Genomic DNA, 55,852 nt, shown 5'->3' with positions numbered 1-55,852 from the left:
ACAACAGTTAACAGGTATTCAGAATCAGATTTATGGAAAAGTTTCCGAAGCAATCGAACAATCAAGCCAGTCAAAAACTTGGATGAAGTGGAAAGACTTGGTTGATTATCTGCCAATCTCAAATAATGCGATTCGAGATCACTTACAGGATTTGCCGTTTCATATTGTAGGTGGAACGAAGTTCTATAACAAAGAAGAAGTAGACAAGTATTTATTGACTAAATAAAAAACAAGCGTGGGAGCAAAGTTTTATGAGAAGCATATCAATACCAGCAATCGTGTGGGTGCCAGTTGTAGTTTGGTTCGTTACATACGAGCTAACTAAATTTCACGGTATCCGCGGTTGGCTGAAAGAAAATACAGACTTTTATATGTAAGGAGGGATGTGGATATGGATAAGAAGATTAAGTATCGAATAACCAACATTGATGAGTTAGCAAAGAAATTAAAAAAGGCACAGGCCTTATCCGAAGAGCTGGCGAGTGTCTTAAAAGAAATTGATGAATTTAAAGCTAAAATCCGATTTGACGAGTGACGTATTCTTCCAATGCCTTGTTCTGCATTTCTTCCCAAGTGGAGAACTTAGTATTTTCAGAAACATGTTTATCTAAAGTTGCGTCAGGCATTTTATCGAAACTTTCATTATCGACAATGCCAACAGCTTTAAAGAATTCATTCATATCATTGTATTTTGTATATTTTTGAACAAATGAATCAATAAACATGTCATCAAAGGATACTTGATGATCACCAGCATAGTCATGAACCTTTTTAATTGACTCATCCAATTGTTTAGAAAGATCATCAAAACCGTTTAATTCTAATCCCATTATTATCACTTCCTTTCTCAAGAAAAATTATATCAGAGGAGAAACACATGACAGACATAAGAATCAGAAACGATGACGAATACAGCCCAGTCGGTGACTGTGAACCATATGATCAATACATTGACGATAAATTAACAGGAGATGAACAAGAATGACACTGACAATCGAAGATAAAAATTATATTTCACAGGCAATTAGCGATGCTATGAATGAAGAAGAAATATCTAGGGTTAGCCCAGGCTGGAAATTCGTAAGTAAAGAAATTAGAGACTTTTGCTATGAAGAAATGGACTACAGAGAAAAAACACTAGGTTACAAGCAAAGAGGATTTGATTCAATTAAAAATGCTTTCTATATCCCGATTAAGGTTATCTGTAATGTAAGTAATGTTCTAGATATAAGTAACGATGAATCAATGAAAGCCAGAAGAATATTTTTGAATATAAAAGAAGAAATGGTATATGAACGATCCAGACATCATAAAGTAGGAGAAAAACAATATGGCTATTAATCAAGATATTTTAGACATTAACGAAGCAATTAGACAATATGGCAACGCATGTAATTCAATTGGATACGCTCAAGCTACACGTGAAAGTGCAATCAACATGCAAAACAATGCAACTAGTTTAGATGATGCCGAAGCATATTCAAATAGTGCTGAACGCTTAGCAGTTGCAATTTCAGTTTTACGAGATGACAAAAATGACTACGAAGAAAAAATCAAACGTGCTTTTGAACACTATTACTCATAGAAGGGAGGTGAGAGCATGGTAACAATCAGTGAACACGTCAACAGGGTGATTATGGCTTCAATCCATTATCGAAATAGGCAACTTCTATTTCGATGGGTGATGTCAGATCGTAATCGTGAGAAATATCATGAAGCTGCTAGAAAATTAGAGCAACAAAAAAGTCACTCCTAACGGAAATTAGGAATGACAACGTCTACTACGACTAAATATTAATTAACAAGGAAATTATATCACAGAGGGAGAATAAATAAATGGCTACATTATATGAATTAACGGGTAGTTATCATAAACTGCTTGAGTTAGCAGAAGATGTAGACCCAACAGCATTCAACGACACTATGGACTCTATTAAGGACGCAATAGAGGATAAGGCTGTGGGTTACGCAAAAGTAGATAAAGAGCTTGCTAAAGATGAGGTTGCGTTGCGTGAAGAAGTTCAACGACTATCAGCACGTGCGCAATCTATCAACAATAATCGCCGTATCTTAAAGCAGAATTTGCAAGATGCAATGGAGATAACTGGTAAAACTAAGATCAAGACTAAAGAATTTACTATTTACATACAGAACAATCCTGCTTCTGTAAAGATTCCTGATGAGGGTAAAATTCCAGCTTACTTAAGTAAAACTACCACAGTGCCTGACAAAACACGTATCAAAGAATTGTTAAAGGAAGGAAAGGATGTTCCTGGTGCTGAATTAAGTGTCAGTTCATCTTTACGGATTAGATAGATATGGAAGTAGTAAATGCGTCACAAATCAGTAAAGGCAAAGATTTTTCTGTATTGATCTATGCACAACCTGGAACAGGTAAGACAACAACAGCCAAGTATTTACCGGGCAAAACGCTTGTAATTGATGTGGACAGAACAACTAACGTTCTATCAGGGTTAGATAATATTGACATTGTTTACCTTGATACTATTCACCCAGCCCTCAAAACTAAAGAGCTGCTAAAGGATATTCATGATAACTATATCGATAAATACGACAATATTTTCTTTGATAATTTATCAGAGTTTGAACAGTCTTGGTTTGGTGAGAAAGCCAATGAAAGCAAGACTAAAAGTGGTAAAGATATGGGAACTCCACAGCAAGGTGACTATAACCAATACACATATTATTTACACGACATGATCCAATACATCAATAGCTGGAAAAATATTAATAAGATTTACACGGCATGGGAAGGTAACAGAGAAATTATTTCTCCAGAAGGTCAATCATTTACACAACTTATCCCTGATATTAGAGAGAAATCAGTCAATAAAATCATGGGATTAATGAATGTTGTTGCAAGACTAGTTATTAGTGATGAAACAAAGAAACGTGGTTACTTACTTGCTCCAACACCTGCTTACTATGTTAAGAACCAAATTGATGATAGAACTTTTGCAATGCAAGAAGATTTATTTAACTGGGGTAGCTCTGAACAGGCAAGCGACAGCGATGTTCGTTCTTAGAGATTATCAAAAGAAACTTATCACTGATCTAAAACATTCACTATTGGCCGGTAATCATAACGTTGTAGTTCAATCCCCAGCTGGTTCAGGGAAAACAGTTACGATGGCTGCCATTGCTAAAAGTGCTACTGATAAGGGCAATATTGTCCTATTCATAGTCCACAGACGAGAGATTGTTGAGCAAGTCAAGAAAACATTCAAAGCCTACGGAGTGAATATGACTCTCTGCTATGTGGGCATGGTTCAAACTGTTACAAGGCGTTTGAAAGGGCTAGAAGTACCACAACTGATACTTGTTGATGAATGTCATCACGCATTAGCAAAGACGTACACACGAATATTTGAATACTTTAACAACGCTAATGTGGTTGGATTTACAGCGACACCAATTAGGCTGTCAGGACAAGGATTGTCAAAGGTATTTGATGACCTGATTCTAGGACCGCAAATTGATTGGCTGATAGACAATCATTTCTTGGCACCGTATAACTACTATTCCGTGAAATTGATTGATGACCAAAAGTTAAAGAAAAATTCTACTGGTGATTTCAGTAGCAAGTCTATGAATGAAGCCTCTAAGAACATTATTTATGGGGATGTCATTAAAGAATACAAACGTATTGCTAGTGGGACGAAAACAATTGTCTATGCTCACAGTGTGCAATCAAGTATCAAAGTAGCCAATGAGTTTAATCAAGCAGGTTACAAGGCATTGCAAGTTGATGGTACTACCCCTAAGGACAAACGGGAGCAAGCCATGAATGACTTTCGAAGTGGCAAGGTACAAATACTAGTTAACGCGGAATTGTATGGCGAGGGTGTGGACGTTCCAGATTGCCAAACGGTAATTATGTTACGTCCAACCGAATCACTCTCTCTATTCATTCAACAATCAATGCGGTGTATGAGATATAAGTCTGGTAAGACAGCAACCATTATAGATCACGTTGCGAACTACACACGTTTTGGATTACCTGACACCCCTAGAAAGTGGAGTTTAAACAGTAGTAAAAAGAAAAAGGGTGCCAGTAGTAGTGGGATAGCTATTAGAACATGTCCATATTGCTTCGCAGTCATATCAGCTGCTTACAGTATTTGCCCAATATGCGGGTTTGAAATACCGACTGAGTCAACGGGTATGCAAGTTGATAAGTCAGCCAAGGTCGAGAAGATTACCAAAGATTTTAAGTTTAAAACAGATTACGAACAAGTTAGATATAGCGAAATGAAACCAGAAGACGCTAAGTCTTTTAGAGATTTTCAGCTAATGGCTAAAGCTAAAAATTACAAACCAGGTTGGGCTTACTTTCAGGCTAAGCTGCATGGATTTGTAAAAAGTTAAAAGGAGACAAATTAAATGTCATTTATTAAATCGGATTATTCAAAGAACGAAGAAAGCAATTTTGAACCGTTACCAACAGGAATATATGAAATGATTATTCAATCAGCTCAAGAGCGAGCTACTAAGAGTGGTGCTGAATCACTTCAATTGAAACTAGTAGTCAGAAACGACTTAGACGGATCAGATGAAAATCAAAAGAAGTATCACAATCGTGTTGTATTTATGGACAACTGGAAACGTCACGCAACTAATCAATATGACATGCAAGGATTCCAATACATTTTGGACGCTTGCAAAGTTCCAGAAGGTACTGATATTCCTGATGTTCAATCATTTATGGATATTATTACTGGTAAAGCAGTCAATGTATATGTTAAGAAAACTGAAAATGAATACAACGGTGAAACAACCGAAATCAATCAAATTGCACCTTGGAGTATTAAGGAAACAAAATTCCCTAATGTCCAACACAAATTTAAAGATCCTAATCCAGTAGACCACCAAACACCAGAAGTCTCTGACTCAGATTTGCCATTTTAATTAAAGGAGAAGCTAATGTCATATGAACAAATACCGCAAGAACTTCGTGACCTGAACCAGTGGGGTCTATTCAAATTAAAGTGGGTTCCTGAACGTAAAAAAAATACTAAGATTCCATATAGTGCCATCACTGGCGATAACGCTAAGAGTAATGATCCTACAACGTGGACAACGTTTGACCATGCACTAGAAGAGTTGAAATTAAACTCTAATGATTTTGATGGACTATCTTTTTTCTTCGCTAACGGTTATGCCGGGATTGACATTGACCATGTGGAAGATGACCTAATGCGCTATCAGCAAGGTGACTATGAGGACAATATTGTTACAGAATTTATGAATGCTACTCGCTCATACACAGAAGTCAGTCAATCTGGCACAGGTATTCACATCATATTTAAAGGTGAGATTCCCGGTAATCGTAGACGTAAGAACAACATAGAAATGTACGACGAGGGTCGATTCTTTGCCCTCACAGGCAAAAGTTTAGGCAGTAATAAAACTATCAATAAGGCTAATATAAACGTCTTATACGACAAGTATTTAGCTGAGAAGAAGGTTGTCCCTATAAGGACTTCCACAGACTTAGAGCCAAATAATTTATCAGAATTTGAAATTATCAAGCAAGCTATAAATAGTAAGAGTGGAGATAACTTTAAGGCTCTCATGTATGGCGGTTGGGAAAAACTTTACGGTTCTCAATCAGAAGCAGACCTAGCACTTGCTAACTATCTAGCCTTTTGGACGGGTAGGGATTTTGGTAAAATGGATGCTATTTTTAGACAGTCTGTTTTATATCGTGATAAATGGGATGAGAAACACGGTAAAACAACATACGGCGTGGCAACTCTGAACAAAGCTATTAACGATACAAACAACGTCTTTACAAATCCAGAACATAGAACAGTTAAGCACTACAACCTTGAATTTATGAAAGAGCCTGACAAGAAATTGCCAAGACGTTCGTGGGATGATACTGGCGAAACCGATAGAGTGATTGATCAGTTTGGTGATTTAATCAAATATTCCTACATTAATAAATGTTGGTACATATTTAATGGAAGCTACTGGGAAGTTGACCAGTCAGGCAAAATACATCAATTAATTGATGCTATGACAGAAAGCATTGGAAAAGAGAAAGTAGAAATTCCAGCTAATGCAGAGGAAAAAGAAGAAGTTGCTATTAAGAAAGCATTTGACAAGTTTGTTAAACATTCCCGTAGTAATTCAGCTAAAAAGGCTGTCATGGACGAATTAAAACACAGAGTGCCAGTCGCACCAGGAGAATTCGATGTTGATAAAACATTATTAAATGTTTCTAACGGCTATATTGATTTAGCAAGTGGGGAATTACATGACCACGACATTGAGAAATTATTTAGTAAAGAAGCAAACGTTGAATACTCTGATAAGTCTGGTTGTGATGAATGGATTAAGTTTTTAGATCAAATATTCGACCACAATCAAGAACTAATTGATTACGTTCAAACAGCTGTCGGATATTCAATGACTGGTTCAATCAAAGAACAAATTATGTTTATTCTTTATGGAAATGGTCGAAACGGTAAGTCAGTATTCCTAGAAACGATCAGCAATATTTTAGGAACATATGCAAAAACTATTCAAGCAAGTTCAATCATGGTTAAGCAAAATTCTGGCGGTCCTAACTCTGATATTGCGAGACTAGCGGGAGCAAGATTAGTAACCAGTTCCGAGCCTAATGAAGGTTTAAGAATGGACGAAGGACTAGTTAAACAATTGACTGGTGGAGATAAGGTTGTTGCACGTCAATTGTATGGTAAGGAATTCGAGTTTGAACCAGAATTTAAGCTCTGGTTAGCAACTAACCACAAGCCGATTATTCGTGGAACTGATGATGGTATTTGGAGACGTATCAGATTGATCCCGTTCACAGTTCAGATTCCCGATGACAAGGTCGATAAGGATTTGAAGTACAAACTAGCACGTGAATCAATTGGAATTTTAAATTGGGCAGTAGATGGAGCATTGAAGTGGCAACAACATGGCCTCCACACCCCAGCGATTATTGAGAATGCTAGTGAGGGATATCGTAAAGAAATGGATGTTATTAGCGCATTTGTTGATGAGATGTGTGATACAGGTGAGAAATATCAAGTTAAATCTAGTGAATTATATAAGCAATACAAGAATTGGGCTGATGAAAATGGTCAGTACAAGATGAGTAACACTAAGTTTGGCAAGGAACTCATGCAGAAGTTTGATCGCAAGCATACGATGAATGGAAACATCTATGTGGGGTTGTGCATGAAGACTGATACCAGATTGCAATGGATTAAATAATATGAAGGGTTGAGAGTGAAATATGAAGGGTTTGTTACACGCTGTAACCCTAGTGCCAGACAGTGTTTCACACCTATTCTTATATATATGAAGGGTTACTTTCTTAAAAGTAATAATAAAAAAAGAATAAATATATATAGGTACATGAATATATATCATAAAAGTTTTAATACAACCCTTCATATAGAAAAAAATATGGGTTGAAACCATACAGCTGTAAGGCTTATAGCAGTTTACCAACCCTTCATATAACCCTTCATATTTTGGAGTGATATGTATAAACAAGACAGAAGAACACGAAATTCAAACACAAATCATGATTGACGTAAGTAAACACAATTGTCACATCTTTAGAACAAATACAGGCACTGTGGAAATGAAACGGGGCGGATATTTCCGTGCTGGACCACCTAGCGGTTTCCCAGACTTAACTGGATTCAAAGATAGCAATGGAAAGATATTCTTTATTGAAGTAAAAAAACGAACAGGACGTGCACGTGATGATCAGATTCAATTTCATTACATGTTAGCTAATCATGGGATTATCCACGGTATAGCACGAAGTCCAGAAGATGCATTAAAAATAATAGATGAGGAACTGGTGGGATATGGATTTTAACCACTGACCAGCTTAATGAGCCAACACATCACAAATATACATCATGACATATAGAGGAGAAAATTATGAGTAAAAGACAATTAAGCAGTAAATATAAGGACTTAGTAGATTACGTAAATGAACAGAAGCCCGAAAAAACGCTGGTCAACATTTTAGATGATGCAACTAGACAAGCAAAAGACTGTTATAACCCAGGCAGTAAGTTATGGATAATTCTTGAAGAGCTTTATACAACTTGTTTATATGACAACGAAATCATTGATCTAGTTGAAACGATTATTGATATCTATAACAGTAATTACGAACTTGAAGAGCCCACATGTTATTGGAGATTTAACGGAGTGGATGGAAGATTTGGAACTTCACTCTATGCTTTTAAATATGATATTAACGATTCAATTGGATTAAAAGAAGTAAATTGTTTAAGCGAAAATTGTGATGCAAAAATGACCAAGTCAAAATTGAATTCACTGTTATCCAATACCAATTTAACATCAGATTATTTCACACCCGTGGAGGATTTAGACTAATGAAAAGACAACTAGATAGTAAATATACAAGATTAGTAGATTACATTAATAAAGCTAAAGAAGATAATTTTTTAGGACAAATTCTTAGAGACTATTTAGATGGATTCGGAAGTCTGGGAAATATGTTTACAGAGCTGGACCTCGGAGATACATGGTCGTCTGACGATACTGTAATTCCAATTATTACAGATATTTATTTCGATAATTACGAGTTACAGCAGCCTAAACATATGTACAGACTGGCTGATATCAATTCAGACAAAGGAGCTATCTATTTAACGCTTAAGGATGACTACTATACATTGCAAGTATGGTCTGATTCCACTAACAAATATCAAGAATTAACAGATAAACAATTTCAAGAATTCCTAAGCCAACATACTAAATTTACAGCCGATATGTTTACACGTGTGGAGGTGTAAATCATGACATCTATAGTTCCAATTGTATGTGATATTGAAGCAGATTACGGCAGCGTTAAAAATGCTGACTTATTTGACAAACGGTTAGTTGCTATCAGAAAACGATTCAATCACGGTGTTGATCCAATCGTTAAATCTGAACTAGGGATTGATATTGAAGTTGCACAACGTCTACTTGATGCGGATATGACCAAAGCTAACGCTGCTAAAATGCTAGGAATCAAGGAATATCAATTGAATAGATACATCATCAATGGATATCTTACTTACAAAAATCACAAAGGAACATCAACCGCTAAGAAGCGAAGATTTCAATTCTATAAGAATGGTGACTATGTTGTTTCGGGCACGTATTCAGAAATTGCAGAAGTAACGGATATTTCTATTGCGTCGCTTAGATACTATCGTACAAGCAAGTACAAGCAGAGACACCATACCGCCAGATACAGACTAGTGCCAATCGTTTAGGAGAAAACTATGGGGTCAGAAGAGTTTGCAAAAGCTTGGGTAATTTATTCAAAAAATGAGGAGAACACAAACATGACAGAAAAACGAGTATTAACGGGATATTCAAAGGAAGTACAAAGCGATTTTAAGAAATTAAGCGAGGACTATGATTTTCCATTGTATGAGATTATGCAAAATTCATTTGAACATTTGCCAGCCTTAAAAGAATTAATAGATGTTATTCAAGACGAATATGACGACGAGCAATTGTTTCAAGATATTGCTGATTACATTAATGATAAGGCCAAGTTTGAGGAAGAAAAGCACATCTATCGGTTAGCAAATGCAACTTTGAATGGTTTCGACCTTTATTTAACAACAAATTACGATGTTCAATTTTCAAATAACATATCAAAAGCGCTAGAGCTATCTAAAGGTGAACTTAAATTTATATTAACTGGTACAAAGTTTAATCAAGACCAATTTGAGATTGTAGACTAGGGAGATTGTTATGACAAGAATTATTGATTGGAACAAAGAAAAACGAGCTGAATATAAAGAATTAAAGGAAACACATGCTAGCGCGTTGTACTTATTAAGTGATTTTATGAACAATAGAAACCTTTACAGTTCTTTAAATACATATTATTGGGGACTGAACGACGAAGAAGAAACACAATTTGCTAAAGACTTGATTGATCTTTATATAGGTGACGCTAAGTTTCCTGAACAAAAATACTATGTGAAATTGTTAGACCGAGATGAAGGTTACTTGAATTATCAACATTCTTTTCATGGTTATTTCGTTAGCGATAATGATGACGAAGACGACGATTATCAAACACAATTTACCATGTCAGAAATCGAAGCTATTGATCCAAGATATAAAACATTTGCGTTTCCAGTGGAGGACGAATAAATGAATGTAGTCCAAGTAAAGAATTCCAAACAACTAAAAGGGTTATTTAGACCTGATAAGCCTACACGTGGGCGTTTATATAGGGTAGATGCAAATGGGCATAACTATTATTGTGATTCGGTAGAAATAGTATTTAACGTTAATGGAACTCAAATGAGAAGTAACAGATGGTTTATTAATTCTGAAAACGAATTGATATATGACATTGGCAAAAATTGGTTTATGAATTTAGATATGTTTGACAAAGGAATAAGTCGAATGAAGGGCCTAACAGCAATAGTTTTTCAATCGGAGTCTGGTTCTAATAAGGAAATGAGTTTGTTTTGATTTAAGAAAATGAAATGAGGTAATTAATTATGGAACTATATGTGATTTTAGAGAAAAATGATTCAGGCAGGTGGGAACCTGCTAGAGATAAGCATGCGTCAACTTTCGAACAGACAAAAGCATTCACTGATATAAATGTGGCTAAACGTTCAATGAGCGGTATTAAATCATATTGGCATGGTGAGTACAAGATTGTTAGCTATGCGGAGGAAAACTAATGACGTATGAAGAAGTTTCACAATTGTTGAAATCACCAGTTAAGTTCAAAGAGTATTTAATTAAATTGTTGAAGAATACTGAACCTTCTAAATATATAGATTGTCCGGAAGGAACAATTGGAGTACCACTTGTTGAATATGGTTCTGATGATGGTTACTACTGGGACAAGACAATAGTTAGTTTAAATGATGATGATTCATTAGAAGTGACTTTTGATATTGGTTCAGGAAGTGGTTGGATTCCAATGGACTTCACAGAGTATCGTGTGACAATCGAACAGTTTAGACAATACTTACTTAATCGCAAGTGGGCAGACCCCAATATTGATACTGTCGAACTCCTAACTGAAAGTATTAAAGAAATTGAAGGTGCGAAACTGATCAAGCGTGAGGAGGACGAATAATGAATTCAAAACCCGTTATGCCTAAAGTCTGGACTGATTGGTTTGAAACATACAATTTACCGCAAGATATGATGGTTTTAGAATTAGCCAAATTATATAACGGTCGAATTAGGAATCAACTAGATGTAGACCTTTACAATGCAATTGTTAGTAAAGATAACGTTTTAACCGTTTGGGACTGCTTAAATGCTATTCGTTCTGAATGTGAACCATCAAATATTTGATATTACGACATTTGCAAATTATGCAAAGTTCGAAAGGTAGGGGATAGTTATGAAAGATATTGATTGTTTTGGCTCTGATAGGATCACTTGTCCATATTGTGGATATATAGATCACAATTATTCAGATGCTATGGAAGTGCTTCGAGAAGAAGGAGATACAACCGATTGGGAATGTTCTAAATGCGGTAAAGAATTTACGGTCTCTTTAGAAGGCTGGAGCCTTTATTTCGATTCAGAAAAGGGTACTGATTATGAATAAAGTTGAAAAGAATGCAATCAGGGTTACATCTAATACTTTGAACGAAGCTATCAGTTATTTAGTTGATGATGAACAGCTAATTCTGAATCATACGTCAATGGAGTATAGCCAACTTAATTTAACTATTGAGATGATGGACGACCTAGCTGGCGTATTAGATTCTTATAGAACGGAGAATTGTATTGATGATTAAAGAATACACAGGAAAATTTAAGGCTGAAAAATTTGACGGTAGTTTAGCTATGATTCAAAAATACAACTTGGATTATGAATATGATAGCGATGGCTGTTGTGTATTCTATGATGGCATATATTTAACTGATCTAGTTGTTGGAGAATGGATTGTTCAAACCATAGACGGATATCATAAATGGAATATTTCACCAAACGTATTCTCTGAAACCTTTAAGGAGGTCAAATAATGTGTGAATACTGTAATGGTAAGGAAGTCAATATCACAGATTGGACGCCAACGCTGTGGAAAGACAAGCTAAAGGTCAAAATTATCATGTCGGGAAATCAATTTAAGTTAAGAGTATATCGAACAGTCGATAGAAATGATGGGAAATCAGATGGCGGAACTACTGGGACAGTAGGAACGTTTAACTATTGTCCACATTGTGGGAGGAAACTGTAATGTGTGAATATTGTGATGTAAATGGTGAGGAATTCATTGGATATAATCAATCAACTAAAGGTTTTGATGGAGATTATGAAGGAGCAATCATCATAAAAACAAATGATGACATTGATAAAAGCTTTTATTTGAAAGAACTTGCAGAACCTAATAAATATTATCTGATGGTAGAGGGCGATGGCGTAGGAATAACTCCAATTAGTTTTTGTCCGGTATGTGGAAGGAAATTAAGTAAATGAGAATAATGTCAGAAACTGCTGTTGTTCTGTCAGTGCTAACCATAGTCATACTTTCTGCCACAAACGGTTCAATTCGAACTATGATCTTAAGCCTAGCAATATTAATACTCTCTCTATCAAACTTGGAGGACAAATAAATGCAATATAGAATAGTGGCACCAGATGGAACCGAAGAAATTAAAGAGTTTGCTAATCGCAATCAAGTAACAGCTTACTTGGCTAATCTTAATGATCCAATTTATAGAGATAATCATGAAACTTTAGATTTTCCATTGGAGGAAATTGAATAATGTATGTAGCAAAATTAGGTGGCATGTATTTAGAGAAAATAGACTTAATCGGTTGGACTACTAACATAGGTTCTGTAAAGTTTACCAGTAATCGTGTAAAAGCCATGACTTTTAAAAGTATTAGCGATGACCATAGTCTTATTATTAAACAAACTAAAAAAATGGGAGCTAAGTTCTACGAAATCGAAGAACATGAGATTGATATAGACAAGCTCAACAAAGCTTAGTTCAGCTCTACAAACTCAACACAATATAAATATACGTCATGACATAGGAGAAAACATGTTTAAAGTAAATCATGAAAATAAACGTCCAGTACCACAGACTCCACCCTTTCTTAAAAAAGATAAATACTATTTTAAACGAGACTTTGAAATAAGATTTATTGATCATACTAAAGCGACAGTTTCAAATGTTATTAAAACTGAAATCAAGGATGGAGCGGTTATATTTATTTGCGAAGATGGAATCAAATTAAGTCCTATGCACAATAAATACAACGATGTATATCCACCAGCAAATATTGCTGTATTCAATTTAAACAGAATTGAATGTTATCAATCAGTTAGCTGCAACCTTGGTATTAATGAGGACGGTGAGTAAATGAATATAGCAATTGGTTTTATCATAGGTGTAATTTGCTATTGGCTTGTACGCATTCCTGCACAATCAATCTTAAATCACAATAAGAATCGTAAAATTAAAGTTCCGTCGCATCCCAAGCCACTGCCTAAATTAGAAGAGCAGGACGACAATCCCGTAGTAATTAAAGTGATTTTAGAAACCGGAGGGTTTGCTTTCCGCGAAGAATCAAAACCAGTGGCAACAATATATAGAAAAAGTAGATTAATAGAAGTTGCAACAATGAATGAGTCTATGGTATTTAGTTTTGATAATATTGAATGCCTTGATTATAGAGTAAACGCTCGTATTTATTGGGAAGACTAGAAAAAACTAGAGGTGAGCATTATTAGATCAGACGTACGTATTAGAGTAGAAGCAATTTTAAAGGATTACCCGGAACTTGAAAAGTATATCAAGGAGCGCAAGCAGGAACTAATGATTCCACATCGTGAAATTGATGAGAATGTTGGCGGTGGTAAGTCTAGTAAGATATCTAAACCACAAGAACAGATGATGGTTACTATTGATGCAGACAAGCGGCTTAAGGTTCTTGAACGAGAAAAATCAGCAGTCGAAAAGTGCTTTTTTGAATCAGACTTAGAAACTCAAAAGATTATTAGTGAATTGTATTTTAAGAAGTATCGAACGTATACAGTTGAAGGATTATCTTATGATCACATTGTTAATTGTTCTGTTAGAACGGTCAAACGACTTAAAGGAGATTTCTTTCAGAGACTAGCACGAGAGTTAGATATTTATGAACCCTAAAAAAGTTGGCACGATTGTGGCACGATTAAGGGGTTTGGAAGTAGTAAATTAGTAGCATAGACAGTTAGCCAAAGTGCAACTGTTTCACCTCAATATATTTACAAATGGCGTGGCATTCGCCGTTTAATCGACATTACAGAGAGTGTGGAAACTCTCTGTATACTGTGAGAAAGCATTGGGCAAGTTAATAAAGACCAAACAATTTTAACCCTGGATTTAACATAAACACTTTGATTAACTTTCGAGTTCGAGTCTCGATTCTCACATTGCTGATAATTTCAGCAACTAGGTTGCATCCTAGTAAAAGTTAAAAATGCCTTCCAATTTGGCAGTGATGAGCATATCACTGTTTTGCATCAATAGCTCAACTGGTAGAGCATTCGGCTGTTAACCGAAAGGTTGTAGGTTCAATCCCTACTTGATACGTTGGCCAGCGGAAAATGGTCATACAAAATTTAAAAGGAAACCTCATTTAATTCCTTCGATAAAACAACTGATGGCTAGTGGCGCAAAGGGTAACGCTAAAGACAAATGATGGTGCATGGTTCGATTCCATGCCTAGCTATATTGATTATGAAAACAGTCCACTTGGATAATGATCATAGTCATTGATGGTATTAACATAGGCGTTGCCTGATGAATGCTTAAATAATATTAGCCGTGAAGCTTATTCCTACTATTCGTACGTAGGTGAGACTGTGATGATGAGGGGAGCAGACGTGTAACCGTTAAGGCTAATAAACAGTAGTGTGATAGTTCACTAAGCTGAACAGTTCTCTAAGCAGGACAGGAAAAATCGTAGGTTCGAATCCTACTCACACTATATTTGGTGGGCATGACACATAGAGGATAGTATAGTAGCACTTAGCCAGTGCTGGGAGTGTCATGGAGAGTGTGGTAGTTCAAAAATGGTAGAACGAATACTAGTTAGATGTTGGTTCGATTCCAACCCACACTATTATTAATACAACGCGTATCTAATACGCCACTGACTGATACATTATTGTATCGGTCTTTTATTTTCCTCTTTTTAGCAAAAGATTTATATTATAAGTATATAGGACTGGAAGTACAAAAATATTAGGTCCGGAAGAGGGAAAATAAAAATGTCTAATACAGAAGATGTATTAAATGCAGGTATGTTACTTGTATCTGAACTAGATTTCAAAGCAGGTGACGGCACCAATGATACATTGCTAGGGGACTTTGATACAAAGACGTCGGATCCACATATATTAAGTATGATTGAACAGTTCAGTGCAGTATTGAACTATTCCAAAGTAGTTAAATCAGTTTGCTACATATGTGAAGATGATTCATCCGCAATCAAACAGTTTGAGATATCGGGTTCGGGTGAAAGTAAAAAAGATTTACTCACGACAGAAGATAAAAGAATGTTTGATAAAGTTTTAAAATCACTTACTGAACCAGACGTAAGGAAAAAATGGCTATCAAAATATAACAAAATAACAGCCACATTCTTTACTAGCGGAAGTGAATGCAAAGTAGAGTTGAAGTTTAGTAAAGTAAATCTATAACAAAAATAATTAATTAATGTTTTGTATCTTAGTTAATTATTAAACAAGAGGGATAGTCATGCGGCTATCCTTTTTATATTGGAGGGATAACAGCAATGAAGAATGATGAAGAGTACATAACAACGCCTAAAGTTAAGCTTCAAGGTCTACTTAATTATGTTCCTAGTAACTTTATTGCATTAGAAGACTTTGAAGCAATTGAAAGGTCCAGATGTAATCATGTTCGTAACAAGATGTAAGCATAGTGGTTGTCATAACTTAGTGGCTGGTAACATACCGTTCTGTAATGAACACATAGCAGACCTGCCAGCATATGAGGAACGTATAGCTAAGCAACGTTCACACATTAAGCAACATACACATGAGTACAATGCTACTGCTCGTGGTGCTACTGACGAACGAAAACAACGTGATAGTTTCTATCATTCAAGAGAATGGAAACACATTCGATTGTCAATTCTTGAACGAGACAATTACATTTGCAAATACTGCTATCGCTTTGGCATTGTGAGACCAGCTAATACAGTTGACCATATCGTACCAGCTCAAGTTGCACCTGAACTAATTCGTGACATATCAAACTTAGCTGTAATCTGTCGTGGATGTCATAGTCGCAAGACAGATTGGGAACGTAAGTTTTATCACACAGGTTATCAGAGTAGTCAAAAAATTAAAAAAGATATTTTATTAAAAGATATTTCAGAACTACCGAACTTTTCAAAATAGACCCCCGCCCATGTGTGTCAGGGAGACAGCTCGCATAGTGGGCATGAGGTAAAAAGAAAGTCCGAAAATTAAACTTTTAACGTAGGAGGTGAGAAGTTGAACCCAAGAAACGCAGGTAGAAAGCCTAATTTAGCGATTGTAGACCCTAAACATCCAGAACAAAAGGCACGTCAAACAGCTGTCAAACAAGCTAGAAAAGGGCTTAAAAAGCTACCTAAGAGAGCACCAAGCTATCTAATGCCAGAAGCTAAGAAGTTGTGGAAGTCATTAGTTCCGCAGCTTGAATCAGTCGGATTGGTTAGTGTACTAGATCAGACTAATCTCGAATTGTTCTGCACACAGTATGCAATGTACCTAGATGCGGTTAATAGTATTGCAGAACATGGTCAAGTTTATATGGATGAAAATGGAAATTTAAAAAAGAACCCTGCTGTTGGTATCGTTGATAATTGTTCTAAGACTTTAAGAAGTCTTGGTATGACACTTGGAATTGATTTTAACTCTCACTCTCAACGTATAGGAGTTAATGGTAAAAAAGACGATGATATTGATATTCAAAAAGAATTAAAGAAGTTTGGAGGTTAGTAAATGGATTTATCTAAGATAAAACGTAGTCAGCGCTCACTTAAACTTTTAAATGAGTATCGCTCAAGAGATTTTAGTGATATTAGAGAAAAGTATAGAGATGAAGGTACAAAATATGCCTTTAGAGTTTTAGATTTGGAGGTTATCTCTGGATACAATATGAAACTTGCAGCATACAGACAATTACGAGACCTCCAATGTGTTGAAGATTCTGATTATAAATATCCTTATTATTATGATGTTGAAAAGTGTCAACAAGTTTTAAATTTCGCAGATATTTGTCCAAATGTTGATACGGGTGAACCAGTACCATTGATGGATTGGCAAAACTTTATTCTTTGTCTTATGTTTGGTTGGCGAGAAATTAAGACTGGTAATAAACGTTATGGTTCAGTTATTATTTCTGTTGCTCGTGGTCAAGGCAAGACATATTTAATGTCTATCATTGCTTGCTATTCTTATTTAATAGAAACAATGGGATTAGATAATCAAGATTTAATGGTTACTTCAAATATTACAGACCAAGCACGAAAGATTTATGGTTATATTTCAACGATGATGAATAAAATCATTGATAAAAACGTTTTATTTGAAAGAATAAAAAAAGAAACTGATTTAGATGTTCAATATAATAAAGTAATCCAACGTAATACGAATAATAGGTTATTACAATTGTCAGCAGAGAGTGGTAAGTTCGATTCTTATCACTTTTTGTTTGCCGTTTTTGATGAAGCAGGCGAAACTAATCACTCTGTTGTTACCAGTAAAATCACTTCTGGACAAGTTAAAGTTCCTAACTCTCAATTTACTCAAATTTCTACTGCTTATCCTGATTCTACGGTTCCTTTTAAACAAGAAGAAGATTCCATTATTAAGATTATGGAACGTGATGAACATGAAGAGGGAGACCGTAAGTTAGTTTTAATTTGGGCTCAAGATAGCGAAGATGAAATGAACAAACCTGAGACATGGGCTAAGAGTAACCCTCTATTATTGTTGCAATCGGAACATGATAATTTAATGTCAGGTTTGAAACAAGAACTTGATGATAAACGTCTATCTGGTGAAGAATTTAGATTTGCTAACAAGAATTTAAATCTTTGGTTAGATTACAAAACTAATTCATATATTGATTTAGATGATTGGGAAGCTACTACATCTGCTACTGATTTTGATATAAGCGGCAGAGATGTTTACATTGGCTTTGATGCCAGTCTTACATCTGATAACACGTCATTAACATTTATCTTTCCGTATAAAGAGAACGGAATGGAACGCTATCATATCATGCAACACTCTTTTATTCCGTGGAAGCTAATGGGGTCAATTTCATCTAAGGAAAAATCAGACGGAATTGAATATCGAAAGTTTGCTGAACTAGGTTATTGCACGATTACCAATAACGAGCGTGGACTTATTAATTTAGACCAAGTTTATACGTGGCTTATGACATTTGTAGAAGAGAATAATTTGAATGTTCTATTTTTTGGCTATGATGCATTGAGAACTAATAATTTTACGCAAGCATTAAATGATAAAACTGATTGGAATATCATGCCTATCAAGCAAACTTCTTACATGTTAACTGAATCAATTAAATATATTCAGGATAGCTTCTTTCACAGAAATATTTCACATGAAGATGATGAAATTATGAAAAAGGCTCTTATGAATGCCGAAGTCGGCGAGAACAGGGCTGGTATGGAAATTGGAAAGTCTAAACAGTCATTAAAGATTGATGTGGTCGATGCCTTAATTGATGCAATGTATCAGGCAATGTATTACTTCAACGATATGCGAGACCGTGACGATCCATTGTCGAGATATTCCGATGATGATATTAAAAAATACTTGAACTCAGGTAAATTTAGCTTTTAGAAGGGAGACCAATGGTTAAAAATTTAGTAATAAAATTTAATAGTTTTAAGCACTGGCTTCTAATTAACTTAGATACAGTGCTTTTTTTATTGGCATTGATTGTAATTGATGTGACTACATATCATTTTGGAGTGACAGTAGGTAATTATGTAGTTGGTGTCACTTTAATTTTAGTAGCGTTGATTCTTAATAAACCCACCAAATAACCGCCTGAATAGAAAGGAGGTGAATATATGATTTTTAGATCATTAAGACCGTCTTCAAAGCCTTATACATCGCTAGGAAGTGGATATACAGGATTAGGTTATTCGATTAAAGACAATAAGATTGTTTTTAACTCTGATTTTATTTCAGCACACGAAGCACTTAAATATTCTGATATTTATGCAGTGGTCAATAAGTTAGCCGAGGACATGGCTAGTGTGCATTTTAAAACTACTAATCAATATACAAATAAGGTTTTAACTAATCCTAGTCAGCTTACTAATAGCTTTGCATTCTGGCGTTCAATGTACGCGCAGATGTTGCTGTCTGGTAATGCCTATGCATTAGTTTGGGGTGATAAGTCAGGAAGAAGTGACCACTTAGAATACTTAAAGCCATCTCAAGTAGATATCTATAAGTCAGCCGATGGAACTCAATTAACTTATGATATTAATTTTCCTGATACTGAAGAGATTGATATGAAAAATGTCCCAGCAAGTCAAATTATCCATTTAAAAACTATGTCTTTAGATGGTGGATTGATTGGTGTATCACCGCTTAGAGCATTGACTAAAGAGCTTCAATTACAAGATGCTAATAAGTCACTAGCTTTAGGAGCAATGAAAAATGGTCTTAACATTACCGGTTTGCTGAAAATCAATAAAGGCGGATTGCTAGAAGGCGAAACTAAAGATAGCGTCCGAAAGGCATTTGAACATCAAGCTGAGAATGGTCATATCGTTGTACTTGATGACTTGGAAGATTACCAGGCATTAGAAGTTAATCGCGATATTTCAAAACTATTAACATCCACGGATTGGACCGGTGACCAAATAGCAAAGGTTTACGGCGTCCCACAGGACTATTTAGGCAGTGAATCAGAGCATTCGAATATTGAAATGGTTGCTATCCAATATGCTCAAACAATCGGTCGATATATTAGAGGCGTCGTTTCAGAGTTTAAGAATAAATTAAACGGTGAAATTGATTATGATATCAATGCTATTTCTGATATTGATGGGCAACAAGTAGAAAAGCGAGTTAGGGGACTTGTTACTGATCGTGTTATCGGCTATAAGACAGCTCAAAAGATTTTACTTCGTAGTAACTCAGACTTATTGACTAAAGAAGACATTGTTTCTGGAGATATACCGTATCAAGGCAGTTCTATTAAATTGAAAGGAGGTGATAATACAAATGACGAAGAAGACAGTGGAACAAAGAGCAATCAATAATAGTGATTTCAAACTTGAAAAACGTTCAGAAGATGATGATTATAATACATTATCTGGGTATGCAATCGTTTTTGACCAACCTAGTGAAAATCTAGGCGGATTTATTGAGTACGTTGACCGTTCAGCATTAAGCAATGTGGACATGAGCAATGTACAACTACTTTATAACCATAATATGGATAACATTTTAGCAAGAGCAGATAGCAGCACTTTGTCATTACAAGTTGATGATAGAGGGCTGTTTTTTAATGCTCAAATTCCTAAAACAACGCTTGGAAATGATGTTTCTGAGAACGTTAGAAATGGCAACTTAAAGGGATGTAGTTTCGGTTTCACAATTGATGGCGATGATTGGTCTGATTTAGACAAAGATACAGCCACACGCCATATTACGCAGATAGGGGACCTATTTGAACTATCAATCACCCCTATGCCTGCATATAAAGAAACATCAGTATCAAAGCGGTCTCTATCAGAGTTTGAGAGCAAGAAAAATAATAAAGAAACGTCTAACAACATTAACGAGTTAGAACTATTAGAAATGGAGATAGATTTATATGAAAACTAAAGAAGAACTTCGTAAAGAAATTGACGAAGCTAAAGAATTTATTCGTTCAAACGATAATAAACAAGAAGATAAGGATAAAAAGGTCAATATTCTTAAGGATTTAGTTAGAAGCTTTAAACAAACACAAGACTTAGAGAACTTGTCTAACGAACTAAAGGATGACGATGAGGATAAGGAGGACCGCTCTAAGAAGTTTCCGGAACAAGGTGCTAAGCGTTCTAAGGTAACTGAAGATAAGGACCCATTGAAAGAAATGCGTTCAGCTGTAAATAATTATCTACATTCAGGCGGTACAGTTCGTTCAGACAAACTTCAATTCACAGAAGGTAAAGACAAGGATCTAATTATTCCAAGTGAACTTACACGTGACGCACTAGATGGTATTAAGTCAGCCGATGTTAAACCAACTATTCCAACTGCAATTTCATACATTCCTCAAGATGAAGTTAAAACAGTTGTTGATTTAGGAAAATTTGTAAATCACAAGTCTGTTGCTACTGCCACAGGTTCATATCCAATTCGTAAAAAGGCTACTGCTAAGTTAAACACAGTTGCTGAATTGGAAGAAAACCCTGAACTTGCTAAACCAAACTTTACAGATGTTAAGTTTGCTGTTGAAACAAGACGTGGAGCTGAACCAGTATCACAAGAATCAATTGATGATTCAGCCGTAGATTTGATTCCATTTTTAGTAAATGATGCCAATGAACAAAAAGTTAATACAACAAATGCAGATATTGCAGCAATTTTTGAATCATTTGCACCACTAACAATTAAGACACTCGATGACTTGAAACATATTAATAATATTGATTTGGACCAAGCCTACAATCGTTCAATTGTTGCCACTGGTTCATTCTATCAATGGTTAGACACATTAAAAGATGGGAATGGTCGTTACTTGCTACAAACTGATGTTAAATCTGCTTCTGGCACATCCATTTTAGGTATCCCTGTATTTAAGATTGACGATAGTTCATTCGGCGCTAAAGGTGATGCACATGCATTCATCGGTGATTTAAACCGTGCTATTTTCTATGCTGATCGTGCTCAAATCACAGCTCGCTGGGTTGATGATCGTATTTATGGTCAATATCTACAAGTTGGTACTCGTTACGACATCGTTAAAGCAGATGAAAATGCTGGCTATTTCCTAACTGTGGATACTAAGACTGCTACTGCTGCTGATACATCAACCGTAACTGCTGGTAAGTAGTCATGGCTAGTTTATTAGGTGATTTGAAGCTTAGTTTAAGGATTGATGCCGATGATACAGAAGACGACACGATTTTGAATCGTAACTTGACTGCTGCTGAAAATTATATTAAAGGTGCTGTTGGTAATGATGATGATTTGATGAAGGGATTTTATGATCTTGCAAATGTTAAAAGCTCGTATGAAATTGCTGTTATCGCCTTAGCCAGTTCATATTACACATTTAGGTCATCGGGAATGACTGGACGTGTAAACAATGTTGATATGAACAATGGTTCAATTATTGCTCAATTGCGAGGTAAGTATTTAAAAGAAAAAGAAAGACGTGAGGCTAATGGTTCAGAATATCAATCCTAGTAGATTGAAATATCGAGTTAGTTTAGGTAAGGCGGGATTTGTAGAAACTCCGCAAGGAACTAATAGACCTGACTTTGAAGAAATAAGAAGTCTTTGGTGTGGTATTTATACAATGTCGATGACACAACAAATAACATTATTGGGTTCGCCAAATTCATTTGATTTAGTTCTTATCATTAGACATCAATCCGATGGATTAAAGGACGTTAAATACGCACGTTTTAAAGACCAGCTGTATCAATTAGCTGGTAGTTCCCCAGACTTTGATGATTCACCACGCTCATTTGACTTAATAACTTTAAAAAAGGTAGATAAAATTGGAATTTCTTGAAGGTTTAGAAAAATTAGACAGAGAATTATCCAGTCTATCCCTTACTCCTAACCAGAAAAAAGCTATGACTAAAGCTGGTGCAGAAGTATATAAGGAAAGCCTTAGAAATAACTTGAACAATAGTTTACACAAGGGTCCACATTCACGCAGGTCGAATATTAAGTTGGCAGATGATATCAGTCTTAAATATAAGGGTATCGATGGTGCAACCTATGTTGGCTTTAAAAATACAACCGGTCATTATGGTTATTTAGCTAGATTTTTAAACGACGGTTATATGGCTCATGGTGGTAAAGGTTCCAGAGAACATACCACTAAATATGTTCCGGGATTGCACTTTCAAGAACGAACAATCAATGAAACTAAGACTTTAATATTAGCAGCAGAGGTTAAAAAATATAAAGAAATGTTAGGAGACTAACATGATTGCAAAACAAGTTAAGGATATTTTGTTAAAACGAGCGGATGAGTTAGAAATTAACCCGTCCTATTTTTTTACTCAAAATATTCCGCAAGACTATACCGAAGTTGATGAGACGACTGTACTTATTACTGAAATTAGTAGTGTTTATTCTGGTCGTGCAAGTGATATTAGCACTACTAAGGATAGTCAAATCGAAATACAAATATTCTATCGTAGAGAAACATTACCAGATAGAACTGAATTAATTATTAATCAAGAATTAGAAAAACATTGGTTTTATCAATATGACTCGTATCCGGACGTTGATCCAGATACGGGTTTTTTGACGAGAACTATGAAATACGAAAAAACGGAGGTCATTTAAATGGCATTATCAGGTTTTGAATTAGCACGTATCGGTATTTACACAGATGATACGGAAACAATTGATAAGGATAATATTTTTACAGTTGAACCTAAGAAGAAGGGTTCTGTAGTTAGTGCAACAATTTCAAATATTTCACCAACTATTACACCAATTTATGGTTCAGACCAAGAATGGAAAGCTGGTTCTAAAGGACATGGCGCTATTTCAGTAGCGTTTGTAGCCAATGCTATTCCACAAGACATTAGACGCAAGATTTTAGGAATGGCAACATTTGACGGTGGTATTGCCGGTATCGGTAAGAAGACAGAATCACCATATTGCGTATTTGAGATGATTTCTCACGATGCAACAGACGAAAGTGTGGGTGCTCATTTAGCTTTAGTTAAAGGAACATTCCATTTAACTACTGTTGCTCCAAAGACTAATACAAATACAACTGTGTACGATCAAGAACAACTTACATTTAGTGCTACTGATCGTGATTCAGATGGTTTCGCATACTTTGAAGCTTTAGAAAATGAACCAAATTATGATTCAAGTAAGTGGGAACAATTAATTTATGGAATGCCACTAACAACAGATGGTTCTGCATCACAACCAGCAAATAATACAGATACAACAAAATAGAAGGGAAGTTTTAATCAATGTCTAAAGATATCGTGTACATTAATGCGTTCGGCCGTCGCTTTACGGTCAAAAAAAGTAATAAAAATATGAGATTGTCATATGCCTATTACACAAATTTAAGTAACAAGAATAAACATATGATGGCTGTGGCTGATGAAACTGATAATGTCGAAACAAAAGATATGGGTGATAGAGAAATTGCCGAACAAATCATGAATAGTTTTGATTCAGCTTCAAAGGCTGCTTTGGATTTACAAAACGTTCCTATCAATTACATTAAGGAAATTTTGAAATTAAATCCTAAACAAGTATCAATGCTTGATGACATGACGGGTCCTGAAACTGGAGCGCTAGCCGGTCGAATTGCTCATGGTATTACATCGGATGATGAGGACATTGACCCAAAAAAGCCACGGAGACGGAACAAGTAGACCCGTTTACCGTCTACCAAGACTTTTTAAATTATGAAAAAGAAATAATGCAACAAACAGGTTGGGACTTGGAAACAGTTGAGTCTCAGCCATTTTTTGTACTTGCAGAAATCTTAGATGATAAGCGCGAGTCCAATAATCCTAATAACAATGTTGGTCCTATGAGTTTGACTGACTTTATTAAAACGGGTGGTGTTTCTTCAATTTTAGAGAAAGGAGGTTAATACATGGCAAAAGATATGGAGCTAAACACTGGTATTCATATTGATTCAGTTCAAGCTGAGGGTTCAATTCAATCTTTAAGAAACCAAGTCAAGGCTCTAACATCTGAATGGAAAATCAATGAGCAAGTCCAACGTGCCAATGGCAACTATCAGTCAGCATATCAAGCAAAGACCGAGGGTTTAGGTAGAGCTATCGAAGGACAGCGTAACTACATCAATAGATTACAGTCTGAAATGAGTAATCTCGATAGAACTACCACAGAGGGTAGTCAGAAATATACTCAATACACAAATACTGTTAATACAGCTACACGTCAATTGAACAACATGGTTCTGCAACAAGAGCGGGCTAAATCAACCTTAAATCTCTATACCACGGGGATCAAAGAGCAAAAGCAAGCTATAGAAAGCGCTAAGGCTGTTTCTGAATCATTAGTTCAAAGGTATCAAGCCGAAGGTAAATCTATTAAGGCATCAGCGACCGAAAGAACGGCACTGAAATCACGTATTCAAGAACTCAACTCACTATATTCTAAGGAAGCCAGTGAACTAGACAATGTTAAAACTAAGTCTGGAGCAACTTCTAAAGAATATGCTACTCAGGCTAAGCGTGTGAATGAACTTGGTACAGAAATTGCTAAAAGTAGAACTCGTTATCGTGAACTTGGCTCTGAACTAGGTGGAATGGGAACTCATTTCACGGGAATTAGACAAGCTGCTGCTAGTTCTAAAACGGCTATTGGCAACATGAATCAATCTGTAAAAAATAGTATTGGCAATTTGAAGAGTATGGCTATGACAGCAGGTATAGCAGGCGCAGCAGTAACGGCTATGTTTGTCAGTGGTGCTAAGAAGTCCGTTGACCTTGAAAACAGTTATAAGCAAATTACTAACTTGGCTGAAACTGGTGGCGAAAAAGTAGCTGAGGCTACTAAAAACGTATCCAAAATGCAAGAAGATGGTCAGAAATATGCTTTAAAGTATGGTAAGTCTCAACAAGAAATTGCTGATGGTTATGAAGACTTAATAAAGCGTGGGTATGACACCAAGCAAGCATTAGGAGCTATGAAGTCAGAATTACAAGGTTCTGTAGCTTCTGGTGATGATTTTGCTGATGTCGTTAAAGTATCATCTCAAACACTAGAAGCTTTCGGTATGCGTACAACCTCTACATCAGGAATGGTTAAGAATACCAAGATTGCCGTTAATGATTTAGCTTATGCTGCTGATATGACTGCCACAGGATTCAGTGACTTGGGTGTCGGAATGAGTTACGTTGGCTCAACTGCTCATCAAGCTGGATTTAGTTTGAGTGAAACTTCTAGTGCAATGGGTATTCTTTCGAATAACGGATTGGAAGCTGATAAAGCTGGTACTGGATTACGTAAAGCAATTAATAGTTTGATTTCACCAACTAAAGGTGGTTCCGAAGCACTCCAAGAATTGGGATTAAGCACAAAGGATTTTACTGACAATCAAGGTAATATGAAGTCTATGACTGATATCTTTGGATTGTTACGTGAAAAATCTCAAGGTATGGGCAAGAACAAAAAGACTGACATTTTTCATGATCTATTTGGTACAACTGGTCAACAAGCTGGTTTGATTCTTGCTGAAAACTCTAAGCAATTAGGTGAATTGAATCAAAAGGTAGCTGATTCAGCTAAAAATGATTATGTCGGAAAACTTGCTCAAAAGAACAGTGAAACAGGCAAGGTAGCATTAGATAGATTGAAACAATCTGCTGATGCAATCACTATGACTGTTGCTACTGCTGCATTGCCAGCTATTACAGAAATTGGTGATAGATTAGCTAAAGCTGCTAGCTCTAAAGAGTTTGAGAATACTATTAAAGGCATTGCAAAATGTGTCGGACAATTAGCAGATAATGTGTCCGATTTCTTTAGTTATTTAGGAAAACACAGCGATGATTTAAAAGGTATTACAGGTTCATTAGGAACTATTGTTAAAGATATTGCTGTGGGAGCTTGGGATACTTTTGCAGGAACTATTAAGATAATTGGTACAGCTTTTGGATTAGTTCACACTAACGGAAAGAAAGCAGAAGATCCATTAAAGATTCTAAATCAGTTTGTATCTGGAATTGCTAAGCATGAACAGACACTTAAAACTATCGGTGGTTTATTAGCTGGCATTTGGGTGGCTGATAAAGCTGCTAATTTTGCTGTAAAAATTAATGATGTTACTGATTCTTTGGATGGTCTTAAAAAGAAATTAAATCATTCTGGTATTGAACAAGCCGCTAGTGAAGTCGGTGAGAATGCTGGTACAAATATTAATAAAGGTATTACTTCTAAACTTGGTTCAGGTACAGTCGGGAATAATATTTCAGAGTTAGGTACAACATGGGGTGGTAGATTATCACTTGCTATGAGTGCTGCAATAGCAGGTAAAGATATTTTTGACTCATTAAATACCAAGAGTAAAAGCAAACAGGTTGAGGGAATAGGTGGTGCTATTGGTACCACATTAGGAGCTGGTATTGGTGGTATTCTAGGCGGAGCGCCAGGCGCTACTTTAGGTGCAACTATTGGTGACCAACTTGGTAAATCGGCCGCACCTGCTTTTCAAAAGTGGCTTTATCATCCGGATGATCCTACAGCTAAAAAGGGAACTAATAAGTATTACGACCAATTAGCCGAATCAGCTAAGAAACGCGCTGATAGATTTAAGAGCAGTATGCTAACACCCGGTATTAGTGCTGATGAACAAGGACAAGATTTAAAGCAGATTAAGAAAGCTGAGGCAGATGTTAAAAAGTACGAAGCATTAGCCAAGCGTGCGAAAAAGGCTAAAGATAGTATTAATTCACCATCTACTAAAAAAACTTCTACTTCAAAGGCTATTGAGGATGTGGCAACCACTCACGTATCTAAAACAGACATAAAGAATGTTAAAGATATGGTTCCGGCTATTAAAGATTATGAAGATGCTCTTTCTGATTTAAAGAAGTTTTTAAAGAATAATAGCCCTGCTAAAGAACTTTCTAAGATTGATAAATCTGTTCAAGGTTCATCTAAAAAATGCTCTGGAATTGCAAAGCCAATTAAGGATATCGGCAATTCATTTAAAACTTTGAATTCTTTCACTAAGTCAATGAAGGATGATCCATTCAAAGCCTTAAATGCTGATATTCCTAAACTTAAAAAGACGCTAAAGGATAACGACGTAGCCGGTCTTTTAAATAAGATGGGTAAAGACTTAAAGAAGAATAATCTTGCAAGTGAGCTTAAAAGCATGACTACGTCTATTAAGTCTGATACTAAGACATGGAATAATTTCGCTAAACCAATCAAAACGGTTCAAAAGGCTTTTGAAGAATTAAACAAGTTTACTAAGACATATGCTAAGTCTGATCCATTCGCAAAATTGAACGATGATATTCAAAACCTAACTGATACTTTGAACAAATATAATATCGGTAAGATTTTGAAAGCCCAAATAACTGATGCAAACAAGGCTACATCTAATGTTACCTTTGACAAGGATTTCAAGACTGATACAGATAACATTGTGGACGCTTTAAAGTCATTCAAAACTAATTTTGATAAGTCATGGAAAGATGTTTGGGCTAATACAGCTTCTGATGAAAAGGATGCATTAGCTAAAGTTGTAAGTAATTACAGCTCGAAAATGAACTCCATTTCAAAGAAAGAAACTAGTTTTACTAGCGATTATTTGAACAAATGGAGTGGGTGGCTAACATCTGTAACTAGTTCATTTAAGAGTGCTTTCAATTCACTACCGGGGCTTGCAAGTAAATCCCTAAGTAAGGTTATTTCAGAAGTTAACAAAGGTATTGGTGGAGTTAACTCTGTTATCACTGATTTTGGTGGCAAGTCGCTCAACCTAGCCAAATATGCTGTTGGTACTGCTGGTACTCCCGGCGGCAACTTAGCTGTTGTTGGTGAACAAGGATATGAACTAGCCTATGATAAGCAAAATGGAATTTATCCAGTTGGCTTAAAAGGTGAAGAAGTTCGTTACCTTGGTGCTGACACAGCTATCCTTCCACACCATTTATCGGAACAATTTATGGGAATGGTTGCTAACCTCCCACACCATGCTACTGGTAAAGGTGAAACATCAAAGACATCCGAAGATATGACTGACTATGTTTTTGAACATTTAGATGAACTAAAAAAAGACCCAGTTCCATTTTTAAAGAAGCCGTATTTTGCAGCTGTTTCTTTTAATGGGAATGAGTTTATTAGTCGTTTCGGTAATGCTTTGTCAAATGGTTTTCTAAAGGCGATTGCTGAACCATTTAAAAAGACGCTTGCAGATATGGACTTTTCAGGTGGTGGAGGTGCTAGACCTGCTAAAGCCTACGGCCCAATGATTAAAGCAGCTGCTGCTTATATGCACCAAAAAATAACTGATTTTAACGTTGATATGATTGAACGTATCATTGCTAACGAATCAGGTGGTGATCCTAATGTTACTAACAATTGGGATAGTAATGCTAAAGCTGGACATCCATCAACTGGTATTTTGCAGTATATTATGCCAACATTCTTAAATTACGCTATGCCGGGACACACTAATATCCACAATCCTTTAGACCAATTGATTGCATTGTTCAATGATGCAACTTGGCGCACAGATATGGGGATGGGTTACAACGGCAAGTATGGCGAATGGAGAGGTTCAGCCAGTGGTCCTAGTGGTCCAAGATTGATGTACGACGGTGGTTTTATTACTAAGCCAACAAGTATTATCGGTGGCGAAGCTGGACCAGAAGTTATGATTCCATTGAACAATAAAATGAGAGCTATTCAGATTCTACAACAGGCTAAGAATACAATTGGTGGAGCTGATGAAACAGTCAATAACACCAATGTTGATACAACTAGAGTCGAGAGTAACCAACAACAACAATTAATGATGACACAAGTCATGGTTAAGCTATTGGGCAAGATTGCAGATGGTTCCTTAGCAACTGATAGTTCAAATGGTGGAACATCATTGAATGACATATCTAATATGCTAGATAAAGTAAGTTTACAAAATCGTAAAATGACTAAATTCCAAGGAAAAGGAGGTACAGCATTTGCCTAAAAGATTATCAGACGGGCATTATAGACAGAATTCATTATTAATTAAGTCTGATGGACAAAATGAATTTGAGATTAGTAATTATCATGATTTGATTTTTACTAGACTAACAATTAGTTCACCACAGACGGTCTCTAACTTAAAGACCAATACAGGTGTTGATGGACAAGTTCAAACTGGTCCTGTGTTGTACACCTCACGCACCGCTAAAGCTGACTTTTTGATGAGAGTTGACGATGGAACTGACTTAGAAAGCCGATTCCATGAATTTTATAATAAATTCTTTAATCGTGATTTGGTAAGAGTTCGTCAAACATACGATATCGGTCGATGCTTTTATGGCATACCTAAGCCATTTTCTTATACAGATGTTGGTTTTTACGATAAGACTTTCTCTGTGGAATTTGATATTCCTAGTGCCTATGTTTATTCAGTAGTTAGATCAACTGATTTTCCAATTGATTTAAATAAGGAAGATTTGATTTCTAACAATTTAAATCTTTCAACTACCAACCTTAATTACACTCACTCTCAAGGAACTTTAAAAATTTACAATCCTAGTGATTTTGACATACAACCGTATGAACAGAATCATGAGTTGAATATTATTTTTAAAGGTTCAGGGAGTCCTACCTTAACCAATACAACAACAGATGATGTTTTCTCAATGAACTCGAATATTTCATCAGACGATTCTTTGATTTTAAAAGGTGTGCACCCTTTGTTAAATGGAGATTCCTGTGAAATAGATACCAATCACGGCCATATTAATCTAAAGAAAGGCTGGAATGATTTAAATTTGACAGGGTTTAGCGGCACTGTCACGTTTGATTTTCCTTTTATATATCTATGATTAATTTTAAAAAGTATAGAGTTCAAGATAGAGATGGAAAGTATGATGAAACACTTACTTGTATTGATAGAGATTCGTTAAGTAATTCAGAAGAAATGAATAAGACAAATCAAATTGATTTCACGGCTATCAACGACGGCAGTATCGGATATCAATTGTTACAAAATGAAAATTACATTGTGTTTGATGGTCAAAAATATCGTATTAAGCAAGCAGAGAAAGATGATGAGGGTTATGACTTGAAACGAACAGTTTCAGCAACTCACATCTGGTTTGACTGCCAATATGTTTATCAATATGACAAAATCAATGGAACCAAGAAACTTTCAGCCAACGATTTGATGAGCTTCGTTTTTGATAAAAATGAACTCGGTAATCATGGGTTTACTTGGAAAGTTTCAAATAGCACTGAAACTGTTACGTTTACAGATTACGGCGAGAAATCAGGTCTTGAATGCATCAATGATTGTATTGAAAAGTTCAATTTAGTAGTAGTTGCTGACAACAAATTTATTACTTTAATGCCATTAAAAGATTGGCAGCATAAAGTTAATAAGTCGTTTAGATATATCCACGATACACCTACCTTTACAGCAAATATTGATACAACAGAGATTCAAAACATTGCCCGTGTGTATGGTAAGACCAACGCACCAGTCACATCACCGGTTGGTACAGCCATTGGAACCATTAATACAATGGAGGCTAATGGAGCACCTGTCGTTGATGATCCTAACAAGCCTACTAATACAGTTCAGAATTTACCAAATGGTACTAAATGGGTTATGGATTCTAAGGTAGTGGCCAATGGAGAAATGTGGTACAGAGTTTCAACTAATGGTTGGGTCAACGAAAAATATATTGTGTTTGATAAGAATGGGGATGTACAACCTGAAAATCACATCATTACGGAAGTGACAGGACAAGGAACCATTAAGACTTCCACAGATTCATTAAAAGAAGACACTTCTGGTGGTAAAGTTCTACCCGTCGGTAATGCAGTAGGTACTGTAAACACTATGGTAACTGGTGGTGCTCCTGTACTTAGTGACCCATTGAAGCCTGATTCGGTAGTTAATCATTTAAATAATGGGACTACATGGGCAATTAATAATAAAAAAGTTGTTAATGATATAACTTATTATGAAGTTGCCACTAATCAATGGGTCGATTCTCAATATATTAACTTTGATAAAGATGGAAGTGTGAAACCGGAAGACCACACTATTACTCCTGTAAGTGGACAGGGAACTGTTAAAGCTCCTGAAACTGATAAGGATACCGATTCTAGTAAGGACAGTGACAAGTCAGATGAGTGATTCTAAGGACGATACCTCAATTGTTTATGTATACGATTCACCGTTTACACCGCAAAATAAAACGGGTAGAACATTACCTGCCAGTTCGCAATGGTTGATTAATGCTTCCGTTTCAGATGGTGCACAGGGCAAATCTTGGTATCAAGTCGGAACTAATCAATGGGTCATTCAAGATCAATTAGATTTTTCCGGTAAGTCAGATGTTGAACCATCAGAAGTAACTCCAACAGAATCAATTATCTATGATTCACCATGGACTCCACAGCATGAAGTTGGTCGAAAATTAACTAATGGTACTCAATGGAAAATTAACGGTGAAATCACTGATGGAGCAGGTGGGAAGACTTGGTATAGAGTTGCTACGAATGAATGGGTTTGTTCAGATGATTTTGTATTTACGGGTGACACAGATGTCGAACCGACAGAGGTTAAAAAATCCGATGATGATACAGCTGACGACCATTCTACGGACTACTTTCAACCATTCATTATTAGAGATGAAAAATCAATTCAAGAATGGGGCGAACGTCCGGGACCGGCAATAACAAATAATGATATTGAAGACCCGGAGGAGATGAGAAAATACGCTTTATCTCAGATGAAGATAGAGCCGACTGTAGATATCACATTAACTTATTCTGGTGATGATACTTTTAAAATTGGAGATATGGTTTATTGTGATATTCAACCTGAAAGCTTTACTACTTGGGTAACAGTTGTAAGTGTCAAATATAATCCTTTAAGTTACTCCAATATGTATGAGGTAACTTTAAATAACACTACTCAGACGCTATCAGATTACGAGTTATCTATTCAAAATTCATTGTCCAATGCAAGATACAATGGTGCTATTTCTATTTCAAATGGTATTATTGCTAGTCCGTTTTTACCTAGAAAGATAGGAGAAGTTTAATGGAACCAATATATAGGCTGCCAGATGAAAGTGGTCAATATTATTATCCACAAACGCATTACTTAGCAGTTGTGGATTTAGATAAACATATTAATTCATTGATTAATAATCAATATGCAACATACATTAAGGACATGAAGTTAGTTAATACTTCTGGTCCTTTTTATTTTGACGAGAACACGTTGAATAAGCCCGCAAATATTCCGAAAGGATATTTACAGGCTGTTTTTGTAGATTCGAAGAATGGAGTTATAGAAATATTAACTACTAATTATTATTACGAGATTTCAGGCGGAGTATTGTCTGATATCAAAGAAAGGGTGTGATTAATTGTATTTACCAGATAAAGTAGTGAATTCAGAATTTCCAAATCTCAGTTTGAAATCGAAAGATGGGAAGACCTCAGCTTTAAGTTTAGACAATGGTGAAAAAGTAATTATTTCAAAACAAAATAGTGAGGGCAACACTGATTCAGAAGTTTTTAATTTTACAGCTGTAACTGATGAAACAGTATTTCCATCAGTACCAGACCTTCCGAATTACTGGCACAATGTTGATTTGGATAAATGGAATGGAGTTATTGATAGCAATTCTAAAGACAGTTTCAACAACAACAGTGATCAGATTCAAAAATCTATTAATTCACTGTATGAATATGAAACTAATCAAAGAAACTTCTTTGTAAAGCTCAAGGATACTTTGAGTGACTTTAAAGGATTTGTTGAAACTATCATTTCAGTTAAAACCGCAGAATTTTTAAGTAAATTCTCAACTCAATATTATAAAAAAGAAGAAATTGACGAAATGTTTAAAAATCAAGATACCCAAATTGGTAATATTCGAAGACGATTACCTAACGATACTGTTATTGGAACATTTCATAATCCGTCTCGCAGTGATCAAATGCCGACAAATATTGATGTTAACGATAAGGTGACACCAGAAGCACAACAAATTTTAGATGATTGGAATAAATAAAAGGAGGTAAATAAATGACCGATTCAGATATTAAAAATACACAAGCACAAGATTCACAATTACCACCTTTGAATTATTCAGACAACAATGCTGAATATGAAGAACCATATGACAAAATTGAACCTGATATACCATTAGAACAGCCTTTGCTATTTAACCTACAACATAGCAAGGCTTTTTATTTACCACATTCCCAAACTGATGACGAGAGTGACCATATTACGCCTCAAACCATTGTTAATCCTGCTACTAAAGCTAGAATTTTACCAGTAGCGTTCTTGAGACAAGGTGAAGCAAGTTCATATGAAATTAATATGACGGTATTGGATGGAGCAAAACCAGCTGACTTTTCTCAATACAAGATGTTTTCAATTCGTGGATATGATTCACAATGGCATTTGATTTCAACAGATGAAAATATTGATACAACTGACGCTAATATTGGCGAACTTCATTGGAAACCAGAAGAAGCAGTAGCTTTAACGGCTGGTAAATATCATACAGTTCAATTAGTAATTGAAAGCGAAGACAGAACTACCACGGCTATGACATTAGATTTTGATTTACACATCATTCCTAATAACGTAGCATTCCCACGTCCTATGGCATTTTACATTTCAGAAATGCAAAGGTCATTGTTTAATATTGGCCAATTAACGAATGCAGCGTACAAACACACTGGCTATATGATTAATTTTATTGACCAAGTTGTTATGAAGGCAATCGCTGATTTTAAGAAAAAACTTGATGATGAAATTGCTGAATTAACAACTAAGTCCGATGCTATGAATACTAAACTAAATGATTTAAATACCGGTTTAGATGGACTTAAGGGTAAAGAATCAGATTTTGAAACTAGTTTGAATACTTCACTAGCAAATTTAAAAGCACAAATGGACCAACTCAACTTAATTAGTAAAGATAATTTGAAATCATCAGTTATTGAACTTATTAAGTCTGGAGATATTGATGTTAATGATCCTATTAGTGATGAAGCTCAAGCAATTTTGGATGATTGGAATAAAACGGAGGTAACAAATGACGGAAAATAAACTAACTGAAACCATTATTGGTTTCAATAAAGCAAACAAGAAAAATATTAAAGTGATTCGAAGCAATGATAAAACGTTCTTGCCCGATGATGATGGTGTTGTAACTATGAATATTTCTGGAGGTAGTACAAGCGGCGGTGGAAATATTCCTGATAACCCATCAGCTGGAGTAGATTACTATGCTGGCTCATTAGCAAACGGCGAAATTACTGAAAGATATCTATTGTATTCTGGTCCATCTGATCCAACGACAGTGACTAAAGCAACGCTACTACGCGATGTGGGCTCAAAGATGAATATGGTAGGCGATGGTCTTACATTCTTTATTCATTTAAAAAAGACATCTTTTGATAAGGGTACAAAGGGCGATTCAACCGATATTCAATTAAATTATGATCCCGCAAATATCGTTAAAGATGGTTACTTCACAACAACATCTCCATATCCAATTTATATTAAAGCCGGTGATTTTGGAGTTGGCAAGCAAGTTACGGTTCCAATCAATGGTATTGGTGAAAATTTGAGTGGTAAAAATGTAAAGGTACCTAAATTATTGCTAACATTTAACGATGATAAAACCATTGAGATTGAAACAATAATTGGCTATGACAATGACGGCGATAGTGCAGGTGCAACGGGTGCCAATTATGATGTTGTTGTTGATACAATCGCTACATTTTCAGTACAGCCAGCAGTAGCACAAATTCCGGAAACAGTTAATTTCTTTACCGGTTCAGCTAATGGAGAAATTTCTTTATCGGGTGCATTAGATTTTCTTGAGAATTCACTAGATGGTATAGAAATTACATTTGATGAATATTTCACTAATTCTATTGGATCTACAAGAATTCCGGCGCTTAATGCCTTATCTACACGATCAGTTAGAATTCCAAAGGAAAAGCTTATAAATGGATTCCGATTTGATTTGACAGGATATTTTAATCCAATTGGAACTAAATTGACATATACGGTTAAAACTAATACAGGATTGTGGCAAGATGGTGCTAATTATTTTGATTATTTATCAACGCCAGCTGACGCGTACATTGAAATTTCTAAGGCATCAATTAATATTCCAATAAAACTTGGGGTGTCAAACACTATATCGGGAAGTCCAATTAATTACAATTCTTCGTGGATTCCAACAATTTCAAAAATCACACCATACAAAAACTAGCAGGAGGTAAAAAATGAAAATTGCAGTTACATTAAATGACGATGGTACTGTTAACCACGTCAATGATACAAATGAGGATGCAGCAATTAAGCAATCTAAGTATGATGGCTGGAAACTGGTTGAGAGTGATCCAGCCTTTTTAGTTGAGCAAGCCTATATTTGGACTGTCAGACAGTCTGATAATAAATTGGTTCATATCGCAACAGGTTTAACACCTGATGAAGAAAATCAAAAGTCCAATACAGAACTAACAAATTTGGTTATTGCTCAAGGTACTGATATCGAACAGATTAAGCAATCCATTACAGCACTAACTAATATGCAACTTGGTACAGATACAACTAAATAGGAGGATACAAAATGATTTTTTTATTAAAAATTCAATTAGCATGGGGAACAAGAACAAAAGACAGTATTAAAGATTTAGTTAAAAACAAGAATATTACTGCCGATGACTATAAGCAAATTACTAATGAGGATTACACAGAAGAAGGAGCAGCTTAATTTGGCTGCTCCTTTTTTGGTATAGGGAGATGAATGTATATGTATTATGCACCACAACCAACACCACATTTTGGCCTAATGGAATGGTGGCTTGCAGCTGAGAAACTTGGCGAAAACCCTTGGTTTTTAACTTTTATAATTATTATTTTGGTCGATTTGGCTACTGGGTTCTTGAAAGGCTTTTTTAAAAATTCTGATGAACGAGTAAACTCGACAACTGGTAGGCAGGGACTAATTAAGCATACTGTAATTGCTGGTATTGGAGTTATTTTTTATCCATTAGTAGACTGCTGGGGATTGGCTAATTTTGCTAATTTATTTTTGATGTTTTTTATTGGTCAATATGGCATTTCAATTGTTGAAAATTTAGGAATTATGGGGATTCCTTTGCCTGACTGGATAACTAATAATTTGGAAAAATTAAGAAATAGAGGAGGCAATAATGAAACTAAAAAATAAATTGATCTATGTCGTGGGCTTGCTAATTGCAAGTCTATTTTTATTTGCATCCCCAGTTCAAGCAGCACGAACTGATATGGTCGATGTAAGTAATCATAATGGTTATATGACAGTAGCTAATTTTAGAGACATGCTTAATAACTATGGTGTTAAGTCAGTTACTACTAAAATCAGTGAAGGTAATTATTACCACGATTACACATCAGCTAATAACATTGCCACAGCACAACAAGCAGGCTTGTACATCAATGGCTATCATTTTGCACGATACACAACTTTATCCGGTGCAATCAATGAAGCTGATTACGCTGCTACAATGGCTAAGATTGATGGATTGCCTGTTGGAGCCGTATTAATTTCTGATGTGGAAGCACAAGAACAAAATGGATTGTCACGTGCAACTAACAACGCTAATAACCAAGCGTTCATGAATGAAGTAGCTAAATATGGTTATCGTTCAGCTGTGTATACCATGAGCTCTTGGCTAGGCAATAAGATGGACGTATCAAGTGGTTGGATTGCAAGTTATCCATATAATGCTAGTGATAAGAATTGGTATTCTAACCATCACAGCTGGCAATGGGGTAGCACATATCAATTTAATGGTAGTTATGGTAATTTTGATGTATCTCAAAACTACGATGATTTCTTTACGGGAGGGCAAGCTCCACAAGTTGACCCAACTGAAACTATTAACAATGTAGTAAGCGTCAAAGGCAACAAATATAAAGCCTACACGACGTATAATAATGTTGGTAAAGCAAACGTAGGTACTGATGTTATTAGTGGCTCACAATGGAAGTCAGCAGGTATCACGGTGATTAATGACATCCCTTATTATGTCATCGGTGTAGACGTATTAATTCCACAAGGCACAACGACACAAAAGGGTATTGTTACCGTCAATTATCGTTCTGATTATGGTGTATTGGCATATGATGGCAAAGGTGATTCTATTGGTGGTAGTAATAAAACTTTTAAAGGTGGTACAGTTTGGAAGACTACCGATAATTTAATTAATTTGCCAAACGTTGGATATGCTTACAAAGTGGCTAATAACATGTATATTCCTATTGAATATGCTGTTGGCTCAGGTTTCAAAGGTTAGTATATTTTGTAGCTAGAAATTTTAGCGATTGTTATATTTAAATAGCGTCAAAATCGGGGCGCACAGTTCCTCTGCATAGATATTCTAAAAGCCCATCATCTATATTAGTTTATAGGTGGTGGGCTTTTTTTTATTTGTCATCATTTTTAAGATTATTTTCACGAGCATTTAACAATTCTCTTAATTCTTTAATATCATCAAAAGTAGCCCTATTATTAATAAAGCTTTTTGCTGACGATCGTGAGCGTAAATATCTCATACGTTCCTTATTGTTATCGTTCCATTTTTCGTTTGCTTTAGCACGTGATTCTGGTAATTTATCTGTCATTATTTTTTACCTCACAATTAAATAGATTATCCCCAAAACGAATAAGCCAATCACTAACCATTGATACCATTTAGTGGGTTTGTTGATTTCAAATGTCATTGTTGTATTTTTGCCTTTATAAACTTTTTTCATGATGTAAAACTCCTTAAATGTTATAATTTAAGTACACAAAGGGTAAGCCCCCTAAGGGCTTTCCTTTGTACTTTTAATGGAGAACTTTATCAATCCGAAAATGTTTACCGACAGTTCGATTGTTAAGGTTCTTTTTGTTTTCCATAGCTCCATTCTTGTCATCTTTATCACCTCCTCTCTACATTTATTATAATACACTACATGTAGTGTATAGTCAAGCACATTTGCAAAATAAATAAAAAAAGCTACCAACCGTTATTGGCTGGTAGCTTAAATTTACGCTCTCACTTATTTTTTCGTGACTCATTCGTGACTCACTTTTAGTGAGCCATATAACATTCTTTAGAAATTGAATTAAAATAGAATCCTATTTTACAGGCGTTTTGAGCCACATTGAATCATATCGAAAGGGAAATAATAATCCCCTAAAATTATTTACTATTCACCACCAAGTATATCAAAACTTTCTTATTTATATGTGCAATTATTAACATATTCTTCCGTAACTTGGTAAAATCTAGGTAAAGGATACAAATAGGAGGAAATAAGTTATGTATAAAAAAATATTAGTAGCTATCGACGGTAGTCAAAGTGCATACAATGCCTTGGATGCTGCAATTGATTTAGCTAAACAATTTGACTCAGAACTCTATTTGGTATCAGTCGTCAATACGGCCAATTTACCAATGAATGTCGGTGTTTCATACGCTCCGGGATTGATTGAAGATATGGAAACTGCTTCAAACAATGATTTGAAGAAAGCTCAAGATATCGTGGCGAAAGCTGGGTTAACTGCTACAGCTAAATTATTAAATGGTGAGCCTCGTGAACAATTGGTCAATTTCCCTAACGAGAATGGAATTGATTTAATTGTAATGGGTAAGACTGGGACAAGTGCCTTTACAAGAGTCTTCGTTGGCTCAGTTACACGTTATGTTTCTGAACACACCAATATCAATATTTTGATTGTGGTTTAAAATAGGTATTAAAAAAGTCGGCTGTGAAAAGTCGACTTTTTTAATTAGTTATTTAACATTTTATTAACTTCACGTTCATTGTGAGCTAACCAACCGCAAGCGGCAGCGGCAATTGCTCCAACTAAATCATCTAAAAAGACATTAATCTTGCCAGTTGATTTATCGTTTAGTTTACCAAGAATACCATGTTTTAATTTATCTACATAGCCATAGTTTGTAACTGAAACTGAACCGTAAAGACTGGCTAAGGTGATGGCCATATTCTCATCAATACCGTAAGTTGATTCATCGGTTTGCATGATACGTTGCATTGGAGCAGATAGGAGACCCTTTTCAGCCAAAACATCCAATTCAATGCCAGTCATAATAGCGTTTTGAGCTTCACGTTTATGTAAAACTTTATTGATGGCATAAATGGAAACTTCTTCATCCAAACCTTTGACGTAATCTTTTTCCAAGAAAATTACGATTTCAGCGATATCGGTCAGTTCAACGCCACGGTCTTTCAAATTTCTAATAATGTGTTGATAATATTGTTTATCTTGTTCCTCATATGATACCAAAATGATCTCTCCCTCAGTCTTATTTTTCTGCATCCCATTCAGCTTTAAATTCGTCAAGGAAGTCCAACATATATTGGTGGCGTTTCTCAGCAATCTTTTTGGCTGTTGGGGTATTCATCATAGCAGTTAATTTCAATAATTTCTCGTAAAAGTGATTGATAATTGTTTCGTTATTTAAATTACGATATTCAGCCTTGTTCATTTTTTCGCGAGGCTGAATATTTGGGTCATAAATCGTTTCTGAATGAGCACCGCCGTAATAGACAGCTCGAGTAATTCCAATTGCACCAATGGCATCTAAGCGGTCCGAATCTTGGACAATTTGACCAGCCAAGGATAACTTAGGCGGATTTTTGGAAAGTGATTTACTAAATGATAAGTTGTGAGTAATGTAGAGTACCTCATTTACTTGTTCTTCGGAAAAATCGATACTATGTAAAAATTGTTTGATTTCTTGTTCCAGAGCAGCGGGGTCGGAAACTAACTTATCATCAGCAACGTCATGTAAGTAGGCAGCTGCTAAAGTAATCAACGGATCGGCTGGTTCTTCTTTTAAAATACGTTGAGCCGTTTTAATGACACGTTGAATGTGGTCAAAGTTGTGTCCGGTTGCATCGCCACTCATTTTTTGGAATGAAAAATCTTTAATGGCAGTTAATTGTTCGTCATAAGTCATAAAATCAATCCCTCTTTGAAATTAATAAGTATATTGTGACACAAATTATTTTATAGCAAAAGGCTGAAGGGTATAATGTTGATTATTTGTGGCTTGTAATAGAAGAAAACAAATAGTCTGTTATAATGAATATGTATAAACATCAATTTGTAGATTGACGTAGTAACAAAGCTTGCATTATAATTAAGATATATTTTAGGGAGGCCTAATAAATGAATTATATTAATAAAGAAATTCCAGATTTTCAAGTCGATGCTTACCAAAAAGGTGAATTGAAACAATTTACGAAATCTGATTTGCTTGGTAAGTGGTCGATTATCTTCTTCTATCCAGCTGATTTCTCATTCGTTTGTCCAACCGAATTAAGTGATTTGCAAGATGCATATAAAGATTTTCAGGCTGCTGATGCTGAAATCTATTCTGTCTCTGTTGACAGTCAATTTGCACACATGTCTTGGGCTGAAACAACGGATACAATCGGTAAAATTGAATATCCTATGCTTTCAGATCAAAAACATCAATTAACAGACTTCTTCAATATTTTAGATGAGCAGAGTGGGCAAGCTTATCGTGGTGTCTTTATTGTTGATCCTAAGGGCTTAATTAAGTCATACACGGTCAATGCAATGGGTATCGGTAGAAATGCTCAAGAGATTCTAAGAACGTTGCAGGCAGCTCAATTTGTAGAAGCTCATGGCGATAAGGTTTGTCCTGCTAATTGGCATCCTGGGGAAAAGACATTAAAACCTGGTGTTGATTTAGTTGGTAAAATATAATTTATAATTCCAAACTTCGGTTTGGAATTTTTTTGTGTCTAGACCATCTATCACATAGCGACAAAAGTTCGAAAGTATGTCGTCGTTATAACAATATATGGTGTTATGAATTTGAATAAAACTATATATTGTATCAAATGATAAATTGCTAATGTGGTGGGTACAGTAAGCGCTTTACAACGATATGGAACCATTACGTCTGAAATCATAACTAACAATTCGATTGCAATTGGTGGTATGATTTTAGCTGTCGATTAAATTGATATTTTTATAAATACAGTTTGAGGGATAAATAAAATTTGATTGATTCAGAATATAAATGCCAAAATCATACATTCTGTTTTCAATCCAGAGGAGAAGAAACATATGAGTATTTTCGATCCAAGATGGTATGTTGAACAAATGAAACACTGGAGTTTCAGAAGTTACATGCTATTAATGTTTGGCTTGGGGGCCATCACTGCATCAACTGTTTCACACGCTATTACACCCATCGCTATCTGGACATGGTTAGCTGCCGTGTTAGGTTTCACATGTACAATTGCTATTACCAACGCTAAGCCATTAAATGGTGTTCTAGGATTAGTTTCCGCACTTATTTATATTTTCGTTGCTATTAACGCTAAGAACTTCTCAGATGTTGTTCTACAACTTAGTTACATTGTTCTTTTGGATATCCCTGTTTTGATCAGTCCACAATGGGCTAAGGATGCTGAAAAACATATCCATGGTCTAACAGCTATGAAGTGGCTTAATACAGCCGTCTTCTTCTTTGTTGCTTGGGGTCTACTATATTTGATGGATACACATCTATTTATTAGTCCTCGTCCTATTACTGATTCCGTTGCTGCTGCTATTGGTTTCACAGGTGCATTGCTATGTACATTGCGTTTCCGTGAACAATATTATTTCTGGACAGCTCAAGGTATCATGTCAATCGTTCTTTGGGGTATCACAGCTACACAAGGTGATGCTAGTCCTGTTATGTTCTTAACATACATTATGTATTTTATGAACGATATGATTGCATTTTTCGATTCACACATTCACTGGTTCCACAAGGATGCCAGTGCCAACCGTGCTCGTGATGAAAAGTTGTCTCAAGAACAAGCTTAGATTTAAATAGTTGCAAATAATTTACCAATTAGCTTAAACTTATTAAGCGTTGAAATAATTTAAGTAGGGTAAGTTATAGTTATGCGATTAAAAAAGTATCTTAAAGTAATTCTATTAGTAACAATCGGGGTAGTACTAGTGGCAGATGTTGCCGCTGGTGGTTATATGTTCAATTATGCTTTTAGTAAAAGTGGTTATGCTAGTAAAGCTAGTGGTCCTTTACAAAAGAATGATCGATGGTTGCTCAACCAAAAGCAGGATATTTGGGAACAGACTTCAAAGGATAATTTGAAGTTGAAGGCTCGATATTTGCCGGCTGCTAAAAAAACTGACAAAACGGTGGTCGTTGTCCACGGCTATGGCAGTGCCAGTAAGTATATGGGCTCATCAGTTAAGATGTTCCATGAGGCAGGTTACAATGTTTTAGTACCAGATAATCGTTCCTTTGGTATGAGCCAAGGAAAATACGCTGGTTATGGTTGGAAAGACCGGAAAGATTTAAATAATTGGATTAAAATAATCAATCAAAAGATCGGTGCGAAGTCACAGATCGGTTTGTATGGTGTCAGCATGGGCGCTGCCACTGTTATGTATACCTTAGGTGAGAAACCTAAGAACGTTAAATTTGCAGTCGAGGACTGTGGTTATTCCACTATTTCAGGTGAATTGGATTACCAGTTAAAAGAAATGTTTGGATTACCTAGTTTTCCTATCGTGCCAACAGCAAGCCTTTTCGCAGATGTACTAGCGGGATATAACTTCTACCAAGCTAGTACCCAAAACACTTTGAAGAAAAGCAAAGTGCCACTTTATGTAATTCACGGTTCGAAAGATACCTTTGTGCCAACAAAGAATGCTTACTTGAATTATGATTATGCAAAGGGTCCAAAGAAATTATGGATCGTTAAGGGTGCAGCTCATGCAGGGGCAATGAAGGTCGCTGGCGATAAATACAAGGTTAACGTGCTTGATTTTGCTAAAGAATATTTTAATAAGTAGAATAGTTTTTTTGAAAGTGACTTGGTTTTCCATTGAGAAAATCAGGTTATTTTTTTATTTATTCTAAAATATTGTAACGATACGTATAACGATGCAGTAGAGATATTAAAGACATTAAAAACGGGCATCTGCGAGGAAACTAAAGTTTCTTCCAGATGCCCGTTTTAAATTATAATTTTTTTATTTTAAAAGTTGTTCTAAAGGTTTTCTAGGAACAGAAGACTTCTCAACCTTTTCCCAAGAAATAACTTGTTGTTTTTTATCGTTATATGTCACTTTGAGATAATTATCTGCTTTAATGGGGCGACCAAGTGCACTGTTGAATTTGAGTAACTTTTTATCGCCACTCTTATCATAGCCATCTTGATTATAGTAGTATTCGCGATGATCATTGCCAGCATCATCTTTTTCGATAATTTCCTTATAGGATTCGCCAACGTATGTATAGTAATCATCACCACGATAATTTGGGACATACCAGAATTGATAGCCAGCCAGTGGTATTAATAAAATAATAATGGTTATTAATCCAATCCAAATTTTTTTGCTCATAATCATTCCTCCATAACACTATTGGAATGATATCACAGTCGAATTAGCTTTTGTCCTAACGGTTTTGTAAGGTCTGTAAGTCCGTTGGCATAAAAGTATTTATATCAAGGGATTTCGATATTTAAATTGTTAGTTTTAGAGATTGAAATTGGCTTGATAATCGTTAATATCGTCGTGATAAGTGACCGAAATAGTCAGTTTATCGGTATCAGTTAGATTGAAATAAAGACTTTGATTAGGATAAATTAGTTGCTGTTCTAAGCCAGATAAATCAAAAGTGGATTCAATTTTATCAATGGTTACGGGAACTGAACCAAGATTTTTGAGAAGTAGTTGTTGGCGATTTCGTTGAAAAATCAAGTAAGGTCGAGTTGCCTGTTGTAACATTTGATTCCGTAATTTTAAGGCATGAGCAATCCTAAAAAGAGCAATTGATCCTAGAATTACACCGACGATAAGTGTAACAGCGATAAAAATACTAGTAATGTTGAAAATCATTTGTGATGTGAAATTCATCTTTGCCACCTCCTATCGTCTCATTAATTTTCTAGTTACTATTATAAGCTATCTCGTTAAGGTGTTTTCATAAAAAAGAAATTTCGTTAATTTACTATCTTGGTATTTTTCTGTTAGGTACACTTAAATTAATTTCTCGAATAAAGAAAAAATCGGAGGTTGATATCTAATTAAGCATTATCGGAAAAATAAAGAAAATCCGTATTTAATAGTAGCATTGATATTGTTTTTGTTTTTGAAGTTATCTGTTCTTAATGATCCACTGCCAGTTTCAACGACAGTGAGAGCAGAAAGTGCTCAATCAAAATCAGAGGGACGTGTAGCAGAGTCAAATCCTCCAAAACATGTTTTTTTATTGGGCTGGATAAGAAGTGGATTCAATCTTCAACCAAAAAGTGATTATTATGTTAAGTTTGGTGAATCACTTATGATCCAGACTAACTTTGTTCCATCAAATAAACCTGAAGGTTCTAGTCAATGGTGGATTAAAACTAATAATGATAATGGAGAATGGACGCCAGTGGAAAACAATAATTCTGGTGATATAACTATTGAAACACAAAAATATAAGGGAGTATCAGAAATTCAATGTCAACTTGTCGTCACATACTCTAGTGGCAAAAAGAGTTTCGAGAAAACTTATGGGTCCAAAGTTGCTCATATTCACGTAACTAATACTGAAAAGCCAGCAACTGATATCAAGATAAAATTGAATAGTGATTATATTTATAGTATCAAAGAAAATATGCTTTTTGATAGTTCTACGTATGCGAGTGCAATGATTGAGCCGTTCGATACCACAAATAAGGTTCATTGGACGCTAGGTGAATATAATAGTGACACTAATGTTCCGATTTTGGAAAATGAATTAGCAACAATTAACAATTCTGGGTTAGTCACTGCCCAAGAAAATGCAGAAGGCGAAGTTTCAGTTACTGGCTATATTATCAATGAAGACGGAACAAGTTTTTCCGATACTAAGAAACTCAAAATTGGCGGTGGCTTAGAAGACAGGACAAGTCATGTTGGTCAAAGAGCAACTTTTCATATTGAAACTGGAGGTTCTGATCAAAAGGATGATGAACTTAAAGCAGCAACGATTAAATGGTATCGTGTCGTTAATGGAAAAACTAAGGAAATTTCTGGCAATAAAGACAATCATTTAGAATTAACAACTTCGGTTTTAACTGAGGCAGATGATGGAAATCAATATTATGCTACCATTGGTAATCAAAATAAAAAGGTTGAAACAAGACACGCAAAATTAACAGTATTACAAGCAACTGATTCGAAGATTCATGTAACCACTAAGCTAAAGAATTTAGATTATGAAGATAAAAATAATAGTGATAAAACGATATTGAAAAAAGTTGCACCAGGTGATCGTATCGAATATACTTTTACACTTCAAAATGGAAGTTCAAAGGATTTAAAGGAATCAAGTCTAAAGATATATTTAAATCAATTCACAAAATGTAAAGAAGTGAAATTAGAAAATAAAAATGTCGATAAGTTTAGCTTGGATAATTCTGATAAGAAGAAACAAAGCTTGGAAATTCCAATTGGTCAATTAAAACGAGGCCAAGAACTTAAGGTAACTGTTTTAACCGAGATATCCGACGTAAGTGAAGAAAGTTTTTCATTCAAACCAATTTTAGTTGGTAAATACGATGATGATAAAGGTAATGGTTATAAAAGTGAAGGCAATACGGTAACTTTAGAATATACGTCAAATAATATTCGAGCAATCATTCATCCGATTAGGTTCAAACCAATTTCACTTTTCGAAAGGAACAACCTAAAGCGCCGAACAATAGAAACTAATGATCCTAATGCAATTGTTGAGGTTAAAGATACTCGTCGCAAACGTGTCCCTGCTAGAGTTACCGTTAAACAACTAGGCAATTTTACTAATGAACGTTCTGGTATATTGGATGCAAACTTATTATTTTTCAGTTCTCAAGTCACGCCCCTAACAATTGGAAAAGCCATTTCAGTCGCATATTCCGATGAAGGTAAAGCCTTGGAATCTATCAAATGGAAAGACGATGAGGGTCTACTTCTTAAAATAGGGAATAGTTTTCCAAAATTAGGCAATTATCAAGCTGATGTAGAGTGGAGTATCGAGAATGTTCCTACCTAATTAGGCCCATCTTACAGTTCTGTCACATGAAACTAACGGTTTAGTTATAAACCTGATTATTTATTTACTTTTTATTGAGTAAACGTGATAATGATAACTGATAGATGTCCAAGATATTTATCAAAATAAAAAAAGTACATGCAATAGTTATGTTGACTCCGTAACTAAAAAAAACCGTCCACAATGTCTGGACGGTTTTTTTGATGTTTCAAAAAGTAACGGGCATAATGATGACGATTAGAGGTGATATTATGCACGCATGGATGATTTTCGTAAGACAATTGCCATTTGATTTCTATCTCCCAAAGTATCTAGTATGGGCATTTCTTGGAGCTCTAATTATCAGTTTATTTATTTTTAGTTTTGTTAAAATTAAAGCAATCAAAAGTCACAAAGCGCAATAATAAGAGCTAGTGGTTTTGTGGTTAGTATAAGTTAGATTAGAATTCAAAAAAGAGTAGAGAAATTTTGTTCATGAAATTTCTCTACTCTTTTTTGCGTATTTATTTAGGCCGAACGTGTGTAATTATCGTTTGGCAATTTTAAAAGACGAGGTCTACCGAAATAGTAACCTTGTTTGAAAATTATTCCCATTTTATCGCTTAGTTGATCATCATCTTGATTTTCAATACCTTCAAGAACTAATCGCAGATTGTATTCATTACTCATTGCCCGCCAAAAGTGAACCTTGGTTTGCATTTCTGGATCAATTAATCTCTTGTGAAAGTTTTGTAAAGCAAATTTCAATTCAGATGCAAAAGGCAACAGTTGTTGAATATCATCAAATTGATTAATTCCTGAGCCAACATCATCGAGTGAAATCTGAATGTTATTATCCCAAAATATCTTTAGTCGAGAAAAAATTTCTGCACGAGAGTATCTTTTTGAATTGTCATCTTCAGTTAATTCAACAATTAGCTTAGTAGGATAAAGTAACTTTTGACTTTGGACAATAGCATTAGAAATGGATGTTGTCATTAATTGGCTGCGATTAATGTTGATTGAAAGGCGTGGAGATTTGGTCGAAAGTGCCTTAGTTGTCTTAATCAATAAATCAGCAATTATTTCGGGATCAATGGCTGAAAATGATTCAGGAATACGCCAGCCGTTGACCGTATATTCCTTTAAAAGTAATTCATAACCAATGATTGATTTAGTTTGTGATCCAATTTGTGGCTGAACGAAAAATCGATAAATATTTTTCAATAAAATGACCTCCCAAATGGGCTATACAAATCTCTAAAGAATACTATACTAAAGATAAATCACATAATAAAGGAAAAAGGCATGGAATCATGAAAGTTGTTGTAATTGGATGTACTCATGCTGGAATTGCAGCGATTAGACAAATTTTAAAAGAGTATCCTCAATCCGAAATATCAGTCTATGAGCGGCAAAACAGCATCTCGTATTTATCATGTGCAACCTATTTACACATCGAGGGGATTATTAAAAAACTTGCCGATGCAAAATACGCAAAACCAGAAGAATTTACTAGTCAGGGCGTCGATTTAGAATTAAATCATGACGTCATAAGTATTGATCATCAAAAGCATTCCTTAGTTGTGCAGAATTTAATAACTAAAGACATCGAGACAACGACGTATGACAAATTAATCATGGCAACGGGTTCGTTAACGGCTATTCCAGCGATTAGTGGTGTTGAGAATCCCAAAGTTTTGTTATGTAAAACATTTGAACAGGCGAATGATTTGTTTGTGAATACTGCTGATAAACACAGGATAGCAATTATTGGCGGTGGTTACGTTGGCGTCGAACTTGCTGAAGGTTATGCAAGGTCAGGACATGAAGTATGGTTGTTTCATAATAAGCCACAATTATTGGAAAAATATGTCGAACCAATTATTGCTAAGAAAATTGAGACAACGTTAATTGCTAAAGGTATTCATATAATTATGAATACTCGAGCAAACGCTTTTTTAGATAATGCAGATGGAGGATTGACCATTACAACTAGCAACGGTGACGAGTATCAGGTCGATAAAGCGGTCGTTAGTTCAGGTATTATTCCACAAACGGATCTACTGCAGGGTCAAGTAAAGATGCTGAATAATGGAGCAATCATAGTTGATCTGTATATGCATACATCAGATCCCGATATTTTGGCAGCAGGCGATGATGCAGTGGTGAATTTCAATCCGACAAATGCGATTGAATATTTTCCGTTAGCATCACATGCAGTTCGCCAAGGGATGTTAGCTGGAATTAATGTTTTCGAACGAAAAGTTAGATCAATTGGTACACAAGCTACGACAGGCTTAAAAGTTTTTGATCAAATAATTGCTACAACAGGGCTAATTCTTCAAGCAGCTCAGAACACATCATTTAATGTCAAAAGCGTCACGTATGAAGGACCGTATCGTCCGGAATTTATGCCAAACGCTTTTCGAGTGACGATTGTCTTAATTTACGACCAAAATAGTCGAAAAATTTTGGGTGGTCAGTTGATGAGTCACCATGATGTTGCACAATCAGCAAATATTATTTCAAGTTTGATTCAAAATGGTGGAACTATCGATCAATTAGCTTTCTTGGATATGTTATTTTCACCAAACTTCAATAATCCATTTGATTATTTGAATTTAGTTGCCCAGAAGGCAGTTGATCAAGAGAAGGGATATTTAAATTCATAAAATAAAATTATTCAAGCTAGTGTCATTTTGTGAAGGGGCAAAATGATGCCAAATAGTGGGAAAAGGTTTTTATAAATATATAAATAGAGAAGGGCAAAACGATGAGGCAAAAAGTATCTAGTTTTGATGAAAAGAAACGGTTTATTTTATATAAAGGACACACGGGTTGGAAAATCAAGACACGAATATTTGGGAGTTTGTTAGTCACTTTTTCAGCTTTTGCTTTTGCTGGTCATGCAAATATTATTAGTGTTCATGCGGCTGATGCCATACCAACTTCAACTCAAGAAACTGGTGGTACTTCGGCAACTGTAGCAAAAGAATCAGATACTCCTGAAAAGCCAGTTGCCAAAAATAGTGATGACGGTTCTACAGATGAAGGTCAAAGTTCTAATATAGAACCAACCGGAGATTCAACTAATAGTGCAGTAAGTGAAGATACTGAGGCAAAACAAACGGTGGGTCCTGAAAATGGAACTACCTCGGAATCAACTACAAAACTAGCACAGGAGGTAGTAACACAACCGGCGGATACTCCAATCGCTAAAACAGGATTAATGAATTTTGCCGCTGTTCAAGGTAAAAACGCAACTCCTGAGTCTGAGACACTGCAGTCCACACCTCAAGTAACATCAACTCCTGACGCTTCAAGTGCTGATAAGTATCCAGTTCTTTCGCCTGATAAAGATGTTAGTGTTGGCGCAGATACTACTCAAGTAGATTTATCAGCAGATCAAATTGCAGGTCATTTTACAGCCACTGTTGAAAATCGTGGTGGTTCCGATCAAGATGATGATCCAGCAGATAATATTAAGCAGATACCAATTGGAGCAGATGGTACCGTTGCTTTAACAAGTAATGATTCACATACGTATTACACTTCTCCGGGTAATCCCACTTCTATGACTGGTCACCAAGCAGCTCACGTATCATTTGAACATGAAATTGACTTCAGTCATGATTTTTCTATGTCAGGAGCTTTAGGTATTGGTAGTAAAACATCTGGTGGTGCAGATAGTGTTGGCTTTATTTTTGCACCTGGTGATCCATCCAAAGCCACTCAAGGTGGATCTGGTGGTAAGTTAGGACTTCAAGGCTTGAACGATGCTTTTGGATTTGTTTTTGATGAACATAGTAACCCAGAATATAATGATCCAGGGGCATCGAGGTATTACGATCAATTTGTACCATATGTTGGTTGGCGAACCACTGATAAATACGGAAATCTTCAAGGGGTAAGCAGTAATGCTGAATGGAAGAAGACCAGTGATCTTACCTTAAATCGTAGTCAAAATAATTCGTTAAATAATTTCACACTTGATTATAGTGCCGCCACAAAAACATTAACTGTTAATTTGGGTGGAAAACCATTTACAAGAACCATTTCTGATGTTAGTTCAGGATACTCTATATCTGTCGCAGCATCTACTGGTGGGGATTGGAATGATTATTCAGCCAAAATTGATAAATTCAGTTACACACCTAAAACTATTCCGTTAGGGGTTAAATTAGTTGATGCGGCTGATACCGATGCATTATTAAATAATGTTAAAGTTAAAGCCATTGCTAATATTGGTGATACTGTCTCAATCTTCTCAACTCAAGAAGCGGCCGATCGTGCCGTAAAGGAAGATAAGCTTGATCCTAACTTGGTAGCAGTTATACCACCTGATTCAGCGGGCAATATTTACGTTATTGATGGTGATCAAAATGTTGCGGGTGAAACTGGAAAAGTTAACCATATCGGTGGAGACGCAACTGTTGGTGATGGAACATATTATAGTTATACGGTTAAAGATGGTGATGGTCAGGGTATGACTGTCCCAGTTAGATTAGCCTATAAGGCTGTTGTTACTCCAGTGGATTCTAAGACTCAACAACCAATTTCTGGTCTAGATCCAGTAACTGTAGTTGCGGTCGCTGGTAAACCATCATTAGTTCAAATTCCTGGATATACTACAACTAAAGTTACCTTAGCCACTCCAACTGATGGCGAAAAAGTTGCTCAAGATAATTTGGTAATTGATCAAGGTACTACTGGTACAGACGCGACGACAACTACAGATCAATCGAATCCAATTGGTCACTATTATACTGGTGACGGCAAAACTGTTGATGGGCATGAAGTAGTAGCAAAAACTACTGTTGGAACTGGACAATCTGTTGCTGATGATTTAAATCAACAGCCTTTAGATGATGATAAGGGCAATTCAGTTGTCAGTGGTCAGAAAGCTGATGACGGTACGGGACTAAAAACTATTACTAATACAGATTATTATTGGTCAAGCGTAGGTAATGCTACAGCAACGGACTCAACGGATGAAACAAAACCTAAAGATAGTGGCAGTGTCTTAGTTCCAACAGCATCAACCTTAGATTATTGGAAGGGTGTAGCTGCGGCTAATCAGAACAAAGCTGATACATATAAGCAACAATCGCAAGATATGTATGATAAGTTTGTTAGAATCACCGGTTTGACGACAGATCAAAAAAATGATGCAGAGAATCTTTTACAATCCGTTAGTCAGATTTATACCAATATTTCTACAAAAAACGGTGATGCTAAAGCTGCATTTGAAAATGCAGAAACAGCTACAGATGCTTCGGCCATATATAATGGTGGTCAAGACGGTTATGCATCACTGCAAGAAGTTCAAAACCTATTAGTAAGTTTTCAAGCAGATTTGGGAGCACTAACTAAAAAAAATGTTGACGTTCAAAGTAGTTTAGCAACATTTGAATCTACTAAACAAACATATGGTGATCCGGTTAATTTTCCAGTTGTCAGTTTTGGTAGTGGTTATGGAACAATTACAGCTGATGAATTACAAGGATTAGAAAATCCCAATAATTATTATTACTATAATGCTGATACAGATCCTGATGGCAAAACTCCAATTCAGACACCTAAAGATACAGGACACTATATGTTTAAATTAACCGAAGCTGGTAAAAATTATTTGAAGAATTTACCTTCAAGTAGTTCACAAACAGGTCTTTATGTTTCTTCAATGCTAACAATTAATCCTAAAGACATTGCAGTAAGTGTTGATGGTGCTACTGTAACTTATGGTGGGGATGCTAATGGAAATATGCCTGCTTTCAACGGAAATCTTGGCAGTGCGTCAGAGGATCATCTTGATGATCAGACTAATCAAAGTGATTTTGAAGTAACCGATGCTAATGGACAAAGTGTTTCCGCAAAACAATTGAAGGTCGGAAGTACATATACAATTAGTTATACAAAGGCAGCACAAGATAAATTAAATGCTGATAAGAATTATAATTTTACAAGTTTTGGAACAGGAACCTTAACGGTAATAAAGAGACAAATAATTGTTACAGCACAAGACCATGGTAAAACATATGGTGATCCAACTGATCCTGCATTAGATTTAACAAGTGATTCAACAAAAGGACTTGTTAATGGCGACACTATTAAAAGTTTAAATGTCAATTTAAGCAGAGCGGCAGGGGAAAATGCAGGCAAGTATGATATTACTGGACAAGGTGATAATAGTAATTACACGATAACAGTTGACAAGGGTACATTTACAATTGCCCAGAAGCCAATAACAGTTACCATAAGTAGCCAAAAAATTAATTATGGCGACATCATTTCAACTCCAACATATACTCTTGACGAGGGTTACTCGTTGGTTGGAAAAGATAAAGATTCTGCTTCTGATTTAGGATTGACTTTAAGTACTCCGAAGGATGCTAAAAATGTTGGACAATATGGTATAACTGGTGTCGCTTCCAATAAAGGAAACTATCTTGTTACAGTTAATCCTGGAATTTTAACAATTGATTCTGAAGATGCAAATCCAACATTCCAAACAAATGAAATCACATATGGCGATAAATCTTTACCAGAGATTACAGGTAACCTAGATACTGCATCAGGTGATCATAAGCTAGCCCAATCGGACTTTGAAGTAGTAGATGGTTCAGGCAAAGTAATGGATCTAAGTAAAGATAAATTACAAGTTGGAGGTACATATTGGATTCAGTACACCGACGCCGCCCAAGCTTCTTTGAAATTAGATAAGAATTATAATTTTAATTCATTTGGAAAGGCCAAATTAACAATCAACGCTAAGGATGCCAACCCAACAATTCAGACCAGCCAAATTACATATGGCGATAAAGTATTACCAGAAATTACAGGTAGCTTGGATACTGTAACAGGAGATCATCAATTAGCCCAATCGGATTTTGAGGTGGTAGATGATTCGGGCAAAGTAATGGATCTAAGTAAAGATAAATTACAAGTTGGAGGTACATATTGGATTCAGTACACCGACGCCGCCCAAGCTTCTTTGAAATTAGATAAGAATTATAATTTTAATTCATTTGGAAAGGCCAAATTAACAATCAACGCTAAGGATGCCAACCCAACAATTCAGACCAGCCAAATTACATATGGCGATAAAGTATTACCAGAAATTACAGGTAGCTTGGATACTGTAACAGGAGATCATCAATTAGCCCAATCGGATTTTGAGGTGGTAGATGATTTGGGCAAAGTAATGGATCTAAGTAAAGATAAATTACAAGTTGGAGGTACATATTGGATTCAGTACACCGATGTTGCCCAAGCTTCTTTGAAATCAGATAAGAATTATAATTTCAAATCATTTGGCAGAGCTTTATTAACGGTCAATGCGGAAAATGCAAGCCCAACAGTTCAAACAAATGAAATCACGTATGGCGATAAAGACTTACCAGAAATTACAGGTAGCTTGGATACTGCATCGGGTGATCATCAATTAACCCAATCGGATTTTGAAGTAGTAGATGATTTGGGCAAAGTAATGGATCTAAGCAAGGATAAATTACAAGTAGATAAAAAGTATTGGATTGAGTACACTGATAAAGCTCAAACTACCTTAAAAGAAGATAAAAATTATAATTTCAAATCATTTGGCAAAGCAGAATTAACAGTCAATTCCAGAGATGCCAATNTTTGGGCAAAGTAATGGATCTAAGCAAGGATAAATTACAAGTAGATAAAAAGTATTGGATTGAGTACACTGATAAAGCTCAAACTACCTTAAAAGAAGATAAAAATTATAATTTCAAATCATTTGGCAAAGCAGAATTAACAGTCAATTCCAGAGATGCCAATCCAACAGTTCAAACAAACCAAATTACATATGGCAATCAATCATTGCCGGAAATAGTTGGTGATTTAGGTACTGTATCGGGCGATCATAATCTAAATCAATCGGATTTTGAAGTAGTAGATGATTCAGGTACAGTAATGGATCTAAGTAAGGATAAATTACAAGTTGGGGGCACATATTGGATTCAGTACACCGACGCCGCCCAAGCTTCTTTGAAATTAGATAAGAATTATAATTTCGAATCATTTGGCAAAGCCAAATTAACAGTCAATGCAAAGGATGCCAACCCAACAGTTCAAACAAACCAAATTACATATGGCAATCAATCATTACCTGAAATAGTTGGTAATTTAGATACTGTGTCAGTTGATCATCAATTAGTTCAATCAGACTTTGAAGTGGTAGATGATTCGGGCAAAGTAATGGACCTAAGTAAAGATAAATTACAAGTTGGTGGTACATATTGGATTCAGTACACCGACGCCGCCCAAGCTTCTTTGAAATTAGATAAGAATTATAATTTTAATTCATTTGGCAAAGCCAAATTAACAGTCAATGCTAAAAATGCAAATCCAACAGTCCAAACAAATGAAATCACATATGGTGATAAATCCTTACCAGAAATAGTTGGTAACTTAGATACTGTACCTGAAGATCATCAATTAGCCCAATCAGATTTTGAAGTGGTAGATGATTCGGGTAAAGTAATGGATCTGAGTAAAGACAAATTACAAGTTGGTGGCACATATTGGATTCAGTACACCGACGTTGCCCAAGCCTCTTTGAAATCAGATAAGAATTATAATTTCGAATCATTTGGCAAAGCCAAATTAACAGTCAATGCTAAAAATGCAAATCCAACAGTCCAAACAAATGAAATCACGTATGGTGATAAATCCTTACCAGAAATTACAGGTACCTCAGATACTGTATCTGGGGATCATCAATTAGCCCAATCGGA

Annotated in this window: 74 protein-coding genes, 2 tRNA genes and 1 pseudogene (1 of these 77 cut by a window edge); 69 read left to right on the top strand and 8 right to left on the bottom strand. The window is 35.6% G+C overall.

Annotated features, from left to right (window positions below; translation table 11 throughout):
* The 3 genes in view from FD31_RS08850 to FD31_RS14140 are tightly spaced (at most 25 nt apart) and all read left to right on the top strand, a layout consistent with a single transcriptional unit that may run on beyond the window.
* Positions 1–226 carry the 3' portion of a hypothetical protein gene (locus FD31_RS08850; RefSeq protein WP_057892417.1) on the top strand. The gene continues 35 nt to the left of window position 1, outside the view, so only the last 226 of its 261 coding nucleotides appear in the window; its start codon lies beyond the left edge, outside the window; its stop codon occupies positions 224–226.
* Positions 227–251: 25 nt separating this feature from the next.
* Positions 252–377, top strand: coding sequence for a hypothetical protein (locus FD31_RS14495; protein ID WP_268872423.1), 126 nt, complete (start codon positions 252–254; stop codon positions 375–377).
* Positions 378–391: 14 nt separating this feature from the next.
* Complete coding sequence (locus FD31_RS14140; RefSeq protein ID WP_153522048.1) at positions 392–535, top strand: hypothetical protein; 144 nt, start codon at positions 392–394, stop codon at positions 533–535.
* Here the strand turns inward: FD31_RS14140 and FD31_RS08845 are convergent.
* Positions 513–830 (bottom strand): hypothetical protein, encoded by a 318-nt coding sequence (locus FD31_RS08845; RefSeq protein WP_057892416.1) that lies wholly within the window; start codon positions 828–830, stop codon positions 513–515. The two genes, FD31_RS14140 and FD31_RS08845, sit on opposite strands and share 23 nt — an antisense overlap.
* A 151-nt stretch (positions 831–981) precedes the next feature.
* Here FD31_RS08845 and FD31_RS08840 point away from each other — a divergent pair, with 151 nt between their 5' ends.
* The 58 genes from FD31_RS08840 to FD31_RS08585 all read left to right on the top strand — a co-directional run bounded on the left by FD31_RS08840 (position 982) and on the right by FD31_RS08585 (position 38,330).
* Positions 982–1,341, top strand: coding sequence for a hypothetical protein (locus tag FD31_RS08840; RefSeq protein ID WP_057892415.1), 360 nt, complete (start codon positions 982–984; stop codon positions 1,339–1,341).
* Positions 1,331–1,585, top strand: coding sequence for a hypothetical protein (locus FD31_RS08835; protein ID WP_057892414.1), 255 nt, complete (start codon positions 1,331–1,333; stop codon positions 1,583–1,585). The genes FD31_RS08840 and FD31_RS08835 overlap by 11 nt, the downstream gene beginning before the upstream one ends.
* A 15-nt stretch (positions 1,586–1,600) precedes the next feature.
* Positions 1,601–1,756 carry a hypothetical protein gene (locus tag FD31_RS14135; RefSeq protein WP_157049159.1) on the top strand — a complete coding sequence of 52 codons (156 nt, stop codon included), beginning with the start codon at positions 1,601–1,603 and terminating at the stop codon, positions 1,754–1,756.
* An 80-nt stretch (positions 1,757–1,836) separates the two neighbouring features.
* Positions 1,837–2,316 carry a siphovirus Gp157 family protein gene (locus FD31_RS08830; RefSeq protein WP_057892413.1) on the top strand — a complete coding sequence of 160 codons (480 nt, stop codon included), beginning with the start codon at positions 1,837–1,839 and terminating at the stop codon, positions 2,314–2,316.
* Positions 2,317–2,318: 2 nt separating this feature from the next.
* Positions 2,319–3,047 carry an AAA family ATPase gene (locus FD31_RS08825; RefSeq protein WP_057892412.1) on the top strand — a complete coding sequence of 243 codons (729 nt, stop codon included), beginning with the start codon at positions 2,319–2,321 and terminating at the stop codon, positions 3,045–3,047.
* Complete coding sequence (locus tag FD31_RS08820) at positions 2,965–4,389, top strand: DEAD/DEAH box helicase (RefSeq protein WP_235805347.1); 1,425 nt, start codon at positions 2,965–2,967, stop codon at positions 4,387–4,389. The genes FD31_RS08825 and FD31_RS08820 overlap by 83 nt, the downstream gene beginning before the upstream one ends.
* 15 nt (positions 4,390–4,404) lie before the next feature.
* Complete coding sequence (locus FD31_RS08815) at positions 4,405–4,929, top strand: DUF669 domain-containing protein (protein ID WP_057892410.1); 525 nt, start codon at positions 4,405–4,407, stop codon at positions 4,927–4,929.
* A 15-nt stretch (positions 4,930–4,944) separates the two neighbouring features.
* The gene (locus FD31_RS08810) at positions 4,945–7,251 is read left to right on the top strand and encodes a phage/plasmid primase, P4 family (protein WP_057892409.1); all 2,307 of its coding nucleotides are present in this window, start codon (positions 4,945–4,947) and stop codon (positions 7,249–7,251) included.
* A 316-nt stretch (positions 7,252–7,567) separates the two neighbouring features.
* Positions 7,568–7,870, top strand: coding sequence for a VRR-NUC domain-containing protein (locus FD31_RS08805; RefSeq protein ID WP_057892408.1), 303 nt, complete (start codon positions 7,568–7,570; stop codon positions 7,868–7,870).
* 65 nt (positions 7,871–7,935) lie between these two features.
* The gene (locus tag FD31_RS08800) at positions 7,936–8,400 is read left to right on the top strand and encodes a hypothetical protein (RefSeq protein ID WP_057892407.1); all 465 of its coding nucleotides are present in this window, start codon (positions 7,936–7,938) and stop codon (positions 8,398–8,400) included.
* On the top strand, positions 8,400–8,822 hold the full coding sequence (locus FD31_RS08795) for a hypothetical protein (RefSeq protein WP_057892406.1): 423 nt from the start codon (positions 8,400–8,402) through the stop codon (positions 8,820–8,822). The genes FD31_RS08800 and FD31_RS08795 overlap by 1 nt, the downstream gene beginning before the upstream one ends.
* A 3-nt stretch (positions 8,823–8,825) precedes the next feature.
* Positions 8,826–9,290 (top strand): hypothetical protein, encoded by a 465-nt coding sequence (locus FD31_RS08790; RefSeq protein WP_057892405.1) that lies wholly within the window; start codon positions 8,826–8,828, stop codon positions 9,288–9,290.
* 72 nt (positions 9,291–9,362) lie between these two features.
* Entirely contained in the window at positions 9,363–9,770 is a 408-nt protein-coding gene (locus FD31_RS08785) for a hypothetical protein (protein ID WP_147007356.1), read from the top strand.
* A 10-nt stretch (positions 9,771–9,780) separates the two neighbouring features.
* Positions 9,781–10,188 (top strand): DUF1642 domain-containing protein, encoded by a 408-nt coding sequence (locus tag FD31_RS08780; RefSeq protein ID WP_057892403.1) that lies wholly within the window; start codon positions 9,781–9,783, stop codon positions 10,186–10,188.
* Positions 10,189–10,515 carry a hypothetical protein gene (locus tag FD31_RS08775; protein ID WP_057892402.1) on the top strand — a complete coding sequence of 109 codons (327 nt, stop codon included), beginning with the start codon at positions 10,189–10,191 and terminating at the stop codon, positions 10,513–10,515.
* Positions 10,516–10,544: 29 nt separating this feature from the next.
* The gene (locus FD31_RS08770; RefSeq protein ID WP_057892401.1) at positions 10,545–10,733 is read left to right on the top strand and encodes a hypothetical protein; all 189 of its coding nucleotides are present in this window, start codon (positions 10,545–10,547) and stop codon (positions 10,731–10,733) included.
* Complete coding sequence (locus tag FD31_RS08765) at positions 10,733–11,137, top strand: hypothetical protein (protein ID WP_057892400.1); 405 nt, start codon at positions 10,733–10,735, stop codon at positions 11,135–11,137. Before FD31_RS08770 ends, FD31_RS08765 begins: the two co-directional genes overlap by 1 nt.
* Positions 11,137–11,361, top strand: coding sequence for a hypothetical protein (locus tag FD31_RS08760; RefSeq protein ID WP_057892399.1), 225 nt, complete (start codon positions 11,137–11,139; stop codon positions 11,359–11,361). Before FD31_RS08765 ends, FD31_RS08760 begins: the two co-directional genes overlap by 1 nt.
* A 49-nt stretch (positions 11,362–11,410) precedes the next feature.
* Positions 11,411–11,620 (top strand): hypothetical protein, encoded by a 210-nt coding sequence (locus FD31_RS08755; protein ID WP_057892398.1) that lies wholly within the window; start codon positions 11,411–11,413, stop codon positions 11,618–11,620.
* On the top strand, positions 11,613–11,813 hold the full coding sequence (locus tag FD31_RS08750; RefSeq protein WP_057892397.1) for a hypothetical protein: 201 nt from the start codon (positions 11,613–11,615) through the stop codon (positions 11,811–11,813). The genes FD31_RS08755 and FD31_RS08750 overlap by 8 nt, the downstream gene beginning before the upstream one ends.
* The gene (locus FD31_RS08745) at positions 11,806–12,042 is read left to right on the top strand and encodes a hypothetical protein (RefSeq protein WP_057892396.1); all 237 of its coding nucleotides are present in this window, start codon (positions 11,806–11,808) and stop codon (positions 12,040–12,042) included. The genes FD31_RS08750 and FD31_RS08745 overlap by 8 nt, the downstream gene beginning before the upstream one ends.
* A complete protein-coding gene (locus FD31_RS08740; protein WP_057892395.1) occupies positions 12,042–12,257 on the top strand; it encodes a hypothetical protein in 216 nt (71 codons plus the stop codon). The genes FD31_RS08745 and FD31_RS08740 overlap by 1 nt, the downstream gene beginning before the upstream one ends.
* The gene (locus FD31_RS08735; RefSeq protein ID WP_057892394.1) at positions 12,257–12,496 is read left to right on the top strand and encodes a hypothetical protein; all 240 of its coding nucleotides are present in this window, start codon (positions 12,257–12,259) and stop codon (positions 12,494–12,496) included. The genes FD31_RS08740 and FD31_RS08735 overlap by 1 nt, the downstream gene beginning before the upstream one ends.
* 137 nt (positions 12,497–12,633) lie before the next feature.
* Positions 12,634–12,786, top strand: coding sequence for a hypothetical protein (locus FD31_RS14130; protein WP_157049158.1), 153 nt, complete (start codon positions 12,634–12,636; stop codon positions 12,784–12,786).
* Positions 12,786–13,013: a hypothetical protein gene (locus tag FD31_RS08730; RefSeq protein WP_057892393.1), complete on the top strand. Its 228-nt coding sequence runs from the start codon at positions 12,786–12,788 to the stop codon at positions 13,011–13,013. The genes FD31_RS14130 and FD31_RS08730 overlap by 1 nt, the downstream gene beginning before the upstream one ends.
* Before the next feature lie 55 nt (positions 13,014–13,068).
* Entirely contained in the window at positions 13,069–13,389 is a 321-nt protein-coding gene (locus FD31_RS08725) for a hypothetical protein (RefSeq protein ID WP_057892392.1), read from the top strand.
* Positions 13,390–13,734 (top strand): hypothetical protein, encoded by a 345-nt coding sequence (locus FD31_RS08720; protein ID WP_057892391.1) that lies wholly within the window; start codon positions 13,390–13,392, stop codon positions 13,732–13,734. It begins immediately after the preceding gene.
* A 12-nt stretch (positions 13,735–13,746) separates the two neighbouring features.
* On the top strand, positions 13,747–14,178 hold the full coding sequence (locus FD31_RS08715; protein ID WP_083483629.1) for a hypothetical protein: 432 nt from the start codon (positions 13,747–13,749) through the stop codon (positions 14,176–14,178).
* Between the two features lie 353 nt (positions 14,179–14,531).
* Positions 14,532–14,604 (top strand) — tRNA-Asn (locus FD31_RS08710).
* Positions 14,605–14,924: 320 nt separating this feature from the next.
* A tRNA-OTHER gene (locus FD31_RS14125) sits at positions 14,925–15,001 on the top strand.
* A gap of 283 nt (positions 15,002–15,284) precedes the next feature.
* The gene (locus FD31_RS08705; protein WP_057892389.1) at positions 15,285–15,716 is read left to right on the top strand and encodes a hypothetical protein; all 432 of its coding nucleotides are present in this window, start codon (positions 15,285–15,287) and stop codon (positions 15,714–15,716) included.
* Positions 15,717–15,811: 95 nt separating this feature from the next.
* Positions 15,812–15,955 (top strand): hypothetical protein, encoded by a 144-nt coding sequence (locus tag FD31_RS14120; protein ID WP_157049157.1) that lies wholly within the window; start codon positions 15,812–15,814, stop codon positions 15,953–15,955.
* Complete coding sequence (locus FD31_RS08700) at positions 15,915–16,442, top strand: HNH endonuclease (protein WP_162258547.1); 528 nt, start codon at positions 15,915–15,917, stop codon at positions 16,440–16,442. Before FD31_RS14120 ends, FD31_RS08700 begins: the two co-directional genes overlap by 41 nt.
* A gap of 96 nt (positions 16,443–16,538) precedes the next feature.
* Positions 16,539–17,027, top strand: coding sequence for a phage terminase small subunit P27 family (locus FD31_RS08695; protein ID WP_057892387.1), 489 nt, complete (start codon positions 16,539–16,541; stop codon positions 17,025–17,027).
* Between the two features lie 3 nt (positions 17,028–17,030).
* Positions 17,031–18,905 carry a terminase large subunit gene (locus FD31_RS08690; RefSeq protein WP_057892386.1) on the top strand — a complete coding sequence of 625 codons (1,875 nt, stop codon included), beginning with the start codon at positions 17,031–17,033 and terminating at the stop codon, positions 18,903–18,905.
* A gap of 11 nt (positions 18,906–18,916) precedes the next feature.
* A complete protein-coding gene (locus tag FD31_RS08685) occupies positions 18,917–19,111 on the top strand; it encodes a DUF1056 family protein (RefSeq protein WP_057892385.1) in 195 nt (64 codons plus the stop codon).
* Positions 19,112–19,138: 27 nt separating this feature from the next.
* Complete coding sequence (locus FD31_RS08680; RefSeq protein WP_057892384.1) at positions 19,139–20,344, top strand: phage portal protein; 1,206 nt, start codon at positions 19,139–19,141, stop codon at positions 20,342–20,344.
* Positions 20,307–20,912, top strand: a complete 606-nt coding sequence (locus FD31_RS08675) for an HK97 family phage prohead protease (RefSeq protein ID WP_057892383.1) — start codon at positions 20,307–20,309, stop codon at positions 20,910–20,912. The genes FD31_RS08680 and FD31_RS08675 overlap by 38 nt, the downstream gene beginning before the upstream one ends.
* A complete protein-coding gene (locus FD31_RS08670; protein WP_057892382.1) occupies positions 20,902–22,128 on the top strand; it encodes a phage major capsid protein in 1,227 nt (408 codons plus the stop codon). The genes FD31_RS08675 and FD31_RS08670 overlap by 11 nt, the downstream gene beginning before the upstream one ends.
* A gap of 2 nt (positions 22,129–22,130) precedes the next feature.
* A complete protein-coding gene (locus FD31_RS08665) occupies positions 22,131–22,484 on the top strand; it encodes a head-tail connector protein (protein WP_057892381.1) in 354 nt (117 codons plus the stop codon).
* Positions 22,462–22,815, top strand: coding sequence for a phage head completion protein (locus FD31_RS08660; RefSeq protein WP_057892380.1), 354 nt, complete (start codon positions 22,462–22,464; stop codon positions 22,813–22,815). Before FD31_RS08665 ends, FD31_RS08660 begins: the two co-directional genes overlap by 23 nt.
* A complete protein-coding gene (locus FD31_RS08655; RefSeq protein WP_057892379.1) occupies positions 22,802–23,236 on the top strand; it encodes an HK97 gp10 family phage protein in 435 nt (144 codons plus the stop codon). The genes FD31_RS08660 and FD31_RS08655 overlap by 14 nt, the downstream gene beginning before the upstream one ends.
* Position 23,237: 1 nt before the next feature.
* Positions 23,238–23,603 (top strand): DUF806 family protein, encoded by a 366-nt coding sequence (locus FD31_RS08650; protein WP_057892378.1) that lies wholly within the window; start codon positions 23,238–23,240, stop codon positions 23,601–23,603.
* Positions 23,604–24,233 (top strand): major tail protein, encoded by a 630-nt coding sequence (locus tag FD31_RS08645; protein WP_057892377.1) that lies wholly within the window; start codon positions 23,604–23,606, stop codon positions 24,231–24,233.
* 17 nt (positions 24,234–24,250) lie between these two features.
* Positions 24,251–24,664 carry a hypothetical protein gene (locus tag FD31_RS08640; protein ID WP_057892376.1) on the top strand — a complete coding sequence of 138 codons (414 nt, stop codon included), beginning with the start codon at positions 24,251–24,253 and terminating at the stop codon, positions 24,662–24,664.
* Positions 24,665–24,711: 47 nt separating this feature from the next.
* Complete coding sequence (locus FD31_RS14115) at positions 24,712–24,888, top strand: hypothetical protein (RefSeq protein ID WP_157049156.1); 177 nt, start codon at positions 24,712–24,714, stop codon at positions 24,886–24,888.
* A gap of 3 nt (positions 24,889–24,891) precedes the next feature.
* Entirely contained in the window at positions 24,892–29,970 is a 5,079-nt protein-coding gene (locus FD31_RS08635) for a phage tail tape measure protein (RefSeq protein ID WP_057892375.1), read from the top strand.
* Complete coding sequence (locus tag FD31_RS08630) at positions 29,963–30,820, top strand: phage tail domain-containing protein (protein WP_057892374.1); 858 nt, start codon at positions 29,963–29,965, stop codon at positions 30,818–30,820. The genes FD31_RS08635 and FD31_RS08630 overlap by 8 nt, the downstream gene beginning before the upstream one ends.
* Positions 30,817–32,139 (top strand): prophage endopeptidase tail family protein, encoded by a 1,323-nt coding sequence (locus FD31_RS08625; RefSeq protein ID WP_057892373.1) that lies wholly within the window; start codon positions 30,817–30,819, stop codon positions 32,137–32,139. Before FD31_RS08630 ends, FD31_RS08625 begins: the two co-directional genes overlap by 4 nt.
* A complete protein-coding gene (locus FD31_RS08620; RefSeq protein ID WP_057892372.1) occupies positions 32,132–33,052 on the top strand; it encodes a phage tail protein in 921 nt (306 codons plus the stop codon). Before FD31_RS08625 ends, FD31_RS08620 begins: the two co-directional genes overlap by 8 nt.
* On the top strand, positions 33,052–33,378 hold the full coding sequence (locus FD31_RS08615) for a hypothetical protein (RefSeq protein ID WP_057892371.1): 327 nt from the start codon (positions 33,052–33,054) through the stop codon (positions 33,376–33,378). Before FD31_RS08620 ends, FD31_RS08615 begins: the two co-directional genes overlap by 1 nt.
* Positions 33,379–33,382: 4 nt before the next feature.
* The gene (locus tag FD31_RS08610) at positions 33,383–34,030 is read left to right on the top strand and encodes a hypothetical protein (protein WP_057892370.1); all 648 of its coding nucleotides are present in this window, start codon (positions 33,383–33,385) and stop codon (positions 34,028–34,030) included.
* 14 nt (positions 34,031–34,044) lie between these two features.
* The gene (locus tag FD31_RS08605) at positions 34,045–35,082 is read left to right on the top strand and encodes a hypothetical protein (protein ID WP_057892369.1); all 1,038 of its coding nucleotides are present in this window, start codon (positions 34,045–34,047) and stop codon (positions 35,080–35,082) included.
* Positions 35,069–36,259 (top strand): hypothetical protein, encoded by a 1,191-nt coding sequence (locus FD31_RS08600; RefSeq protein ID WP_057892368.1) that lies wholly within the window; start codon positions 35,069–35,071, stop codon positions 36,257–36,259. Before FD31_RS08605 ends, FD31_RS08600 begins: the two co-directional genes overlap by 14 nt.
* Before the next feature lie 13 nt (positions 36,260–36,272).
* Positions 36,273–36,608, top strand: a complete 336-nt coding sequence (locus FD31_RS08595) for a hypothetical protein (RefSeq protein ID WP_057892367.1) — start codon at positions 36,273–36,275, stop codon at positions 36,606–36,608.
* 11 nt (positions 36,609–36,619) lie between these two features.
* A complete protein-coding gene (locus tag FD31_RS13945) occupies positions 36,620–36,763 on the top strand; it encodes an XkdX family protein (protein ID WP_083483627.1) in 144 nt (47 codons plus the stop codon).
* A gap of 39 nt (positions 36,764–36,802) precedes the next feature.
* Positions 36,803–37,222, top strand: a complete 420-nt coding sequence (locus tag FD31_RS08590; protein ID WP_057892366.1) for a phage holin family protein — start codon at positions 36,803–36,805, stop codon at positions 37,220–37,222.
* The gene (locus tag FD31_RS08585; protein ID WP_057892365.1) at positions 37,206–38,330 is read left to right on the top strand and encodes a GH25 family lysozyme; all 1,125 of its coding nucleotides are present in this window, start codon (positions 37,206–37,208) and stop codon (positions 38,328–38,330) included. The genes FD31_RS08590 and FD31_RS08585 overlap by 17 nt, the downstream gene beginning before the upstream one ends.
* Positions 38,331–38,460: 130 nt before the next feature.
* Here the strand turns inward: FD31_RS08585 and FD31_RS08580 are convergent, their stop codons facing one another.
* Both FD31_RS08580 and FD31_RS14490 read right to left on the bottom strand, forming a co-directional pair.
* Positions 38,461–38,658 (bottom strand): hypothetical protein, encoded by a 198-nt coding sequence (locus FD31_RS08580; RefSeq protein ID WP_057892364.1) that lies wholly within the window; start codon positions 38,656–38,658, stop codon positions 38,461–38,463.
* A 6-nt stretch (positions 38,659–38,664) separates the two neighbouring features.
* Complete coding sequence (locus tag FD31_RS14490) at positions 38,665–38,790, bottom strand: hypothetical protein (RefSeq protein ID WP_268872422.1); 126 nt, start codon at positions 38,788–38,790, stop codon at positions 38,665–38,667.
* Positions 38,791–39,341: 551 nt separating this feature from the next.
* Between FD31_RS14490 and FD31_RS08575 the strand changes: the two genes are divergently transcribed.
* The gene (locus FD31_RS08575; RefSeq protein WP_057892363.1) at positions 39,342–39,767 is read left to right on the top strand and encodes a universal stress protein; all 426 of its coding nucleotides are present in this window, start codon (positions 39,342–39,344) and stop codon (positions 39,765–39,767) included.
* 44 nt (positions 39,768–39,811) lie between these two features.
* Here FD31_RS08575 and FD31_RS08570 read toward each other — a convergent pair whose 3' ends face one another.
* Together FD31_RS08570 and FD31_RS08565 are read right to left on the bottom strand one after the other, a co-directional pair.
* Positions 39,812–40,330, bottom strand: a complete 519-nt coding sequence (locus tag FD31_RS08570; RefSeq protein ID WP_083483631.1) for a phosphatidylglycerophosphatase A family protein — start codon at positions 40,328–40,330, stop codon at positions 39,812–39,814.
* Between the two features lie 19 nt (positions 40,331–40,349).
* Positions 40,350–41,006, bottom strand: coding sequence for an HD domain-containing protein (locus tag FD31_RS08565; protein WP_057892361.1), 657 nt, complete (start codon positions 41,004–41,006; stop codon positions 40,350–40,352).
* Between the two features lie 212 nt (positions 41,007–41,218).
* Here FD31_RS08565 and FD31_RS08560 point away from each other — a divergent pair, with 212 nt between their 5' ends.
* The 3 genes from FD31_RS08560 (at position 41,219) to FD31_RS08550 (ending at position 43,897) form a co-directional block, all read left to right on the top strand.
* On the top strand, positions 41,219–41,782 hold the full coding sequence (locus FD31_RS08560) for a peroxiredoxin (protein WP_057892360.1): 564 nt from the start codon (positions 41,219–41,221) through the stop codon (positions 41,780–41,782).
* Positions 41,783–42,148: 366 nt separating this feature from the next.
* Complete coding sequence (gene pnuC / locus FD31_RS08555) at positions 42,149–42,898, top strand: nicotinamide riboside transporter PnuC (protein ID WP_057892359.1); 750 nt, start codon at positions 42,149–42,151, stop codon at positions 42,896–42,898.
* Between the two features lie 81 nt (positions 42,899–42,979).
* Positions 42,980–43,897: an alpha/beta hydrolase gene (locus tag FD31_RS08550; RefSeq protein WP_057892358.1), complete on the top strand. Its 918-nt coding sequence runs from the start codon at positions 42,980–42,982 to the stop codon at positions 43,895–43,897.
* A 180-nt stretch (positions 43,898–44,077) separates the two neighbouring features.
* Here FD31_RS08550 and FD31_RS08545 read toward each other — a convergent pair whose 3' ends face one another.
* Both FD31_RS08545 and FD31_RS08540 read right to left on the bottom strand, forming a co-directional pair.
* Entirely contained in the window at positions 44,078–44,449 is a 372-nt protein-coding gene (locus tag FD31_RS08545; RefSeq protein WP_057892357.1) for a YxeA family protein, read from the bottom strand.
* Positions 44,450–44,584: 135 nt separating this feature from the next.
* Positions 44,585–44,965: a hypothetical protein gene (locus FD31_RS08540; RefSeq protein WP_057892356.1), complete on the bottom strand. Its 381-nt coding sequence runs from the start codon at positions 44,963–44,965 to the stop codon at positions 44,585–44,587.
* Positions 44,966–45,392: 427 nt separating this feature from the next.
* Here FD31_RS08540 and FD31_RS08535 point away from each other — a divergent pair, with 427 nt between their 5' ends.
* Positions 45,393–47,108, top strand: a complete 1,716-nt coding sequence (locus FD31_RS08535; protein ID WP_157049155.1) for a hypothetical protein — start codon at positions 45,393–45,395, stop codon at positions 47,106–47,108.
* A 507-nt stretch (positions 47,109–47,615) separates the two neighbouring features.
* Here the strand turns inward: FD31_RS08535 and FD31_RS08530 are convergent.
* The gene (locus FD31_RS08530) at positions 47,616–48,314 is read right to left on the bottom strand and encodes an EAL domain-containing protein (RefSeq protein WP_057892354.1); all 699 of its coding nucleotides are present in this window, start codon (positions 48,312–48,314) and stop codon (positions 47,616–47,618) included.
* Between the two features lie 89 nt (positions 48,315–48,403).
* Here FD31_RS08530 and FD31_RS08525 point away from each other — a divergent pair, with 89 nt between their 5' ends.
* The 3 genes and pseudogenes from FD31_RS08525 to FD31_RS08515 all read left to right on the top strand — a co-directional run.
* Positions 48,404–49,762 carry an FAD-dependent oxidoreductase gene (locus FD31_RS08525; protein WP_057892353.1) on the top strand — a complete coding sequence of 453 codons (1,359 nt, stop codon included), beginning with the start codon at positions 48,404–48,406 and terminating at the stop codon, positions 49,760–49,762.
* 101 nt (positions 49,763–49,863) lie between these two features.
* A pseudogene (locus tag FD31_RS14585) lies at positions 49,864–54,729 on the top strand (lectin-like domain-containing protein); the annotation flags it as partial.
* A 14-nt stretch (positions 54,730–54,743) separates the two neighbouring features.
* Positions 54,744–55,852, top strand: a 1,109-nt coding sequence (locus tag FD31_RS08515) for a hypothetical protein (RefSeq protein ID WP_157049154.1), incomplete at its 3' end; no start/stop codon positions are given.

This window comes from Companilactobacillus nantensis DSM 16982 (assembly GCF_001435815.1).
Classification (GTDB): Bacteria; Bacillota; Bacilli; order Lactobacillales; family Lactobacillaceae; genus Companilactobacillus; species Companilactobacillus nantensis.
The sequence above is the reverse complement of the archived record's forward strand: the minus strand, read 5'-3'. Positions and strand labels throughout refer to the sequence as shown.

Bases quoted from the DNA above. Each gene is read 5' to 3' on its own strand.
- FD31_RS08565 (WP_057892361.1), bottom strand. From the start codon at position 41,006: ATGACTTATGACGAACAATTAACTGCCATTAAAGATTTTTCATTCCAA.
- FD31_RS08805 (WP_057892408.1), top strand. From the start codon at position 7,568: ATGATTGACGTAAGTAAACACAATTGTCACATCTTTAGAACAAATACA.
- FD31_RS08760 (WP_057892399.1), top strand. From the start codon at position 11,137: ATGAATTCAAAACCCGTTATGCCTAAAGTCTGGACTGATTGGTTTGAA.
- FD31_RS08585 (WP_057892365.1), top strand. From the start codon at position 37,206: ATGAAACTAAAAAATAAATTGATCTATGTCGTGGGCTTGCTAATTGCA.
- FD31_RS08825 (WP_057892412.1), top strand. From the start codon at position 2,319: ATGGAAGTAGTAAATGCGTCACAAATCAGTAAAGGCAAAGATTTTTCT.
- FD31_RS08790 (WP_057892405.1), top strand. From the start codon at position 8,826: ATGACATCTATAGTTCCAATTGTATGTGATATTGAAGCAGATTACGGC.
- FD31_RS08830 (WP_057892413.1), top strand. From the start codon at position 1,837: ATGGCTACATTATATGAATTAACGGGTAGTTATCATAAACTGCTTGAG.
- FD31_RS08765 (WP_057892400.1), top strand. From the start codon at position 10,733: ATGACGTATGAAGAAGTTTCACAATTGTTGAAATCACCAGTTAAGTTC.
- FD31_RS08595 (WP_057892367.1), top strand. From the start codon at position 36,273: ATGAAAATTGCAGTTACATTAAATGACGATGGTACTGTTAACCACGTC.
- FD31_RS08620 (WP_057892372.1), top strand. From the start codon at position 32,132: ATGAGTGATTCTAAGGACGATACCTCAATTGTTTATGTATACGATTCA.
- FD31_RS08785 (WP_147007356.1), top strand. From the start codon at position 9,363: ATGACAGAAAAACGAGTATTAACGGGATATTCAAAGGAAGTACAAAGC.
- FD31_RS08720 (WP_057892391.1), top strand. From the start codon at position 13,390: ATGAATATAGCAATTGGTTTTATCATAGGTGTAATTTGCTATTGGCTT.
- FD31_RS08770 (WP_057892401.1), top strand. From the start codon at position 10,545: ATGGAACTATATGTGATTTTAGAGAAAAATGATTCAGGCAGGTGGGAA.
- FD31_RS08660 (WP_057892380.1), top strand. From the start codon at position 22,462: ATGGTTCAGAATATCAATCCTAGTAGATTGAAATATCGAGTTAGTTTA.
- FD31_RS08615 (WP_057892371.1), top strand. From the start codon at position 33,052: ATGGAACCAATATATAGGCTGCCAGATGAAAGTGGTCAATATTATTAT.
- FD31_RS08580 (WP_057892364.1), bottom strand. From the start codon at position 38,658: ATGACAGATAAATTACCAGAATCACGTGCTAAAGCAAACGAAAAATGG.
- FD31_RS14140 (WP_153522048.1), top strand. From the start codon at position 392: ATGGATAAGAAGATTAAGTATCGAATAACCAACATTGATGAGTTAGCA.
- FD31_RS08535 (WP_157049155.1), top strand. From the start codon at position 45,393: ATGATCCAGACTAACTTTGTTCCATCAAATAAACCTGAAGGTTCTAGT.
- FD31_RS08525 (WP_057892353.1), top strand. From the start codon at position 48,404: ATGAAAGTTGTTGTAATTGGATGTACTCATGCTGGAATTGCAGCGATT.
- FD31_RS08680 (WP_057892384.1), top strand. From the start codon at position 19,139: ATGATTTTTAGATCATTAAGACCGTCTTCAAAGCCTTATACATCGCTA.
- FD31_RS08690 (WP_057892386.1), top strand. From the start codon at position 17,031: ATGGATTTATCTAAGATAAAACGTAGTCAGCGCTCACTTAAACTTTTA.
- FD31_RS08540 (WP_057892356.1), bottom strand. From the start codon at position 44,965: ATGAATTTCACATCACAAATGATTTTCAACATTACTAGTATTTTTATC.
- FD31_RS14495 (WP_268872423.1), top strand. From the start codon at position 252: ATGAGAAGCATATCAATACCAGCAATCGTGTGGGTGCCAGTTGTAGTT.
- FD31_RS08625 (WP_057892373.1), top strand. From the start codon at position 30,817: ATGATTAATTTTAAAAAGTATAGAGTTCAAGATAGAGATGGAAAGTAT.
- FD31_RS14130 (WP_157049158.1), top strand. From the start codon at position 12,634: ATGCAATATAGAATAGTGGCACCAGATGGAACCGAAGAAATTAAAGAG.
- pnuC (WP_057892359.1), top strand. From the start codon at position 42,149: ATGAGTATTTTCGATCCAAGATGGTATGTTGAACAAATGAAACACTGG.
- FD31_RS08545 (WP_057892357.1), bottom strand. From the start codon at position 44,449: ATGAGCAAAAAAATTTGGATTGGATTAATAACCATTATTATTTTATTA.
- FD31_RS08685 (WP_057892385.1), top strand. From the start codon at position 18,917: ATGGTTAAAAATTTAGTAATAAAATTTAATAGTTTTAAGCACTGGCTT.
- FD31_RS08635 (WP_057892375.1), top strand. From the start codon at position 24,892: ATGGCAAAAGATATGGAGCTAAACACTGGTATTCATATTGATTCAGTT.
- FD31_RS08605 (WP_057892369.1), top strand. From the start codon at position 34,045: ATGACCGATTCAGATATTAAAAATACACAAGCACAAGATTCACAATTA.
- FD31_RS08640 (WP_057892376.1), top strand. From the start codon at position 24,251: ATGTCTAAAGATATCGTGTACATTAATGCGTTCGGCCGTCGCTTTACG.
- FD31_RS08735 (WP_057892394.1), top strand. From the start codon at position 12,257: ATGTGTGAATATTGTGATGTAAATGGTGAGGAATTCATTGGATATAAT.
- FD31_RS08750 (WP_057892397.1), top strand. From the start codon at position 11,613: ATGAATAAAGTTGAAAAGAATGCAATCAGGGTTACATCTAATACTTTG.
- FD31_RS08800 (WP_057892407.1), top strand. From the start codon at position 7,936: ATGAGTAAAAGACAATTAAGCAGTAAATATAAGGACTTAGTAGATTAC.
- FD31_RS08730 (WP_057892393.1), top strand. From the start codon at position 12,786: ATGTATGTAGCAAAATTAGGTGGCATGTATTTAGAGAAAATAGACTTA.
- FD31_RS08795 (WP_057892406.1), top strand. From the start codon at position 8,400: ATGAAAAGACAACTAGATAGTAAATATACAAGATTAGTAGATTACATT.
- FD31_RS08755 (WP_057892398.1), top strand. From the start codon at position 11,411: ATGAAAGATATTGATTGTTTTGGCTCTGATAGGATCACTTGTCCATAT.
- FD31_RS08560 (WP_057892360.1), top strand. From the start codon at position 41,219: ATGAATTATATTAATAAAGAAATTCCAGATTTTCAAGTCGATGCTTAC.
- FD31_RS08810 (WP_057892409.1), top strand. From the start codon at position 4,945: ATGTCATATGAACAAATACCGCAAGAACTTCGTGACCTGAACCAGTGG.
- FD31_RS08550 (WP_057892358.1), top strand. From the start codon at position 42,980: ATGCGATTAAAAAAGTATCTTAAAGTAATTCTATTAGTAACAATCGGG.
- FD31_RS08835 (WP_057892414.1), top strand. From the start codon at position 1,331: ATGGCTATTAATCAAGATATTTTAGACATTAACGAAGCAATTAGACAA.
- FD31_RS08590 (WP_057892366.1), top strand. From the start codon at position 36,803: ATGTATTATGCACCACAACCAACACCACATTTTGGCCTAATGGAATGG.
- FD31_RS08675 (WP_057892383.1), top strand. From the start codon at position 20,307: ATGACGAAGAAGACAGTGGAACAAAGAGCAATCAATAATAGTGATTTC.
- FD31_RS14135 (WP_157049159.1), top strand. From the start codon at position 1,601: ATGGTAACAATCAGTGAACACGTCAACAGGGTGATTATGGCTTCAATC.
- FD31_RS08845 (WP_057892416.1), bottom strand. From the start codon at position 830: ATGGGATTAGAATTAAACGGTTTTGATGATCTTTCTAAACAATTGGAT.
- FD31_RS08650 (WP_057892378.1), top strand. From the start codon at position 23,238: ATGATTGCAAAACAAGTTAAGGATATTTTGTTAAAACGAGCGGATGAG.
- FD31_RS08600 (WP_057892368.1), top strand. From the start codon at position 35,069: ATGACGGAAAATAAACTAACTGAAACCATTATTGGTTTCAATAAAGCA.
- FD31_RS08665 (WP_057892381.1), top strand. From the start codon at position 22,131: ATGGCTAGTTTATTAGGTGATTTGAAGCTTAGTTTAAGGATTGATGCC.
- FD31_RS08575 (WP_057892363.1), top strand. From the start codon at position 39,342: ATGTATAAAAAAATATTAGTAGCTATCGACGGTAGTCAAAGTGCATAC.
- FD31_RS08705 (WP_057892389.1), top strand. From the start codon at position 15,285: ATGTCTAATACAGAAGATGTATTAAATGCAGGTATGTTACTTGTATCT.
- FD31_RS14490 (WP_268872422.1), bottom strand. From the start codon at position 38,790: ATGAAAAAAGTTTATAAAGGCAAAAATACAACAATGACATTTGAAATC.
- FD31_RS08840 (WP_057892415.1), top strand. From the start codon at position 982: ATGACACTGACAATCGAAGATAAAAATTATATTTCACAGGCAATTAGC.
- FD31_RS08820 (WP_235805347.1), top strand. From the start codon at position 2,965: ATGATAGAACTTTTGCAATGCAAGAAGATTTATTTAACTGGGGTAGCT.
- FD31_RS08670 (WP_057892382.1), top strand. From the start codon at position 20,902: ATGAAAACTAAAGAAGAACTTCGTAAAGAAATTGACGAAGCTAAAGAA.
- FD31_RS08745 (WP_057892396.1), top strand. From the start codon at position 11,806: ATGATTAAAGAATACACAGGAAAATTTAAGGCTGAAAAATTTGACGGT.
- FD31_RS08740 (WP_057892395.1), top strand. From the start codon at position 12,042: ATGTGTGAATACTGTAATGGTAAGGAAGTCAATATCACAGATTGGACG.
- FD31_RS08725 (WP_057892392.1), top strand. From the start codon at position 13,069: ATGTTTAAAGTAAATCATGAAAATAAACGTCCAGTACCACAGACTCCA.
- FD31_RS13945 (WP_083483627.1), top strand. From the start codon at position 36,620: ATGATTTTTTTATTAAAAATTCAATTAGCATGGGGAACAAGAACAAAA.
- FD31_RS08645 (WP_057892377.1), top strand. From the start codon at position 23,604: ATGGCATTATCAGGTTTTGAATTAGCACGTATCGGTATTTACACAGAT.
- FD31_RS08775 (WP_057892402.1), top strand. From the start codon at position 10,189: ATGAATGTAGTCCAAGTAAAGAATTCCAAACAACTAAAAGGGTTATTT.
- FD31_RS08815 (WP_057892410.1), top strand. From the start codon at position 4,405: ATGTCATTTATTAAATCGGATTATTCAAAGAACGAAGAAAGCAATTTT.
- FD31_RS08780 (WP_057892403.1), top strand. From the start codon at position 9,781: ATGACAAGAATTATTGATTGGAACAAAGAAAAACGAGCTGAATATAAA.
- FD31_RS14120 (WP_157049157.1), top strand. From the start codon at position 15,812: ATGAAGAATGATGAAGAGTACATAACAACGCCTAAAGTTAAGCTTCAA.
- FD31_RS14115 (WP_157049156.1), top strand. From the start codon at position 24,712: ATGCAACAAACAGGTTGGGACTTGGAAACAGTTGAGTCTCAGCCATTT.